This is a genomic window from Pseudomonas sp. UBA6562 (assembly GCF_002434265.1).
In the GTDB taxonomy this organism is placed as follows: Bacteria; Pseudomonadota; Gammaproteobacteria; order Pseudomonadales; family Pseudomonadaceae; genus Aquipseudomonas.
The window spans coordinates 173,015-228,295 of record NZ_DJJS01000008.1 but is presented as its reverse complement, the minus strand read 5'-3'; the positions used below and the strand labels follow the sequence as shown (position 1 = coordinate 228,295).

The window sequence follows — 55,281 nt, the reverse complement described above, 5'->3', positions numbered from 1 at the left end:
TGAAGGACGAACAGGACCGCTGATGCTAGCCCTGGCCCGGCCCGTCCGCTACCTGGCCCTGTGCCTGCTGGCCGTCAGTTCGCTGGCGGTCGGCCGGGACCTCGATCAGGACGAAGCGCTCGAACTGCGGCACCGGGGCATCATCGTGCCCCTCGAGCGATTGCTCGAAGCCGCCCTGGGGCGTTACCCCGGGGCGCGCTTGCTGGAAGCCGAACTCGAGCAGGAACACGGCCGTTACGAATACGAAGTGGAAATCCTGACCCCGCAGGGGGTCGTGCGTGAAATCAAGTTCGACGCCGCGACAGGTGCGCTGCTCAAAGATGAGGAAGACGACTGAATGCGTCTGTTGCTGGTCGAAGACAACGTTCCCCTGGCCGATGAACTGACCGCCGCGTTGCAGCGCCAAGGCTATGCCGTCGATTGGCTGGCCGATGGCCGCGACGCGGTCTACCAAGGGCAGAGCGAGCCCTACGATCTGATCATCCTCGACCTCGGTTTGCCTGGCTTGCCGGGGCTTGAGGTGTTGGCGCAATGGCGTGCCGCCAGCCTGGTCACGCCGGTGTTGGTCCTGACCGCCCGCGGCTCCTGGGCCGAGCGTATCGAAGGCCTGAAGGCCGGCGCCGACGATTATCTGAGCAAACCGTTCCATCCCGAAGAATTGCAACTGCGCATCCAGTCGCTGCTGCGCCGTGCCCGTGGCCTGGCCAACCAGCCGAGCCTGGAGGCGGCAGGCCTGCAACTGGACGAGCGCCGGCAGTGCGTCAGCCGCGACGGCGTCGACATCGCCCTGACCGCTGCGGAGTTTCGCCTGTTGCGTTACTTCATGCTGCATCCCAGGCAGATCCTTTCGAAAAGCCATCTGGCCGAACACTTGTATGACGGTGAAACCGAGCGCGACTCCAACGTCCTCGAAGTGCATGTGAACCATCTGCGGCGCAAGTTGGGCCGCAGCGTCATCGAGACCCGCCGCGGCCAGGGTTATCTGTATGCCGGGAGCGGCGATTGAAGTCGATCCAAGGGCGCCTGAGCCTGGGGCTGATCGCGGTGCTGGTCACGGTCGGCCTGGTGTTGGCGCAGTCGACCCTGTGGCTGTTCGAAGCAGGCCTGCAACGTTACCTGGAGGCGGGCCTGCGCAAGGAAAGCGAAAACCTGCTGGCCGCGCTGGTGCGGGGGTCGACCGGCCTGCAACTGGACGAACGACGCATTTCCGCCGCCTACCACCGGCCTTTTTCAGGCTACTACTTCCGCATCGACTTTCCCGAAGGCAGCTGGCGCTCCCGCTCGCTGTGGGATCTGGACATGCTCCAACCCAGCCAGGTGGGCCTGGAAGACAAGCAGGAGCTGGGGCCTGAAGGTCAGCAGTTGCTGATCTACCGCGCCGACTACCGGCGCCTCGGGCTGGATATTTCCATCAGCGTGGCTCAAGACTACACGCCGGTCCGTCAAGGCTTTCGGCACATGCAGCAGATTGGTCTCGGCCTGGGCCTGGTCGCTCTGATCCTGATTCTGGTCCTGCAACGCATCACCGTGACCCGCTCGCTGCGGCCGTTGGAGCGTGCGCGTCGGCAGATCGCCCAATTGCAGCAGGGCCAGCGCTCGCAGTTGGACAGCCAGGTGCCGGTGGAGCTGGAGTCCTTGGTGGCGCAGATCAACCACCTGCTGGCGCATACCGAGGACAGCCTGCGGCGTTCGCGCAATGCCCTCGGCAATCTGGGGCATGCGCTGAAAACGCCGCTGGCGGTGTTGGTCAGCCTGGCCAGCAGCGAGCGGCTGCGCGATGCGCCCGAAGTCAGTGCGCAGATGCAGGCGCAGTTGGAGCAGATCCACCAGCGTCTGACCCGCGAACTCAATCGCGCACGGCTGGCCGGCGATGCGTTGCCCGGTGTGCACTTCGACTGCGACGCCGAGCTGTCAGGGCTATTGGCGACCCTGGGCATGGTGCATGGCGATGGCTTGCAGTTGCACTGCGACCTGACTCCTGGGCTGCTGTTGCCATGGGACCGCGAAGACATGCTGGAGCTGTTGGGCAATCTGCTCGACAACGCCTGTAAATGGGCTGACAGCGAAGTGCGCCTGGAGATTGTCGAAAACGCGGCAGGCTATCGGCTGTGGGTAGACGACGACGGGCCGGGTATTCCGGAGACGGCCCGTCAGCAAGTGCTCGAGCGCGGCTCGCGCCTGGACGAGCAGGTGGCCGGTCATGGCCTGGGCCTGGGGATCGTGCGCGACATCGTCGAGGCCTGGAGCGGGCGCATCGCCCTGCTGCAGAGCCCCCTGGGCGGGCTGCGGGTCGAGATCGAGCTGCCGCGCAGGGAGCACTAGCACGCCGTCGATCCATTTGCCGATCATGGCCGGATGCAAAAATATTGCACCGAACCTGCAACCGTTTGAATTGGCCGCTTTTGGCTCGATCGGTCAGACTGACCGCCACTCGAACGATGTCGCCGCCTCTCAACGCGACTGCCCGGCCACGCGCAGCTCGCCTGCCCAAGCCCTTAAACTGCCCGGATCTCCAGATTTCCACGCCCATGACCAAAGTGCTCCGTGTTCTGCACCGTCTCACACCTCCTTCATTACATATTCCGCCTCGGCAATGGCTGCGCGCCGCGCTCGGCACCGCGCTGGCGCTTCTCATCGCCGGTCATCTGTGCAGCCTGGCGTTCGGCACGCAAATCGCCTTGCACCTGCTCGGCCCGCTGGCCGCTTCGGCGGTGCTGGTCTTCGCCGTGCATTCCGGCCCCTTGGCACAGCCTTGGCCGGTGCTTGGCAGCTATGCCTCGGCGTGCCTGCTGGGCCTGTTGCTGCGCCATGGGCTGGGCAGCGAACTGTGGGTGGCCGCCGTCGCGCTCGGTGGCTCGCTGGTGCTGATGTGCCTCTTGCGCTGTCTGCATCCGCCGGGTGCGGCGGTGGCGGTCACGGCGGTATTGGCCGACCCCGGCCTGGTCGCGCTTGGAGACCACCTGCTCGAACCTGTGCTGCTCAATGTTTTGGTGCTGCTGGCCGTGGGCGTGGCCTACAACGCCTTGACCGGCGTGCGCTATCCCAAGGCCGCGACGCCGCGCAAAGACTTGCACCGCACCCGCGACCCGCTGCCCAGCGAGCGGATCGGAGTGACTGCCGACGACCTTGACCAGGCTCTGGAGGCGCTGGGCGAGTACGTCGACGTGACCCGCGACGAGCTCGAACGCATCATCCAGGCGACCGAACGGCAGGCGCTACGGCGCAGCCTTGGCGGCATCCGCGCAGGCTCGGTGATGGCGCGGGACGTGCAATTCGCCAGCCCTGACACCACGCTCGAACAAGCCTGGAAACTGCTGTCCGCGCATCGCCTCAAGACGCTGCCGGTGCTCGACGCCGGCCAGCTGGTCGGCATCGTCAGCCTCAGCGACTTGGTGGCACCCGCCATGGCGCGCGCGCGTTTCAATTGGCGTGCGCCCTTGGCCCGGCAGCCTGTGCGTCTGGCGCAGATCATGAGCCGCCGTGTGGTCAGCGTCGGCAGCGACGAGCCTCTGCACCAGGTGCTCCTGCTACTTTGCGAGCAAGGTTTGCACTGCCTGCCGGTGCTGGAGGGGCAGACTCTGGTGGGCGTGATCACCCAGACCGACCTGATCGCCGGCCTCGCGCGGCACTGGCTCAGCCACAGCCCGGTGCGCTCAGATCAACGGGTCCCAGCGCTGTGACCAGTCGCTGTTGGCATCGCTCAGCAGACGGCGCAACACCGCCAGCGCTTGCTGCAAGGCTGCGTCTTCTCTGCGCGGATAGACCAGGAAGGTGGGGTAGGTGAACTCGGGTGCTTGCGGCACACGCTCCAGCACGCCACTGTCGAGGTAGCTCTGCACCACGCGGGTGCGGAAATAGCCGCTGCCGCCGCGTTGCAGAATGAACTGCAGGGCCAGCGGGCCCAGGTTGAACGACAGCGCGGCGCGGGCGCAGTCGGGTAGTGCGGCGTCGTGCTGGCGGCGGAAGGTTTCGCCCCAGTCGATGTACAGATAGGGCTCGTGGCGGTCGACGCGGCGTACCCGTACCAGTTTTTCTTCCAGCACCTGCTCGACCTGCAACCCAGGCCCGTAATGGGGTCGGTACACCAGCACGGCGTCGAGCAGACCTACCTCCACCTTGCGCAGCAGCGCTTCGTCGTCGCCGACTTCGCTGCGGATGGCGTGTTCGGGCAGTTCGTCGTGCAAGGCGCCTACCCACTCCAGCAGCAACGGGTTGCCCAGGCTGATTTCGGCACCCACCTGCAATAGCTGCCGGCGGCCTTGCGGCAAAGGCAGGTCGCGCCGCGCCGCTTCCCAGGTTTGCAGCAGTTGGTTGGCGTACGGCACGAAGGCCTCGCCATCGGGCGTCAGGCTGACGCCGTTGCGGCTGCGTCGGAACAGCGTGCAGCCCAGATGCCGCTCCAGGCGTTGCACCCGCGCCGTGATCGCCGTTTGCGACACGAACAGACGTTCGGCGGCAGCCACCAGGCTGCCGCAGCGGATGATTTCCAGAAAGGTTCGAGCCTGTTCGATGTCCATAGGGCGCTCGTTGGCAGAGGTCAGTGTGCGGCGCTGGCCGCGCGTCGGCTCAACGCATCGGCCAATTGCGCAAAGCGTGGGCGCTGTTTGCCCGCAGCCTGCATGCAACCCTCGGCCAAGGCGTGCAAGTCGGCGTCCGCTTGCTGATCGAGGCTCAGCAACTCGTGCATGAGAATCCCGAACGCGCGCACTTCCAACGCTTCCAGCGCCTGGCCCGATGTTTCGCTTGCAGGGTAGAGCGAGGCCGCGCCGAAATCGGTGAGCAGGCACTGGCCGTCCGGCGCAAACAGAATATTGTGGGCATACAGGTCGCCGTGCAGCAGGCCTTGGGCGTGCAGGTGGGCAGCCGCCGAGGCCACGCCTGCGAGCAGCCGTAGCAGCGCCGGCAAGCCCAGGCGCAGCGCCGTGTCGTATCGGTCGCGGGTGCAACTGTCCAGGCTCGGAGGGCCGGCCAGGTTGTGCCAGTGGCTGTCTATACGGCGCATGACCAAGGCCGGCACCTGCTCGGGGTGGTCGTCGACGCGGCCGAGCACCTCTACCAGATTCGGATGGTCGGCGGCGGCCAGGCATGCGCTCATCTCCGCCTGGGGCGAGCCATCGCTGGTGATCGCGCCTTTATAGACCTTGACCGCCACGGGGGCGGGTCGGTCTCCCCAGCTCGCTTGGTGGACGACGCCGGACGCGCCCCGTCCCAACTCCGCTTGCAGGGTCAGCGCCGACCACGGGATCTGCGGATAGTCCCGAGGCGCGGTTACAGTCTGCAGGCGTATCGGCAGCGGATTGCCGGCATAGGCCAGCCAGGCCAGGCGGGGCATACGCAGCAGCCAGCCGGGTAGGGCGGTCAAGCGATTGTTGGCGATGCGCAGCAGCTCCAGACCTTGGCACCGCTCAAGGCTTTCGGGCAACGCCTGCAGACGATTGCCGGTGAGCATCAGCTTCTGCAAGTGACGGCAATCGCCCAAGGCGTCGGGCAATGTGGTCAGTGCGTTGTCGGTCAGGATCAAGGCGCGCAGTCCAGGGGGCAGGGCTTGCGCGTCGATACGGGCGATACGGTTGTTCCTGAAGCCCACCGTGTGCAGCTGAGTGCATGTGTCCAGCCCGCGGGGCAATTCGGTGAAAAGGTTATGCGAGCAGAACAGCACTTTCAGCCGCTTGAGGCGATGCAGGTCGTAGGGCAGGCAGCTCAGCTGATTGCCGGTGAGGTTCAACACTTCAAGGCTATCGGCCAGATCGAAGATTTCAGGCGGGAACTCGCGCAACTGAGCGCTGAGGTCGAGGCGAGTGGTGCCGTGCAGGCGGCCAGCGTAGAGATCGTCGAGGGTATGCATGAGCCGGAAGCCAGATCGCGGTAGGGCCGGCATGATACCGGTGGCCTACCGCGACGGCCAAGCGGCCGGGCCAACGCGTTCAGGAGACGCCTGTATCTAGCGTGCTGGGTCAACCGCGCGCATGAAGGTCTTTGCGTTCCAATTGGCTCTCGATCATGTACTTGACGGCGAGGCGGCGCTCTTTGAGGTGGCGCAGATCTTCGTCGACGAAGTTGCCGGCCGAGATGGACTCGGCAGCCAGCACTTGATTGTCGATGTCCATGTATTCATCCAGCAGGCGGTCCAACTTGGCGTCTTGCTGGCGGCGCTGCTGGACGATTTCGCGCGGGTATTGCAGATCCTGGTACAGATCGTGTGAAACGGGCATGGCATCCTCCTGATGAGCACTGAAGTCGTTCACAGTCTTGGAATGGACAAACCCGCCGTTGTTAAGCGAAGCGGGCGAAAAAACCGACGAGCGGTACTATGCTGGAGGCAATGTGTTTGTAGATCCGGTAACTCGCTGTTTTTCTGAAATATTTTTACGATTGAGGCTTCCCAGATCGGAAGGTCGCTGTTAAAGTGCCACGCATTCCTCGACAACAAGGGTTGTCATTCAGTAGGAGCATCAATCCGACAGCGCAGCATCGTCGAATCGATACAGGGGCGTCGCCAAGCGGTAAGGCAGCAGGTTTTGATCCTGCCATGCGTTGGTTCGAATCCAGCCGCCCCTGCCATTTCTTCCAAAGTCTTATCGCTCGCCACAGCAACTGCTGATGGTGGGTTTTCTTGCGTCTGTCGTTTGTACGTCCGCAGCTGGCGTGTAAGCGTGGTTACACTAGGCGCTTTTACCCAAGGCGCTGGCATGTCCCAAGAAAGCCTGCTCACGCAGTACTGCAACGCGCTGGCGCGGGGCGAGATCGTGCCGGACGCTGCCCAGGCGAGCGCCATCGAATCGCTGCAAGCCTGCTTCGAAGCGCTGCACCTGGGCCATCGAGCCCAAGGCGTATACCTGTGGGGCCCGGTGGGCCGCGGCAAGACCTGGTTGATGGACCTGTTCCATCGCACCTTGCGCGTACCCGCGCGGCGCCAGCATTTCCACCATTTCATGGCCTGGGTCCACCGGCGACTGTTTCAGCTCAGCGGCACCGCCGACCCGCTAGGCGCGCTGGCCGAGGCCTTGGCTCGCGACATCCGCGTCCTGTGCTTCGACGAACTGTTCGTCAGCGATATCGGCGATGCCATGTTGCTGGGTCGGCTGTTCCAGGCGTTGCTCGAGCAGGGCGTGGTGATCGTCGCCACGTCGAACCAGCCGCCCGAACAGCTGTACAGCGACGGCTTCAATCGCCAGCGTTTCGTGCCCGCCATCCTCGCCATGCGGCGGCACATGCAGGTCGTAGCGGTGGCGGGTGGGCAGGACCACCGCCTGCATCCTGGTCTCCATTGCCAGCGTTACTGGGTCGCTGAGCCTGGCGAAGACGGGGCCTTGCAGCCTGTGTTCGAGCGCTTGAGTGCAGGCCAAGGCGTCAGCAGCGCTCCGTTGAGCATCGGCACCCGGCACATCGAAGTGCTCCGGCGCAGCGGCAGCGTGCTCTGGTGTCACTTCGACGCCTTATGCGCGCAACCCCTGGCCGCGACCGAGTTCATGGCCGTGTGCGACCAGTTCGCGGCGCTCCTGCTCGAAGGTGTGCCCTGCCTGAGCGGCACTCAGCGGAGCGGGCGCATTGCCCGCGGCACCGAGGACGGCGCCGAGAGGGTCGCGGCAGGCGACCGCCATCTGCCCGCCCTGGCGCCCAAGGACGACAGCGTACGCCGCTTCATCGCCCTGGTGGACGAGTGCTACGACCGCCGCGTGGCGCTGTATCTGGAGGCCGCCGTGCCGTTGGACCAGCTCTACACCGAGGGCTACCTGGCCTTTCCCTACCAGCGCACGCTGAGCCGGCTGCGCGAGATGCAATTGCAACGCTTCCCCTGCGCCGTCAACCTGCCTTGAACACCCCCAAGGTCAGCAGAACGACCACCAGATAACGGCCGCCCTTGGCCAGCGTCACCAGCAACACGAAGCGCCAGAGCGGTTCGCGCAGGATGCCGGCGATCAAGGTCAGCGGATCGCCGATTACTGGCACCCAGCTCAACAGCAGCGACCAGGCGCCCCAGCGTCGATAGCGCCGCTGTGCGCGTTCGAGCTGGCCTGCGTTGAACGGGAACCAGCGGCGATGGCGCAGCCGCTCAATAATCCGCCCCAGCCACCAGTTCACCAGCGACCCCAGCACGTTGCCGAGCGTGGCCACCAGCAGCAGGCCCAGCCAAGCCTGCGGCTCGCGCAGCAACAGGCTTGCCAGTACGGCCTCGGACTGCAGCGGCAGCAGCGTGGCGGCGCCGAGGGCGCTGAAGAACAGCGCGGCCCAAGCCAGCATCAGTATTCGGCGACCGTCACGTCCTTGCCGTCGTGGGTCAGGCCGATCACCTGGTAGGCGTCTTTGCGCTCGCCCATCTCCATGCCCGGCGAGCCCAACGGCATGCCGGGTACGGCGATGCCCTTGAGGTCTTCGCGGGCCAGCAACGCGTGAATCTGCTCGGCCGGCACGTGGCCCTCGACGAATTTGCCGTCGATCACCGCCGTGTGGCATGAAGCCAGGCGCGGCGCTACGCCCAGGCGTTGCTTGACCGCGCTCATCTGCGGCTCCACGTGGTCGTTGACGATGAAGCCGTTTTCGCGCAGATGGCCGATCCACTGTTTGCAACAGCCGCAGTTGGGGTCGCGGTAGACATCGATCGTCTGCGCCGCCTGAGCGATTCCGGCAATGGCGAGCAGGGCAAGGGTCAGCAGGTGTTTACGCAGCATGGTCAAGGCGCCTCCCGGCGCAGGTCACAGGGTTCATCGAGCCGGTGGCGAGCATAGGGCCCAGCTCAGGCATTGTCACTGCGCCGGGCTGTCAGCCAGCTGAGCGCCAGATGACCGAATCGTCAGGTCCGCAAGTCGCGCAGCAACAGGCCGAACGCCAGCGGCACCTGCTCCGGAATCGGCAGATACACCACATGGCCATCCCCGGGCGCGACTTCGATAGCGCGTTGTTGCTTGTCGCGTAGGCGGTGCAGGTCGAAGTGGTAGTTGCCGCCAGGCGTCATCAGCTCCAGGTGATCGCCCAAGGCGAAGCGGTTCTTTACCTTGACCTCGGCCAGCCCTTCGACCCGCAGGCCGGTCAGCTCGCCGACGAATTGCTGGCGTTCGGACACTGAATTGCCGCGCTGGTAGTTCTGGTATTCGTCATGCACATGGCGGCGTAGAAACCCTTCGGTGTAACCGCGCTGGGCGAGCGATTCGAGGTTGTCCATCAGGCTGCGGTCGAACGGCCTGCCGGCGGCCGCGTCGTCGATGGCCTGGCGGTAGGCCTGCACGGTACGGGCGCAGTAGAAGTGCGACTTGGTGCGGCCTTCGATCTTCAGCGAGTGCACGCCCATCGCGGCCAAGCGAGCCACGTGGTGCACGGCGCGCAGGTCCTTGGCATTCATGATGTAGGTGCCGTGCTCGTCCTCGAAGGCGGGCATGGCCTCGTCGGGGCGGTTGCTTTCCTGCAGCAGGAACACCTGCTCGGTGGGGGCGCCCAAGCCCAGGGTGGGCTCGACCTGACGGACGATCTCGCCGGTGACGTTCTCGGTAGCCACGTTGGCCTGGTACTTCCAGCGGCAGGCATTGGTGCAGCTGCCCTGGTTGGCGTCGCGTCGGTTGAGGTAGCCAGACAGCAGGCAGCGTCCCGAATAGGCCATGCACAAGGCGCCATGCACGAACACTTCCAGTTCCATCTCCGGCACCTGCTGGCGAATCTCTTCGATCTCCTCCAGCGACAGCTCGCGCGACAGGATCACCCGCGTCAGCCCCAGGCTCTGCCAGAACCGTACGCTGGCCCAGTTCACCGTATTGGCCTGCACCGACAAGTGCACCGGCATCTGCGGATAGTGCTCGCGCACCAGCATGATCAGGCCGGGATCGGACATGATCAGCGCGTCCGGCCCCATGGCGATCACCGGCGCCAGGTCCTTGAGGAAGGTCTTGAGCTTGGCGTTGTGCGGCGCGATGTTCACCACCACGTATAGCCGTTTGCCCAGCGCGTGGGCCTCGGCGATGCCCTGGGCCAGGGTCTGGTGGTCGAAATCGTTGTTGCGCACCCGCAGGCTGTAGCGCGGTTGGCCGGCGTACACCGCGTCTGCGCCGTAGGCGAAGGCATAGCGCAAGGTCTGCAAGCTACCGGCCGGTGCCAGCAATTCGGGCTTGTTGGGGAGGGTCATGGCGCACCTGGCGAAAGGCGCGAATGCTAAAGCTGGCAAGGTGCCAGAGTATTGATCTGCATCAACGGCACTTTTGCCCGAACGCCATGCACTAATGGGGTGAATTCTCGAGGAATCTTCATGAACGAAACCCTGTTGCAGAACAAGGCGCTGACCGTGCTGCTGGCCGGAGTCACCATCGCCTTCATTTGGATCTTGCTGCCCTACTACGGCGCGATGTTCTGGGCCGTGGTGCTGGCGGTCATCTTCGCCCCGATGCAGCGCAAGATGCTCATGCGCTTCAACAAGCGTCGCAACCTGGCGGCCGGGGCGACGTTGGCGGTGTGCCTGACCATCGCCATCCTGCCGGTGATCGTCATCAGCGGCCTGCTGGTGCAGGAAGGGGCCTCGCTGTACCAGCGCATCCAGAGCGGCAACCTGGACATCGCCGGTTACGTGGAGCAGGGCAAGCACATGCTGCCCACGTTCGCCCAGAACGGTCTGGACCGGCTCGGCGTGGGCAACCTCGACGGCCTGCGCCAGAAGATCACCCAGTTCGCCAGCCAGGGCAGCCAGTACTTTGCGACCCAGGCCTTCAGCTTCGGCCAAGGCACCTTCGACTTCATCGTCAGCTTCGGCATCATGCTCTACGTGCTGTTCTTCTTCCTGCGCGAAGGGCCGGACACCGCGCGCAAGATTCGTCAGGCCGTGCCGCTGCCCGAAGACCAGAAGCGTCGTCTGCAACTGAAGTTCAACCGCGTGGTGCGCGCCACCGTCAAAGGCAACCTGGTCGTGGCCATCACCCAGGGTGCTTTGGGCGGCATCATCTTCTGGCTGCTCGACATCCCCAGCGCGCTGGTCTGGGCCGTGCTCATGGCCTTCCTGTCGCTGTTGCCTGCCGTAGGCGCAGGCATCGTCTGGGGGCCGGTGGCCTTGTATTTCCTGGCCACGGGCATGTACTGGCAGGCCATCATACTGACAGCCTTCTGTGTGCTGGTGATCGGCCTGGTCGACAACATATTGCGCCCCATTCTGGTAGGCAAGGACACGCGCATGCCCGACTACCTGATTCTGGTGTCGACCCTGGGCGGCATGGCGGTGTTCGGCCTCAACGGTTTCGTGATCGGGCCGTTGATCGCTGCGCTGTTCATTTCCAGTTGGGCGATCTTCTCGTCCACCAAGCCCAAAGTGAACCTGCCCGACTGAGCCCCTTTGCAAGCGGCCCGGCCCAAGACCGCCGGGCCGTCCCCGCGCTCATCTGAAACTGTAAGACACCCCCACATATGCCGCTCGACCCTCACCCGGTGTCGAGCGTGCCACGTCCTGGCCGTTGTCGTCGAAACCTGGCGTCACCGTCGCCGAATAACGTTCGCCGCCCAGATTGCGCAAGTCGAGCCAGGTCTGCCAGTCCTGCTTGGGCGAGTTCCAGCCCAGGCGTGCGCCGAACAGTGCATAGGCCTCGGCATGCCGGCTGTTGGCGTAGTCCACTTGGACCTTGGAGGCCAGCTGCGTATTGGCGGCTGCGTAGAAGCCGCTCGGCCAGTCGTAGCGCAACTCGCCTTGGTAGTAGTGCACCGGCAGCCCTGGCAGGCGATTGCTGCCAAAACGCGCGTCGTTGCGATAATGGAAGTCGCTGTAGGTGTAGGCCTGGCGCAGGCCCAGGCGGCCACCGTCGGCGCGCTGCCAGAGCATGCTGTCCAGCCCGGCTTCCACGCCTTGGTGCACGGTGGGGCTGGCGTTGAACTCGGCTGTGCTGATGTTGGGCACCAGCTCCACCGCGAGCAGTTCGTGGCGCACTTGGGCGTAGTACCAGGCCAGGTCCCAGCGGCCGATGGCCGCGTCGCCACGCGCGCCCAGCTCGAAGGTAGTGGCCGTCTGGTTACGCATTTCGATGGGCTGGATCTGCCCACCGGCCACTGGCGGCGAGCTCCAGATCAGCGACCATGGATGCGGCGGCTCGACCGAGCGGCTGAGGTTGCCGAACACTTGCAAGGCGGGGTCGATGTCGTAGCGCAGGCCGATCCGTGGGGCGTAGTCCCAGTCATGCTGGCTGACCTTGCCGCCTGCAACCGGGTAACTGACGTCGCTTTCACGTCGGGTGTAGATCACGGCCAGGCCCGTGGTCAGCCACAGGTCGGGGCGCAGCTCCAGGTCGTTGCTCAGGTGCAGGACGGTGTCCGAGCCCTGGTAGCTGAAGTCGCGCGTGCGCGTGCCTATCGGGCGCAAGCCGTTGGACGCTTCCGGCACGCGCACGAACTCCGAAGCGCCGGTGTTGGGTAGGTGCTTGCTGGTGCGCCAGCCGAGGGTGGTGTTGCTCTGGTGACCGGCCAGGGTGTCGCGGCGGTGGTAGTCCAGGGTGCCGCTGACATCGCTGTAGGCGACCTTCAGGCGGTTGGGGCCTTCCCGCAGGTCCATCGGGAAATCGTGGTAGACCAACCCGGCCACTAGGCTCGAATCGTCGTCGAAGGTGTAGGTGGTCTTGTTCGCCAGCCAGGTGCTTCCCGGTTGTGGGCGGCTGGCGTCGCGGCGCAGGTAGACCGGGTTGGCGCCGCGTGGGTCGTGCTTGATCTGTGCTTGAGTCAGGCGCCCGGCCAGCTGGTTGTCGGTCTCGCGGTAGCGCAGATAGAAGCGCGTTTCCAGGTTGGCGTCGAAACGATAGCCGAGGTTGGCGGCTACCCCTTTGGCGCGGCCCTCGCTGTGGGTCTGGTAGCCGTCATAGTGCATGTCGGTCAACGCCACATAGTAGTCGAGATTGCCCAGCACCTGCCCCGAGCTGATCTGGCGATGGCTGTAGCCGCGGCTGCCGACCTCGTAGCGCACCTGCAAAGGCGCGGCATCGTAGCCGGTGTGGGTGATGTAGTTCACCGCGCCCCCCAGCGCCAGCGCACCGCGTTGCAGGCCGTTGGCGCCGCGCAGCACTTCCACGCGGTTCAGCCACAGCGGCTCGAGCAGTTCGTAAGGCGTGCCGCCGGGGCCGGTCAGCGGCAGGCCGTCGAACATCGCGTACACACCCGAACCATGCGCGCCCGGCGCGCGGTTGATGCCAGAGCCGCGAATCGACAGCTTGATGCCCTCGTTGCCGGCCGATTGCGCGAACACCCCTGGCTGGTAGGCAAATACGTCCTGGTTGGTGGAAACGCGGCCCTGTTCCGTGTGCTCCATATCGACCAGGTTGCTGGCGCCGGGCTGAGCCTGTAGGCGCGCAGCGGCGCGTTCCTGCTCGGTGCTGGCATCGTCGATCAGCACTTGGTCCAGCTCCAGGGGCGCGATATCGCCGGCACTGGCCGCACCGGGAAGCAGGGCAAGTAGAAAGAGGGGTAGGGCGGGGCGCATCATGCAACTCCTGGCGATGGCAAGCGGGCAGTGGCGTTGAGACGCGCGAAAGCACCGTCGAAGCACGGCTTTTTTCGGCGATCGCGCAGTGTCGGTGAAGCCGTGCTTGTGAGTGTGGGTTCTACAAGCGCAGGTGATGGAGCCCAGGCCCGTCGGCTTCGTAAGGTGGGTGCCTCGCTGTCCCGCTATGGGGTGGCCTTATGCTTGCGGAGCTCGACCATGCACACTGCATCTACCCTCCAGGTAAACCGGCAGCCTGAACCGACCATCCGTTTGACGCCACGCGAACAGCAAGTCCTGCTTTGGTGCGCCTACGGCAAAACCTCCTGGGAAATTGGCCAGATCCTGGGCTGCAAGGAATCGACGGTCAATTTCCATGTCGGCAACATCCTGCGCAAATTCGAGGTGGAGACGCGGGTGGCGGCTGTGATCAAGGCCATCCGCTACAAGCTGCTGGACGCTTGCGAGGAGGTGAAGGATGAGCGCTGAAGCAGGCCAGTCCCATCCGTCGTCCGGTGGCGTCAAGCGCTTCGCCGACTGCCACGATCCGTTCTGGCCACGGATCGATCTCGCCACCTTACGCACGCGGCTGTCGTTGCACGCGTCGGTCAGCGAAGCGCAACTGCATCTTGCCGCATGCAGCGCGGCCATCACGGCGGCCCAGGAGTTCGCCGAATGGCGTCGGGCACTGCGCGCCCGCGGTTTCAAGCACCTGGAAGACCTTGCCGGGCATGCCTCGGGCCAGGCATTGTCGCGCTGCTATCGGCAGTGCCTGGAGCGAGCGACGCAGCGCGCATTGTGCGCTGTACCCCATGCACGCCGGCACGGTGCGGAGGTGAGCCATGGCTGACGAATCGCTGGTCCAGGCGTGTGAACAGGCCATGGCCTTTCTGGACGTCGATCCACGCGTGGTGTTCGGCGCTACGCTGGGCGCATTGCTGGTCAGTCTGGCCAGAGGGCGCATGAAGGTCTGGCTGATGCTCGGTGCGGGCTCGCGGCGCTCGGTGCGCAAAAGCCTGGTCCTGATGGTGCTCAGTACAGGAGTGGGGTGCTTGTTCGAGCCGCTGATTCAAGGCTTGGCGCCGATGCTGTCCAGTGGCATGGCCGCGTTTTCGGCGGCAGTGGCGGTGATTCCGATCAGCTTGAAGATCATGGTGTGGCTTGATGGTCTGGATCTGCACGAGCTGTTGCAACGGATTCGGCGTCGGGGCTGAAGCAGGGAAGTGGCCGAGGTCCACGGCGCGGCGACGCCGGGGTGAGGCGGTATGTGGATCAGGCTCGCAGATCGCTCAACTGCGCATGCAGCGACTGCACCTGCAGTTCCAGTTGTTGCAAGCGTTGCTTGTCTTGAACCTGGACCAGAATCGCCTGGCGGTCGGGTTGAGTGAGGGTACGCAGCCGTGCCAGCAACGCGCTTTCCCATTCGTCGGGGCCACCCGTGGCGCGTTGCGGCGCTCCCTCGCCCAATAACAGCCAGTCCAGAGAACAGTCATGAGCACGAGCGATTTCTACGCAAAATGCGTATGGAATGCTGTCGCGGACTTTCCAGCTGCTCAGGGTCTGCGGGCTGATCTGTAGCGCTTTCGAGAGCTGGGCATCGCTGTCTGATTGGGTCAGCGATTTCAGTCGAGCGAGCAGGAGGCTTACTGAGGTATTACTCATTTTGAATATCCATGACTAGTTAACGGCTTTTCCTGGGCGTAAACTACTCGTTACAAATACATCTCTTACGATTGAGCCGAGAACCGCAGCTATGAGCATCAAAGACCCACACAACGAACTCGCACTATCTAGGAATACTGACACAACTTGCAGAAATAGCTTACATGCAACGGCATCGGTCTATCACCGGTGGAGCCATTTGTGAGCGGGTATCGTCTGGTTTGCCCGCACTGCCGCAGCCGCATGAGGATTCGCACCAGTGAGGGGAAACATATCTTCTTGCGTATCGCCTATCTGCAATGCTCGGCAGAGGCCTGTGGTTGGTCGGTGCGCGCCGAATTCGAAATGACCCACGAACTGTCTCCTAGCGGGATGCCCAATCCCGATGTCAGTCTGCCCAAGGCCGACCGCGCTCTGCGTCAGGCGGCTTTGGTAAAAGACGCGGATGGCGCTGTCAGCGGGCGTTGAAGGCAAAAAAAACCCCGCCGAGGCGGGGTGTTTTGCGTAGTGCGTCAGATACTCAGCCCAGCAACGGCAGCCCGGCCTGCTGGACGAGGTCCAGCAGCGGCTGCGGGTAGACGCCCAGTACGAAGGCCAGAATGGCGATGGCCAGCAGCATCACGCCACCGGTGCGCTGTTCCCACTTGAGCGGCGCATCGTGGCGACGCAGGTTGGGTTCGGCCAAGTACAGGGTCACCATTACCCGCAGGTAGTAGTACACGCCGATGGCGCTACCGACCACCAGGGCGCCGGTCAACCACCACAGTTGCGACTGCACGCCGGTGGCGATGATGTAGAACTTGCCGATGAAGCCCGCGGTGAGGGGAATGCCGGCCAGCGACAGCATCATCACGGTCAGCACGGCAGTCAGGTACGGCCGGCGCCAGAACAGGCCGCGGTACTCGTACAGCGCGTCGGCATCGCGGCCGGCGTAGGGCGAGGACATCAGCGTGATCACGCCGAACGCACCCAGGCTGGTGATCACATAGGTGACCAGGTACACGCCCATCGCTTCCACGGCCAGGCCCTTGCTCGCCACCAGGGCGATCAGCAGATAGCCGAAGTGGGCGATCGACGAGTAACCGAGCAGGCGCTTGAGGTTGCTCTGGGTCAGGGCCAGCAGGTTGCCGACCAGGATCGAAGCGACCGCGATCACGGCCAGCACGGTGCTCAACACGCCGCTGCTGGCAGCTGGCGACAGCATGAACAGCCGTACCACCACGGCGAACACCGCCACTTTACTGGCCGTCGCCAGGAAGGCCGCCACCGGCGCGGGAGCGCCTTCGTAGACGTCCGGGGTCCAGAGGTGGAAGGGCACCAGCGACAGCTTGAAGGCCAGCCCTACCAGCATCATGCCCAGGCCCAGTTGCGCGAGCAGGCTCGGCATGCCGGTGCTTGCCAGGGCCTTGCCAATCCCGTCGAAGCTCAGGCTGCCGGCATCGGCATACAGCAGCGCCATGCCGAACAGCAGGAACGCCGAGCCTGCCGCCGACAGCACCATGTACTTGATGCCCGCTTCCAGCGAACGCTTGTTGAAGAAGGCGTAGGCCACCAGACCGTAGACCGGCACCGACAGCAGCTCCAGGCCGATGAACAGCCCGGCCAGGTGGTTGGCGCTGACCAGCACCAGGCCGCCCAGGGCCGACATCAGCAGCAGCAGGTACAGCTCTTCGCGGTTGCCGGGGTAGCCGGTTGCGCCTTCGCCCAGGTAGGCATGCGCAAGCGTCACGCATGCCAGGGTCGCCACCAGCATCAAGGCCATGTACAGGCAGGCGAAGTGGTCGATGGTGATCAGGCCGGTCACCGCCAGGGGCGCGACCTTCATGGCCGGAATGATCGACAGCAACGCCAGGTTCAGACCAATGGTGGACAACAGGAAGGTTTGTGAATGGTTGCGCTTCCAGGCGATCGCCAGCATCACCACGACGGTGGTGATGGTGGTGATCAGCATCGGCGCCAGTGCGATGAAGTGTTGAGTGGTGAATTCCATAACGCTCTTACCGGGCCGAAGCGAGTTGAGTGAAAGCGGAACCGAGCCACTGCTGCACACCGCTCATGGTGGCGGCAGAAGTGTCGAGGAACGGCTGCGGATACACGCCAAGCACGATCAGCAGGACCGCCAGGCCCAGCACCATGGTCAGCTCGCGGCCATCCATGCCGGCCAGCACGGTGTCGCCCTTGGACGGCCCGAAGTAGGCGCGGTGGATCATGATCAGCGAGTACACCGAACCGAACACCAGGCCCGTGGTAGCGATCACGGTGATCCAGGGCACGTGGGCAAAGCTGCCGATCAGGATCAGGAACTCGCCGACGAAGTTGCCCGTGCCCGGCAGGCCAAGGGAGGCCGCGGCGAAGAACAGGCTGATGGCCGGCAGGTAGGCGATGCGGTGCCATAGGCCGCCCATCTGGCGCATGTCGCGGGTGTGCAGGCGCTCGTACAGCTGGCCGGACAGGATGAACAGCGCCGCCGCCGACAGGCCGTGGGCGAGCATCTGGATCACCGCGCCTTGCAGCGCCTGCTGGCTGCCCGAGTAGATGCCGATCAGCACGAAGCCCATGTGCGAGACGCTGGAGAAGGCGATCAGGCGCTTGATGTCGGTCTGCGCGAAGGCCAGGAAGGCCCCGTAGAAGATGCCGATCAGGCCGAGGGTCATGGCGATCGGCGCGAACTCGGCCGAAGCGTTGGGGAACAGCGGCAGGGCGAAGCGCAGCAGGCCGTAGGCCGCGGTCTTGAGCAGGATGCCGGCCAGGTCCACGGAACCTGCGGTCGGCGCCTGGGCGTGGGCGTCGGGCAGCCAGGAGTGGAACGGCACCACCGGCAGCTTCACGGCGAAGGCGATAAAGAAGCCCAGCATCAGCAGGTATTCGACGCCAGACGGCAGCTCGGCCTTGAGCAGGTCGCTGTAGTTGAAGGTCAGCACGCCCGTGGTGTTGTAGTTGAACAGCACCAGGCCCAGGATCGCCACCAGCATGATCAGGCCGCTGGCCTGGGTGAAGATGAAGAACTTGGTCGCCGCGTAGATACGGGTCTTCTTGCCGTCCGCCGAGCTGTGACCCCAGAGCGCGATGAGGAAGTACATCGGCACCAGCATCATTTCCCAGAAGAAGAAGAACAGGAACAGGTCCAGGGCCAGGAACACCCCGACCACGCCGCCCAGGATCCACATCAGGTTGAGGTGGAAGAAGCCGACGTGGGCCTGGATCTCTTTCCAAGAACACAGCACCGACAGCAGGCCGAGCAGGCCGGTCAGCAGGATCATCAGCAGCGACAGGCCATCGAGCGCCAGGTGCACGCTGATGCCGAAGCGCTGGATCCACTGGACTTTGAATTCCATGGCCCAGGCCGGCTCCGCGCCAGGAGCGGGGGCGAGCGTGTAGTCGCCGTGGGCCCACAGCCACAGGCCGATGCCGAGCAGCAGGGACATGGTCAACAGCGCGATCCAGCGCGGCAGGGTGGCGCCGAAGCGCTCAGCCAGCCAGCACAGGAGGCCGCCGATGAAGGGGATCAGGATCAGCCAAGGCAGAATCATGACGGGTTCGTTTCCTTTCGCAGAGTCGCAAGGTTCGCAAGATTCAGGGTCATACCGCCGCCACCAGGATAGCGCCAAGCACTAAGACGGCGCCCACGGCGATGGAGGCGGTGTACCAGCGCAGCTGGCCGGTCTCGGTCTTGCTCATGGCCACGTGTCCGCCACGCGCCAGGCGCGGGACCAGACCGATGGTGCGGTCGACCGGGTCCTTGCGCAGGACGTGGCTGATCCACAGGTACGGTTTGACGAACAGCTTGTCGTACAGCCAATCGAAGCCCCAGGCGGCATACCACCAGGCCGAGAGGAATCGCCCGATGCCGCTGTTGGCCACGGCGGTGACCAAGCGGCGCTTGCCGAGGAAAAGCATGGCTGCCAGCAAGATGCCGGCAATCGCGATGGCACCGGAGGCGATTTCCAGGCTGTGCTGGGCTTCGCCACCTTCGTGACCGGCGCTTTGCGGCAGCACACCGGCCAGCGGCGGATGGATCCAGGCACCGATGAAGGTCGACAGCACGATCAGCACGCACAGCGGCAGGCCGTGGGCCAGGCCATGGCCGGCATGGGCTTCGGTCTTGGCTTCGCCGTGGAAGGCGATGAAGATCAGGCGGAAGGTGTACAGCGAGGTCATGAAGGCGCCCACCAGACCTGCATACAGCAGGTTGGCGTTGCCGCTGGCGAAGGCTTCCCAGAGGATTTCGTCCTTGGAATAGAAGCCCACGGTAATGATGGGCAAAGCCGCCAGGGCCGCGCCGCCGACCAGGAAGCTGGCGTAGGCCAGCGGCAGCTTCTTCCACAGGCCGCCCATCTTGAAGATGTTCTGTTCGTGGTGGCAGGCGTTGATCACCGAACCCGAGGCGAGGAACAGCAAGGCTTTGAAGAAGGCGTGGGTCATCAGGTGGAAGATCGCCGCCTGCCAGGCGCCGACGCCCAGGGCCAGGAACATGTAGCCGATCTGGCTCATGGTCGAGTAGGCGAGGATACGCTTGATGTCGGTCTGCACCAACGCGGCGAAGCCGGCCAGCACCAAGGTCACGCCGCCGACCACGCCTACCAGGTGGAGGATGTCCGGGGCCAGCAGGAACAGGCCGTTGGTACGGGCGATCAGGTAGACGCCGGCCGTGACCATGGTCGCGGCGTGGATCAGTGCCGAGACAGGCGTCGGACCGGCCATGGCGTCGGCCAACCAGGTCTGCAGCGGCAACTGCGCGGACTTGCCGACCGCACCGCCCAGCAGCATCAGTGTGGCAAGCACCATCCAGGTGTCGCCGGCCTGGAATTTCTGCGGTGCCAGCACCAGCAGTTCCTGCACGTCCAAGGTGCCCAGCTGGGCGAACAGAATGAACAGGCCGATGGCCATGAACACGTCGCCGATGCGGGTGACGATGAACGCTTTGAGCGCGGCGTTACCGTTGTTGCGGTTGCTGTAATAGAAACCGATCAACAGATACGAGCAGAGGCCCACGCCTTCCCAACCGAAGTAGATGAACAGCAGGTTGTCGCCCAGGATCAGGAACAGCATGCTGGCGATGAACAGGTTGGTGTAGGAGAAGAACCGCGAGTAGCCGGTGTCGCCACGCATGTACCAGGACGCGAACAGGTGGATCAGGAAGCCAACGCCGGTGACCACCCCCAGCATGGTGACCGATAGGCCATCCAGGTACAGGGTGAAGTTCGGCGCGAAGCCGTCCACCGACATCCACTGCCACAGCAGTTGGCTGTACGCGCCGCCTTCGGGCGGGGCGACGTTGAACTGCCAGATCACGTAAGCGGCCACGGCCGCCGAGAGACCGACCGAGCCGACGCCGATCAGCGCCGACAGGTTCTCGGAGAACCGCCCGCGGGAGAACGACAGCAGCAGGAAGCCGATCAGGGGAAAGACGAAAGTCAGGAAGAGAAGGTTCATCCGCGCATCTCACTGGCAGCATCGATGTCGAGGGTGTGGAAGCGGCGATACAGCTGCAGCAGGATGGCCAGGCCGATGCTGGCCTCGGCCGCTGCCAGGCTGATCACCAGGATGAACATGATCTGGCCGTCGGGCTGTACCCAACGGGCCCCGGCGACGATGAACGCCAGGGCAGACGCGTTCATCATGACTTCCAGGCTCATGAGCACGAAGAGAATGTTGCGCCGGACCATGAGGCCGACCAGTCCTAGACAGAACAGCACGCCGGCGACCGCCAGGCCGTGCTCGAGAGGGATAGCACCCATGATTTACTCCTTCGCCTCGTTGCGGCCCAGGTGGAAGGCGGTGACCGCCGCAGCTAGCAGCAGCATCGAGGCCAGCTCGACCACCAGCAGGTAAGGGCCGAACAGGCTCACGCCCACGGCTTTGGCGTCTACCGTGACGCCACTGATGCCGGCACCGCTTGGCGCGGCGAACAGCACGTAGAGCAGCTCGATCAACAGCAGCGCGCCCAGCAGCACGGGCCCTGCCCAGATGCCTGGGGTGAGCCAACCGCGCTCCTGGGCGACCGAGGCCGGCCCGAGGTTGAGCATCATCACCACGAAGACGAACAGCACCATGATGGCGCCGGCGTAGGCGATCACCTCCAGGGCGCCGGCGAACGGCGCACCCAGGGAGAAGAAGATCATCGCCACGGAGATCAGCGAGATGATCAGGTACAGCAGCGCATGCACGGGGTTGGTCCCGGTCACCACCCGAAGGGTGGAGACCACGGCGATCCCGGATGCGAAGTAGAACGCGAATTCCATCTTTCTGTCCTTATGGGAGCAAGCTCTTCACGTTGATCGGCTCGGCTTCGTTCTGCGCGGCGCCTTTCGGTTTGCCTGCGATCGCCATCCCGGCAACACGGTAGAAGTTGTAGTCAGGGTTCTTGCCGGGGCCGGAGATCAGCAGATCTTCCTTTTCGTAGACCAGGTCCTGACGTTTGAACTCGGCCATCTCGAAATCCGGGGTCAGCTGGATCGCAGTGGTCGGGCACGCTTCCTCGCACAGGCCGCAGAAGATGCAGCGTGAGAAGTTGATGCGGAAGAACTCGGGGTACCAGCGGCCGTCGTCGGTCTCGGCCTTCTGCAGCGAGATGCAGCCGACCGGGCAGGCCACGGCGCACAGGTTGCAGGCAACGCAACGCTCTTCACCGTCCGGATCGCGGGTGAGTACGATGCGGCCGCGGTAGCGCGGCGGCAGGTACACGGCTTCTTCGGGGTATTGCAGGGTGTCGCGCTTGCGAAACCCGTGGGAGAACACCATCGCCAGGCTGCGCAACTGGGTGCCGGTGCCTTTCACGATGTGGCCGATATATTTGAACATGGGTCAAATCCTCACTGGGCCGCGACGGCTGGCGTGTTGTAAAGCACGATCGCAGCGGTCACCAGCAAATTGATCAGGGTCAGCGGCAGGCAGAATTTCCAGCTGAAATCCATCACCTGGTCATAGCGTGGGCGCGGAATCGAGGCGCGCAGCAGTATGAACAGCATGATGAAGAACGCGGTCTTGAGCGCGAACCACAGGAACGGCACTTGCGGCAGCAAATCGAACGGACCGTGCCAGCCGCCGAAGAACAGCGTCACCAGCAGCGCCGACACCAGGATGATGCCGATGTACTCGCCGACGAAGAACATGCCCCATTTCATGCCGGCATATTCGATGTGGTAGCCGTCGGCCAGTTCCTGCTCGGCTTCGGGTTGGTCGAACGGGTGACGGTGCGTCACGGCAACGCCGGCGATGAAGAAGGTACAGAAGCCGAAGAACTGCGGAATGATGAACCACAGGTTCTGCGCCTGGTACTCGACGATGTCGCGCATGTTGAACGAGCCCACCTGCACCACCACGCCCATCAGCGCCAGGCCCAGGAACACCTCGTACGATACGGTCTGCGCCGAGGCCCGCAGGCTGCCGAGCAGGGCGTACTTGTTGTTCGACGACCAGCCGGCGAAGAGCACGGCGTACACCGACAGCCCCGCCATGGCGAAGAAGAACAGCAGGCCGATGTTCAGGTCCGCCACGCCCCATACCGGGGTGATCGGAATCACCGCGAAGGCGATCAGCAGCGCGCTCATGGCCACGACCGGCGCCAGGGTGAAGATGAAACGGTCGACGAAGGGCGGGTTCCAGTCTTCCTTGAAGAACATCTTCAGCATGTCGGCAGCGATCTGGAACATGCCGAACGGGCCGACACGGTTCGGACCGTAACGGTCCTGCCACCAGCCCAGCAGACGGCGCTCGACGAAGCTGAGCAGCGCGCCGCAGACCACCACGGCCAGCAGCACCACGATGGCGCGCACGACGGTGAGGATCACCTCGATCACTTCGGGGGTGAACCAGCTCATTGTGCTGCCTCCTGCAGGCCTTCGACGGTGGCGCCGAAGATGGCCGGCGGAATGCCGGCCAGGCCTTTCGGCAGAGCGACCAGGCCCGCGCCCAGCGCTTCATAGATGCGCAGCGGCAAGCGCAGCGCGACACCGCCCACGCTCAGGCTGAGCAGGGCGCCTTCGTTGACGCCCAGGCGGTCCGCTTCGGACTTGGCCAGCGCCACGTAGGCTTCGGGGATGCGCGATTGCACAGGGGCTGCGCGCGAGGAGTTCTCTTCGCTGCCGAACAGGTGGAACAGCGGCACCGCCGTCCAGGTGCCGCGGGCTGGGTTGTAGGCGCCTGGAATAGCGTTGAACCAGCTCAGGCGGTCGCCCTGGGATTCGATCAGGCGCACGCCTGGGTCGCCAGCGCGCAAGTGGCCGCCGACTTCGTCCTGGAACTTGTTCCAGGCCTGCGGCGAGTTCCAGCCCGGCGACCAGGCGAACGGCACCTGTTGGCGCGGTTCGGCCGAACCCGAATAGCCTTCCATGGAGAAGGCGAAGGCGGTGTCCTTGTCCTGCGGCGTGCGTGGCTCATGCACGCTGATGTCGGCGCGCATGGCGGTACGGCCGGAGTAGCGCAGCGGCTCGCGGGCCAGTTTCAGGCCCTTGATGCGGAACGCGGCGCTCGGTGCGGCGGCGACGATGCCGGCCAGTTGCGGGTTGACCTGTGCGCACGCCTCGGTGACGTGGTCCAGTTGCGTCCAGTCGACGGGCTTGTTCAGCAGGGTGGCACGCAGGGCATGCATCCAGCGCCAGCCTTCGTGGACCTTGATGCTGCTGTCCAGGTACTGCGGGTCGAACACCTGGAAGAAGCGCTGGGCGCGGCCTTCGAGGCTGACCAGGGTGCCGTCGCCTTCGGCGAAGGAGGCGGCAGGCAGCACCAGGTGTGCGCGATCGGTGGTCGGGGTCTTGCTGTGGTCGGCGACGATCACCACTTTGGCGGCGGCCAGTGCGGCGTCGACCTTGGCGGCCGGCAGGCGGGCGTACAGGTCGTTTTCCAGCACCACGATGGCGTCGGCCTGCCCGCTGATCACAGCGTCCAGCGCAGCATCGGCGCTGTCGCCACCGAACATGGCCATGCCCAGGCTGTTGGCCTCGGGCACCACCAGGCTCAGCGAGCCGTTCTTCTCGCGCTGCTTAAGCGCCTTGGCGATGTTGGCGGCGGCTTCGATCAGGGCAGGTTCGGCCAGCGAGGTGCCGGCGATGACCAGCGGACGCTGGGCGGCGACCAGCGCGTCGGCGATACGCTGCGCCAGGGCCGTGGCGTCTTCGTCGAGGTTGGCGACGGCAGGCGCGCTCGGGTCGATGGCGTGGGCTACGGCGAAGCCGAGGCGGGCCAGGTCCACGGGCGCGGCATGTACGCACTCTTCGGCGACGTCGTCCAGCTTGGTGTCGGTCAGCGAGGCGATGAACAGCGGGTACAGCGCGTGCTGACCGATGTTCTTCACCGCAGCGTCGAGCCACGGCTGCACTTTCATGCCTTCGGCCATAGCCTCGGCCTTGCCCTTGGTGGCCTGGCGCACCGACAGCGCCACACGGGCGGCGGTCTGGGTCAGGTCTTCGCCAAGCACGAACACAGCGTCGTGGTCTTCGATGTCGCGCAAGGTCGGCACAGGCAGCGGGCTGTTGTTCAGCACGTCGAGCACCAGGCGCACACGCTCGAGCTCGGCGGCTTCGATACCCGAGTAGAAGTACTCGGCTCCCACCAGCTCACGCAGGCCGTAGTTGCTTTCCAAACTGGCACGCGGCGAGCCGATGCCGACGATGGTGCGGCCGCGCAGCAGGTCGGCGGCCTTGTCGAGGGCCGCGTCGAGCGACAGCTTGCTGCCGTCGGCCAGGTGCGGTTGGCGTGGACGGTCCTTGCGGTTGACGTAGCCGTAGCCGAAGCGGCCACGGTCGCACAGGAAATACTGGTTCACCGAGCCGTTGAAGCGGTTCTCGATGCGGCGCAGCTCGCCGTAGCGCTCGCCGGGGCTGATGTTGCAGCCGCTCGAGCAGCCATGGCAGATGCTGGGCGCGAACTGCATGTCCCACTTGCGGTTGTAGCGCTCGGAGTGGGTCTTGTCGGTGAACACACCGGTCGGGCAGACCTCGGTCAGGTTGCCGGAGAACTCGCTTTCCAGCACGCCGTCTTCGACCCGGCCGAAGTAGACGTTGTCGTGGGCGCCGTACACGCCCAGGTCGGTGCCGCCGGCGTAGTCCTTGTAGTAGCGCACGCAACGGTAGCAGGCGATGCAGCGGTTCATCTCGTGGGCGATGAACGGGCCGAGGTCCTGGTTCTGGTGGGTGCGCTTGGTGAAGCGGTAGCGGCGCTCGTTGTGACCGGTCATCACGGTCATGTCCTGCAAGTGGCAATGGCCGCCTTCCTCGCACACGGGGCAGTCGTGCGGGTGGTTGGTCATCAGCCATTCGACGACGCTGGCGCGGAACGCCTTGGATTCGTCGTCTTCGATGGAAATCCAGGTGCCGTCGGAGGCGGGGGTCATGCAGGACATGACGATACGACCGCGGGTGTCGTTCTCGTCGGTGTACTGCTTGACCGCGCATTGCCGGCAGGCACCGACGCTACCGAGCGCCGGATGCCAGCAGAAATAGGGGATGTCGAGGCCAAGCGACAGACAAGCCTGTAACAGGTTGTCCGCACCGTTGACTTCGAGCGCTTTGCCGTCTACGTGGATAGTGGCCATGGTTCAAAGTTCTTCGTTGGCCCGCGTGAGCAGGCGTGGCTAATGGAAATCGGTTTGCCCGCGGCCTGCCGCGAATCGTTCGGGTCGGCCAGCGGGCAGGCAGGTGGCACGGGCCACCCGCGCTTCATCTTGTTATGCGCCGACCACCACCGGCCCGGCCGGCAGCGGATGGGCCAGGTTCGGGCTCAAGGTGGCGCCTGAGAATGCAGGGGCGACACCGGCCTCGAACTCTTCGCGGAAGTATTTGATGGCACTGCCCAGCGGCTCGACGGCACCGGGTGCGTGGGCGCAGAAGGTGCGGCCCGGGCCGAGGAAGTTGACCAGACCCAGCAGCGTCTCGATGTCTTCGGCGCGGCCTTGGCCGCGCTCCAGCGAACGCAGCATCTTCACGCTCCAGGGCAGGCCGTCGCGGCAGGGGGTGCACCAGCCGCACGACTCGCGGGCGAAGAACTCCTCCATGTTGCGCAGCAGCGAGACCATGTTGACGGTGTGGTCCACGGCCATGGCCAGGCCCGTACCCATGCGCGTGCCGACCTTGGCGATGCCGCCAGCGTACATCTGCGCTTCGAGGTGTTCGGGCAAGAGGAAGCCGGTGCCGGCGCCGCCTGGCTGCCAGCACTTGAGCGTGAAGCCGTCGCGCATGCCGCCTGCGTAGTCTTCGAACAGCTCGCGTGCGGTGACGCCGAACGGCAGCTCCCACAGGCCCGGGTTCTTCACCTTGCCGGAGAAGCCCATCAGTTTGGTGCCGTGGTCTTCGCTACCGGCACGTGCCAGCGCCTTGTACCAGTCGTTGCCGTTGGCGACGATGGCCGGCACGTTGCACAGGGTTTCGACGTTGTTCACGCAGGTCGGCTTGCCCCACACGCCAACGGCGGCAGGGAAGGGCGGCTTGGAGCGCGGGTTGGCGCGTCGGCCTTCGAGGGAGTTGATCAGCGCGGTCTCTTCGCCACAGATGTAGCGACCGGCGCCGGTGTGCACGAACAGCTCGAAGTCGAAGCCCGAGCCGAGGACGTTCTTGCCCAGCAGGCCGGCGGCCTTGGCCTCGTCGATGGCGCGGTTGAGGTTCTTCGCCGCCGTGGTGTATTCGCCACGCAGGAAGATGTAGCCGCGGTAGGCCTTGAGCGCACGGGCGCTGATCAGCATGCCTTCGATCAGTAGATGGGGCTGTTGCTCCATCAGCATGCGGTCTTTCCAGGTGTTGGGTTCCATCTCGTCCGCGTTGCACAGCAGGTAGCGGATGTTCATGGATTCGTCTTTGGGCATCAGGCCCCACTTCACCCCGGTGGGGAAGCCGGCGCCGCCGCGGCCCTTGAGGCCCGAGTCCTTGACGTTCTGCACGATCTCGTCGGGCGACAGCTGCGCCAGCGCGGTACGCGCGGCGGCATAGCCGTTCTTGCTCTGGTATTCGCTGAGCCAGACCGGCTCGCCGTCTTCGCGCAGGCGCCAGGTCAGCGGATGGGTCTCGGCACTGCGCGCGATGCGGTTGGCCGGGCCGAAGGAAGTGATGGTCATGCGTAACCCTCCAGCAGCTTGGAGACGCCAGCGGGCTGCACGTCGCCAAAGGTGTCGTCGTCGATCATCAGCGCCGGGGCCTTGTCGCAGTTGCCCAGGCAGCACACCGGCAGCAGGGTGAAGCGACCGTCTTCGGTGGTCTGGCCCAGGCCGATGCCCAGTTCGCTCTGGATCTGGCTGACGACCGATTCATGGCCGCCGATGTAGCAGACCATGCTGTCGCAGACGCGGATGATGTGGCGGCCGACCGGCTGGCGGAAGATCTGGCTGTAGAAGGTGGCCACACCCTCGACGTCGCTGGCCGGAATGCCGAGCACCTCGCCGATGGCGTAGATGGCGCCGTCGGGCACCCAGCCACGGGCCTTCTGCACGATCTTCAAGGCTTCGATGGACGCCGCACGCGGGTCCTCGTAGTGGTGCATCTCGTGCTCGATGGCCGAGCGCTCGGCTTCGCTCAGGGCGAAACGGTCAGTCTGGATAAGCGTGCTGTTCATGCTTAGCGGTCCACGTCAGCCATAACGAAGTCGATACTGCCCAGATACGCGATGAGGTCGGCGACCATGCTGCCTTTGATCACCGAAGGGATCTGCTGCAGGTGCGGGTAGCTCGGGGTGCGGATACGGGTGCGGTAGCTCATGGTGCCGCCATCGCTCGTCAGGTAGTAACTGTTGATGCCCTTGGTCGCTTCGATCATCTGGAACGACTCGTTGGCCGGCATGACCGGGCCCCACGACACTTGCAGGAAGTGCGTGATCAGGGTCTCGATGTGTTGCAGGGTGCGCTCTTTGGGCGGCGGCGTGGTCAGCGGGTGGTCCGCCTTGTACGGGCCTTCGGGCATGTTGCGCAGGCACTGGTCGATGATGCGGATGCTCTGGCGCATTTCTTCCACGCGCACCATGCAGCGGTCGTAGGCATCGCCGTTGTGCGCCAGCGGCACTTCGAATTCGAAGTTCTCGTAGCCCGAGTAGGGGCGCGCCTTGCGCAGGTCGAAGTCGCAACCGGTGGAGCGCAGGCCGGCACCGGTGGTGCCCCATTCCAGCGCTTCCTTGGTGTTGTAGGCCGCGACGCCGATGGTGCGGCCCTTGAGGATGCTGTTCTGCAGCGCGGCCTTGGTGTACTCGTCGAGGCGCTTGGGCAGCCAGTCGACGAAGTCCTTGACCAGCTTGTCCCAGCCGCGCGGCAAGTCGTGTGCGACGCCGCCGATGCGGTACCAGGCCGGATGCAGGCGGAAACCGGTGATGGCTTCGATCACGGTGTAGGCGCGCTGACGGTCGGTGAAGGTGAAGAACACCGGGGTCATGGCGCCGACGTCCTGGATGTAGGTGCCCAGGAACAGCAGGTGGCTGGTGATGCGGAAGAACTCGGCGAGCATGATGCGGATCACGTCGACCTTCTGCGGCACCTGGATGCCGGCCAGCTTCTCCACTGCCAGCACGTAGGGCAGGTTGTTCATCACCCCGCCCAAGTAGTCGATGCGGTCGGTGTAGGGGATGAAACTGTGCCACGACTGACGCTCGGCCATCTTCTCGGCGCCACGGTGGTGGTAGCCGATGTCGGGCACGCAGTCGACGATCTCTTCGCCGTCCAGTTGCAGCACGATGCGGAACGCGCCGTGGGCTGAAGGGTGGTTCGGGCCCAGGTTGAGGAACATGTAGTCCTCGTTGGCGCCCTGGCGCTTCATGCCCCAGGCTTCGGGGTTGAAGCGCGCCGACTCTTCTTCGAGCTGCTGCTTGGCCAGGGTCAGACTATAGGGGTCGAACTCGGTGGCGCGGGCCGGGTAGTCCTTGCGCAGCGGGTGACCTTCCCAGGTGGGCGGCATCATGATGCGGCTCAGGTGCGGGTGGCCGGCGAAGTCGATGCCGAACATGTCCCACACTTCGCGCTCGTACCAGTTGGCGTTGGGCCAGATGCTGGTGATCGACGGCAGGTTCAGATCGCCCTCGCTGAGCGAGACCTTGATCATCACGTCGCTGTTACGCTCGATCGACAGCAGGTGGTAGAACACGCTGAAGTCGGCTGCGGGCAGGCCGCGGCGCTGGGTGCGCAGGCGCTCGTCCACGCCGTGCAGGTCGTAGAGCATGCTGTAGGGCTTGGCCACGCCACGCAGGAAGCTCAGGATTTCCTTGAGCTGGGCGCGCTTGACCCAGAGCACCGGCATGCCGGTGCGCGTTTCCTGGGCGACGAAGGCGTCGGCGCCGAAACGGTTGTGCAGTTCGACGACCACATCTTGGTCGTCAGCCTTGTAAGGCGGAATGAAAATAGCGGTGTCCGCTGTCATGGTCTCGGTCGCTTTGGTTCAACGTAGAGAATGAAGCCAGGCCGCCGGCTCCGGTGGAGCGGGCGGCAGGTCGCTGGATCAGACTTCGTCGGGGCTGCGCAGGTTGGTTACCGCTATACGCTGCTCGCGGCGCAGGTCTTTCTGCGCCGGCATCTCGGCACGGTAGATACCTTGGTCGCCCACGACCCAGGACAGCGGGCGTCGCTCCTGGCCGATCGATTCCTGCAACAGCATCAAGCCTTGCAGGAACGCTTCGGGGCGAGGCGGGCAGCCCGGCACGTAGACGTCCACGGGGAGGAACTTGTCGACCCCCTGAACGACCGAGTAGATGTCGTACATGCCGCCGGAGTTGGCGCACGAACCCATGGAGATGACCCACTTGGGTTCGAGCATCTGCTCATACAGGCGCTGAATGATCGGCGCCATCTTGATGAAACAGGTGCCGGCAATGACCATGAAGTCGGCCTGACGCGGCGAAGCCCGAATGACTTCGGCGCCGAAGCGGGCGATGTCGTGGGGCGCCGTGAAGGCCGTGGTCATTTCCACGTAGCAGCAGGACAGGCCGAAGTTGTACGGCCAGAGGGAGTTCTTGCGACCCCAGTTGACGGCGCCACGCAGCACATCTTCGAGTTTCCCCATGTAGATGTTCTTGTGGACCTGGTCCTCTAGCAGTTGGTCGGTGACGGTTGCCCGGTCGCCGACCGGATATTGCTCGTTGGGCGCATCCGGGTCGATTCTGGTGAGATTGTATTGCATTGCCAAAGCCTCATTGTTTCAGCTTCGCTTGCCGCTTGCGGCGCGCTTCCGGTGCCCAGTCAAGAGCTCCCACGCGCCATAGGTAGACAAGGCCTGCCAACAGAATTGCTATGAAAACGAGTGCTTCGACGAATCCGGTCCAGCCGCTTTCGCGGACGGACACAGACCAGGCAAAGAGAAAGAGGGCTTCGATGTCGAAGATCACGAAGAGCATCGCGACCAGATAGAATTTCGCCGACAGGCGCAGGCGTGCACTGCCGGTGGGCAGCATGCCGGATTCGAACGGCTCGTTCTTGGCGCGGCCCCAGGCCTTGCTGCCCAGCAGGCTGGACAGACCCAGCATGAAGGCGCATAGACCGACGACACCGAGAAGGAAGATGGCCAGGCCCCAGTTGTGGGCGATCAGTCCTGTCGAATCGGGCATGCTGAGAATCCTTATACAGAGCCCTTGGCCCTGCAAACTGAAAATAGTGTGAGCGGCGACGTGTGGCGCGGCGACTTAGTGTCGCGCAAGCAGTGACGAAATGTCGCAGCTGGATCAATTCGGCTGATTTTATGGGTAAACCCTATGCAAGTAAATTTACCCCGGCAAATTTATTCGTAGGATTAAGAACAAAAATCGCTCTTGATTGGCTGTAGCCCTGATGTGGCGGGCATTAGCCGCGTTTTCGTCAATTATCTTTCTTGGCGGTTGTAATGCTCGCTAACTTGTAATGATAATTAATATCATCTGTGCAAGCCTGATTGTTTTAGTTGGTCTTTACCTGGGTAAGTTCGTTTCATCGAATAATCCAGTTTCGTGTGACGACCGCACGTTTTAGCGGAAAACGTTCGATGGCATCCCGCCTCAGATCAATGAACGGGCTCATAAAACGGTGTTGAAGCCTAAGGCTGCAACCAATCGATCACTTCAAGGGCGACCCGTTGCGCCCGACAAGCCTGGGCCAAGCATAGCTGCTATTGGGAAGCGTGCCCGGCCAAGGTCTGTATGTACGGGTTTGGGAGCCCCGTCTTCCATGTCGGGGCTCAGCCCAAGCATGAAAAAGCCCGGAGCGCTTGCGCGGTCCGGGCCTTGTGTCGAGCAGGCACTCAGTGGAACTGTTCTTCCTCGGTGGAGCCGGTGAGGGCGGTGACCGACGAAGCACCCCCCTGGATCACGGTGGTCACGTCATCGAAGTAGCCGGTGCCCACTTCCTGTTGATGCGCCACGAAGGTATAGCCCTTGCTGGCGTCGGCGAACTCCTGCTCCTGCAGCTTGACGTACGCGGTCATGTCGTTGCGGGCGTAGTCGTGGGCCAGGTTGAACATGCCGTGCCACATGTTGTGGATGCCGGCCAGGGTAATGAACTGGTGTTTGTAGCCCATGGCCGACAGCTCGCGCTGGAATTTGGCGATGGTGGCGTCGTCGAGGTTCTTCTTCCAGTTGAACGATGGCGAGCAGTTGTACGACAGCAGCTGGTCCGGGTATTCCTTCTTGATCGCTTCGGCGAAGCGGCGGGCTTCGTCCAGATCCGGCTTGGCCGTCTCGCACCAGATCAGATCGGCGTAGGGCGCGTAGGCCAGGCCACGGGCGATGGCCTGGTCGAGGCCGGCGCGCACTTTATAGAAGCCTTCGCGGGTGCGCTCGCCGACTACGAATGGCTGGTCGTAAGGGTCGCAATCGCTGGTCAGCAGGTCGGCGGCGTTGGCGTCGGTACGCGCCAGGATGATGGTCGGCACGCCGGCCACGTCCGCTGCCAGGCGTGCGGCCACCAGTTTCTGTACCGCTTCCTGGGTAGGCACCAGCACTTTGCCGCCCATGTGGCCGCATTTTTTCACCGAGGCCAGTTGGTCTTCGAAGTGCACCCCGGCAGCGCCGGCTTCGATCATGCTCTTCATCAGCTCGTAGGCGTTGAGCACACCACCGAAGCCGGCCTCGGCGTCGGCGACGATCGGCGCGAAGTAGTCGATGTAGCCGTCGTCGCCTGGGTTCTTGCCGGCCTTCCACTGGATCTGGTCGGCGCGGCGGAACGAGTTGTTGATGCGCTTGACCACGGTGGGCACCGAGTCGACCGGGTACAGCGACTGGTCGGGGTACATGGATTCGGCGGAGTTGTTGTCGGCGGCCACTTGCCAGCCCGACAGGTAGATGGCCTGGATGCCGGCCTTGACCTGCTGCACGGCTTGACCGCCGGTGAGCGCGCCCATGCAGTTGACGAAGTCTTTCTCGGGGCGGAAGGACGGGTGGGCGCCTTGGGTGACCAGTTTCCAGAGCTTTTCCGCGCCAGCGCGGGCCAGGGTGTGTTCCGGTTGCAGCGAACCGCGCAGGCGCACGACATCGGCGGCGGTGTAGGTACGGGTCACGCCTTTCCAGCGCGGGTTCTCGGCCCAGTCTTTCTCGAGGGCTGCAATTTGCTGTTCGCGTGTCAGTGCCATGGAAAAAACCTCGTCGCATCGGTCATGTGAAATAGGTGCTGGGCTCGGCGCGCATTTCAGGGGCGTGGCGGTCGCATCGTTCGCGGCATTGTGCTGACTGAGCGGAGGTCGGGAAGGAGGGCAGGTCGGCTGGCGGGCGTGCTGGGCAGGTTGGCTCGTGGATGCCGTGCTGCGGTCGCGACGCGGGTGCCAGTGGCTGCGGTGGTGCGCTTCCGTCCCTCGGGACAACTTCTTCAGTGCAGTCACAATCTCGTCGAACCGCCTTGTGGGCTGGATGGACACGCGACGCCTTCCGGATGCTGGAAGCACGCCGCGAGGGCCCGATGAGGGGCCCCTGATCAGCGGGAGCGGGGCCATCATGCCTAGGGCAAAAACCCACTGTCAACGATTTTGTAGTGGTTTTTTGTTGGCACTACATCTTTGGTCTAATACGACTTTTCGGTCAGTTTCAGGGCCTTCGGTCGAGTGCAGGCGGCGCCCTGCTTAGTCAACCAAGTCGACCTTGACCCGCACCGTCATGTTTTCGCCACGCTGGGTGCTGTAGGTACGCGACGAAGCACGCTGGTCGGCCTGGCTCTGTTGATTGAAACCGGCCAGCGTGATCCATTCGCCTAGGTTGCCGGTGACCGTCGTGTCGCTGCTCTGCACCTTCACTACATCGGCACGTTCCTGGCTGATGCGGTCATGATTGTTGCTGATTTGCAGATGAACGCTGTTACCGCTGATGTTGGGCGTGACGTAGAAACCCTGGGTGACGTTGCGGTACTCGGTGTCGCTCTGCACACGTCCGTAGGCGTCGCTGGAGGTGCTGGTGACCGGAATGCTCTGGCCCATCTGGATCAGCGCCGGTTTTCCTTCGCTGGCGCGGATCTGTTGCAGGCCGCCGTCACGGTTGTGCGTGGCATGGCGAATGACCTGGCCGTTGCCGCGGTTGTCCTGGTAGTTGCTGTCGTCGGTGTCGACGCTGATCAGCAAGCGCTTGGGGGCGGTGTCCAGCTGTTGCAGCAGGGCGCGCAGTTCGTCGATGCGGGTCTGGCTGGCATTGACCACCAATTTGTTTTCGAAGGCGCTGACAGTGCCTTCGTTGCCGATGAAGGCCTGCGCCGTCGGCAGCAGTTGCGCGCTGGTGCGGTGTTGCAGCGGTACGACTTCGGTGGCGGCCTGGCTGGACAGGCTGACGGCCAGAAGCAGGAGGGCGAAGCGGGGCAGTGGCGGCATGGCGCAAGTCTCCAGGGGCGATGCTGCATGATGGCAAACTTATCGGCAGCGTGCGCGGCCCGTCATCGCCCGCCCGAAGGAGGCGTGTGGTGGTCGTTTGCTGACAAATTCCGTAACATCGCGGCTCTTCGTTGCATTCGCGTCTAGGTATTCAGGCCTATCGACCGCCATCGCACCCTTACAGGACCTTCATGAAACCCGCCCGACTTCGCGCCGACCTGCTGGCCGGCTTGACCACTGCTTTCGCCCTGGTGCCCGAGTGCATCGCCTTCGCCCTGGTGGCCCACCTCAATCCCCTGATGGGCCTGTACGGCGCCTTCATCATCTGTACGCTGACCGCTTTGTTCGGCGGGCGCCCGGGCATGATCTCGGGCGCCGCCGGCTCCATGGCCGTAGTGATCATCGCGCTGGTGGTGCAACACGGTGTGCAGTATTTCCTGGCCACCGTGTTGCTGGGCGGCGCGCTGATGGTGCTGTTCGGCCTGCTGCGCCTGGGCAAGCTTATCCGCCTGGTGCCGTACCCGGTCATGCTAGGCTTCGTCAATGGCCTGGCGATCGTCATCGCCATGGCCCAACTCGAGCATTTCAAGACGGGCGAGCACTGGCTCACCGGAACGTCACTGTATCTGATGGTCGGTCTGGTCGCCTTGACCATGCTGGTGGTCTACGTGCTGCCCAAGCTGACCCGCACCGTGCCGCCGGCGCTGGTGGCGATCCTTGGGGTCGGCTTACTGGTGTATCTGCTGGACCTGCCCACGCGCACCCTGGGCGATATGGCGCAGATCGCCGGCGGCCTGCCGGCGCTGGCCTGGCCGCAGGTGCCGTGGAGTCTGGACATGCTGCGGATCATCGCGCCCTATGCGCTGCTGATGGCCATGGTCGGCCTGCTGGAAACCCTGCTGACCCTCAACCTGACCGACGAAATCACCGAGAGCCGCGGCTTCCCGGACCGTGAGTGCGTGGCGCTCGGTGCGGCCAACATGGTCTCTGGGTTGTTCGGTGGCATGGGCGGCTGCGCGATGATCGGACAGACGGTGATCAACTTGAGTTCGGGCGGTCGCGGACGGCTGTCCGGGGTGGTGGCGGGGGTGATGATCCTGCTGTTCGTGCTGTTCCTGTCGCCGCTGATCGAGCGCATTCCGCTGGCGGCCCTGGTCGGCGTGATGTTCGTGGTGGCCCAGCAGACCTTCGCCTGGGCCTCGCTGCGTGTCCTGCACAAGGTGCCGGCCAGCGACGTGCTGGCCATCGTTGCGGTGACGGTGGTGACCGTACTGACCGACCTTGCCGCCGCCGTCTTGTTCGGCATCGTCATCGCCGCCATCAACTTCGCTTGGCAACATGCGCGCGAGCTGTACGCCGATAGTCAGATCGAGGCCGACGGCAGCAAGCGTTACCAGGTACGCGGCACACTGTTCTTCGCTTCCACCGCGCCGTTTCTCAATCAGTTCGATCCGGCCGGCGATCCGGCCCAGGTGACGCTGGACTGTCAGCACCTGAGTTTCGTCGACTACTCGGCCGTGGCGGCGTTGCAGACCCTGCGCCAGCGCTACGACAAGGCCGGTAAGCATTTGCGTGTGGTGCACCTGTCCGAACGTTGCAAAAAACTGCTGCACCGCGCGGGCGAGCGGCACTGATCACTGCGATGCACGGCGCGCTATGAGGCGCCGTGCAGGCGAGCGGGTCAGTCCGCCAAGGCCTGCAAGTGCCACTGGCCCTGCGCTTCGATGGCCAGGCCGCTGGCGCTGAGCAGGGTCAGCAAGCGCTCGTGCAGTGCGCTTTCTGTGAAGGTTTTAAGCACGTCCAAGTCCAGCACGCCCAAGGGTTGCAGGTCTTTCTGGGTGTAGGACAGCCAGGCCTTTTTCAGGCGATTGAGCACATCGCTGGCCGCCGTGCTGGCGAAGCGCCGATGCACGGCTTTGCCGTCGAAGCTAAAGGTGTGCAAATGGCTGTAGTCAGGCTGCTCGCCGCCGTTTTCGGCGCAGCGGTGGCAGGTGCAGGGGCCATCGCCGAAGGCACTGCGCAGGTAGCCGTTGAATTCCACCACGGGCTTGAGCGTCAGGCGCTTGTCGGTCTCGAACAAGTCAGCGGTCATGGGTTGTTCGGTACTCACTCGGGTGTCCTCGTAGGTGGTGCATCGATCGGCGGGCACCCTACCAGATCGCGGCAGGCGAGACCATCGGCGGGCTAGAGACAAGTGCGTGGCGCTGCCGTACCCTACGCGCCCTGTAGCGCTTTCCCATTGCCACCGAGGTCGACCCGCTTGAGCACCTATCCCCACATCGCCACCATCACTGTCAGCACCGAAAACTACGCCGGTGACGTCGAGGCTTCGGAAAACCCCCATGTCCGCATCGGCTTGGAGGCGGTCACCGAAACCCTGAAGAAGGTGCATTTCGTCGACACCCTGGCGGCCCCCGAAACGCCCACGCACATCTGCGTGACGCTGGAAAACGGCTTGGCCTACTACGGCCCTATCGTCAATGGCCATGCCGAGCTCGAAGGCGGCTGGATCGCCTTCGAATGCGACATGCTCACTCCCGAAGAGCTTGGTCTGTAAGGTTCGAGCTCTCACGCATCGCCATCGGGCTTGCGCTTGCGTGGCCGTGAGGGCGCTGAGGAAGCACGTGACCCGGTCGATGCGCCTTTGCTCTTCGCGCCGCGTTTCTTCTTCCACGGTGGGCTCTGGCCGGCCGCACCCAAGGGCGGACCGGTGATGACCACGCGCAACCCCGCGCAACGCTGCACCAACTTGGTCATCCAGGCCGATTGCCGTTCGACGAACGCATCCAGGGTCATCTCACCGTTTTGCACCATCTCCAGCGCTTGTTCCCAAATGGCGGTGGTGCCAGGGTCGGCGATCGCGCGCGGAACCGCGTCGATCAGGCCATAAGCTGCGGGCGTGGCGGCCAGCGACTTGCCTTGCTTGCTCAGATAGCCGCGGTCGATCAGGCCCTGGATGATGCTGGCGCGCGTCGCTTCGGTGCCGATGCCGGTGGTGTCCTTGAGCTTCTGCTTGAGCAGAGGGTCGCTGACCAGCTTGGCGACGTTCTTCATCGCCTTGATCAGATCGCCTTCGGTCAGCGGTTTGGGCGGTTGGGTCCATAGGTTCTTCAGTTGCACCTGCTCGACGCTGCACGCCTGCCCCTGGCGCAATACCGGGAGCACCTGGGTGGGTGCCGGTTCGCGGCCCTTGCTTGGCGTCAGCGCCTCGGGCAGGGCGCGACGCCAGCCCAGTTCGACGATCTGCTTGCCCACCGCGCGCAGGCAATGGCCCGCGCAATCGAAATCGGCCTGGGTGCGGTCGAACTCGTGATTGGGCAGGAACTGGGCCAGGTAACGGGCGCGCACCAGCGTATACACGGCTTTATGCTTGCTCGGCAGGCGCAAAGGGTCGCTGGCCACGGCCGTGGGGATGATGCCGTGGTGGGCGGTGACCTTGCCGTCGTTCCAGGCCCGCGAGCGGCGCGTGGCGTCCAGGTATGGCCGCAACGGCGCGAGGCTGGCGTCGGCACGTTGCAACGCAGCGAGGATGCCGGCCGCCTCGCTGTGCTGGCTGAGTGGCAGGTAGCCGCAGTCGCTGCGCGGGTAGGTGATCAGCTTGTGGGTTTCGTACAGCGCCTGGGCGATGTCGAGGGTTTCCTGGGCGCCCAGGCCGAGCTTTTTCGAGCACACCTCCTGCAGGGTACCGAGGTCGAAGGGCAGGGGCGCCACTTCGCGTACCCGTTCGGTGTCGATCTTGCTGACATGGGCGATGCCGGCGGCTTGCATGGCGTCCGCCGCGGCCTGCGCGACCGCTTTGCTCAGGCAGCGCCCTTGGTCGTCGCTGGTCTCTTCCGGCGCCCGCCACTGCGCGGTGAAGAACTGGCCGGCATGGCCCAGCTGCACCTCGATGGCCCAGAACTCCACCGGTACGAACTGCGTGATGCTGCGGTCGCGATCGACCACCATGCGCAGCGTCGGGGTTTGCACCCGGCCCACCGGAAGCACGCCCTGATAGCCGGATTGGCGGCCTAGCAACGTGAACAGGCGGCTCATGTTCATGCCGATCAGCCAGTCGGCGCGCGAACGGCCCAGCGCCGAGTGGTAGAGGTTGAAGGTCTCCTCGCCGGGCAGCAGGCGCTCCAGGGCCTTGCGGATCGAGGCGTCGTCCAGCGCCGACAGCCACAAGCGCTTGATCGGGCCGCGGTAGCGGCAGTGCTCCACTAGTTCGCGGGCGATCATTTCGCCTTCGCGGTCGGCGTCGGTCGCGATCACCAGCTCTCGGGCCTGCTTGAGCAATTGCTTGACCACCTTGAACTGGCTGGCGGTCTTGGGCTTGACCAGCATCTTCCAGTGTTCGGGGATGATCGGCAGGTCTTCGAGCACCCAGCGTTTGTAGCGGGCGTCGTAGGTATCGGGCGGCGCGGTTTCGAGCAGGTGGCCGATGCACCAGGTGACGCACACGTCGGTGCCTTGCCAGCAGCCATCGCCACGACGATGGGCGCCGAGGACCTTGGCGATGTCCTTGGCCTGGGAGGGTTTTTCACACAGAAACACGCGCATGACCGGAAACGCTTCGTCAGGAAATCATGGCTGCTAGGATGCGCAACCCAGAGCGCGTAGGCAAGTTTTATCTGGATGGATGTACAGCTTTATATTGCAACAGGAATAAGCGTGCACGTGGATCGGGGCCGCATGGCGGCCCTCATGTCTGGCGGCGTTCAGCCGAGTGGCTCGGCTGCCTCGCGTACCATGTCCACATGTGGAATGCCGGCTTCGAGGAACTCCTCGCTCACCACGCGAAAGCCCAGGCGCTCGTAGAACGCCGTGGCATGCACCTGGGCGCTGAGCTTCTGCGGCGTCAGCTGGCGCGCTTCGGCCTCCCGGATCGCCGCCTGCATCAACGCATCGCCGACCTTCAGGCCGCGCCAGTCCTTGAGCACCGCGACGCGGCCGATGGTGCCGTCGGCCAGCAGGCGGGCCGTGCCTACCGGGTAGTCGCCTTCGAGCGCCAGGAAATGCACGGCGCCCTGGTCGTCGGCGTCCCATTCGAGCTCCGGCGGCACCTGTTGCTCGGCGACGAACACCGCTTCGCGGATGCGGCGCAGCTCGGCATTGTCCTGCTGCCAGTCGGCTGTGCGCACACGGATCTTATTCATCGGCGAACCCCAAGCTGCCTTGCTGGACGAGCTGGCACAGCAGCTGCGTGGCTTCCTCGTCCTGCAGCCATGGCTCCAGATTGTCGCTGTGCAGGGCGTCGGCGGCGCAGATCAGCTTGAGCAGTTCGCGCAGGTGACCGGACAGCAGTCGGCTCTGGCCGCTGGCGAACAGCACCAGATCGGCGTCCATTTCCGACCAGGCCATGCGTGCGCTGGGGTTGCGGATCAACAGCGCACCTTGCTCCAAGGCGGCGAACAGGTCGGCGTCGCTCAGCGCCTCGCCGGTGACCTGCTCGGGGTAGCGCGGCTCGGTCATGAACTGGCCGAACCAGGTCAGCAGCAGACGCTCGTCGCCCATGTGCTCGGCCAGCAGCGCTTTGAGGCGGTCCAGCGCATCGTGCTGGATCTGGTGCGGATCGTTCACCGGCTGCGCGTCGGCGTCGCTGTAGCGCGCCTCATCCGGCAGGAACTGGCTGAGGAAGTCGGTGAAATGCGTCAGCACTTCGGCCGCGCTCGGCGCGCGGAAGCCGACCGAGTAGGTCAGGCAAGCGTCTTCGGCCACACCGTAGTGGGCCAGACGCGGCGGCAGGTAGAGCATGTCGCCCGGTTCGAGCACCATCTCCTCGGACTGCTCGAAGTCGGCCAGGATGCGCAGGTCGGCGTGGTCGAGCAGGGCGCTGTCGCTGTCGCACATCTGCCCCAGTTTCCAGTTGCGCTTGCCATGGCCTTGCAGCAAGAACACATCGTAGTTGTCGAAGTGCGGGCCGACGCTGCCGCCAGGGGCGGCGTAGCTAATCATCACGTCGTCGATGCGCCAGCTCGGCAGGAAGCGGAAGTGCTCCAGCAGCTCCGCCACTTCCGGCACGAACTGGTCTACTGCCTGTACCAGCAGTGTCCAGTCGCGCTCGGGCAGATCGGCGAAGGCATCTTCGGCGAACGGGCCGCGGCGCAACTCCCAGGGACGCTCGCCGTGTTCGAGCACCAGGCGCGATTCGACTTCCTCCTCCAGCGCCAAGCCGGCCAGCTCGTCCGGGTCGATCGGGCTCTCGAAATCGCTGAAGGCCTGGCGTACCAGCAGAGGCTTCTTCTGCCAGTAATCACGCAGAAATTCGCGCGCCGTCAAGCCGCCCAGCAGCTGCAGTGGAGTATCAGAATTCATGTTCAACCTATTGAAAAAAGAAGATTTTCGTTCGCCAATAAAAACGCCCGGCGAGGCCGGGCGTTAGGCGCGACGGGTCGCTTAGATGCGTTTGGCCTGGGCCACGGCGTTGCCGATGTAGCTGGCCGGGGTCAGTTGCTTGAGCTCGGCCTTGGCTTCGGCAGGCATGTCCAGCCCGTCGATGAAGTTCAGCAGGGCCTCGGGGGTGATGCCTTTGCCACGGGTCAGCTCTTTGAGCTTCTCGTAGGGGTTTTCGATGTTGAAGCGGCGCATGACCGTCTGGATCGGCTCGGCCAGTACTTCCCAGCAGGCGTCCAGGTCGGCGGCGATGCGCGCGGTGTTGATTTCCAGCTTGCCGATGCCCTTGAGGCTGGCTTCGTAGGCGATGACGCTATGGGCGAAGCCCACGCCCAGGTTGCGCAGCACGGTGGAGTCGGTGAGGTCGCGCTGCCAGCGCGAGATCGGCAGCTTGCTGGCCAGGTGCTGGAACAGCGCGTTGGCGATGCCCAGGTTGCCTTCGGAGTTTTCGAAGTCGATCGGGTTGACCTTGTGCGGCATGGTCGAAGAGCCGATTTCGCCGGCCACGGTCTTCTGCTTGAAGTAGCCCAGCGAGATGTAGCCCCAGACGTCACGGTCGAAGTCGATGAGGATGGTGTTGAAGCGCGCGATGGCGTCGAACAGCTCGGCGATGTAGTCGTGCGGCTCGATCTGCGTGGTGTAGGGGTTGAACTGCAGCCCCAGCTCGTCTTCGATGAAGGCGCGGGCGTTGGCTTCCCAGTCGATCTGCGAGTAGGCCGAGAGGTGGGCGTTGTAGTTGCCCACGGCGCCGTTGATCTTGCCCAGCAGCGGCACGGCGGCCACTTGCGCGATCTGCCGCTCCAGGCGGTAGACGACGTTGGCCAGCTCTTTGCCCAGGGTGGTGGGCGAGGCCGGTTGGCCGTGGGTGCGCGAGAGCATCGGCACTTCGGCGTGGGCGTGGGCCTGGGCGCGGATGGCGTCGGCGATCTGGCGCATCAGCGGCAGCAGCACCTCGTCCCGGCCGGCGCGCAGCATCAGGGCATGGGAGAGGTTGTTGATGTCTTCGCTGGTGCAGGCGAAGTGGATGAACTCGCTGACCTTGGCCAGTTCCGGCAATTTCGCGGCCTGCTCCTTGAGCAGGTACTCGATGGCCTTGACGTCGTGGTTGGTGGTGCGCTCGATGTCCTTGACGCGCTCGGCATGCTCCAGCTGGAAGTCGTTGGCCAGTGCGTCGAGCACGGCGTTGGCTTCGGCGGAGAAGGCCGGGACTTCAGCGATCTGCGGATGGGCGGCCAGGCGCTGGAGCCAGCGCACCTCGACCAGGGCGCGGAAACGGATCAGGCCGTACTCGCTGAAGATGGGGCGCAAGGCCTGGGTTTTGCCGGCGTAGCGGCCGTCTACAGGGGAAACCGCAGTGAGCGAGGAGAGCTGCATGGGGTGTTCTCGGACAGTCGGGCTTTTGGAGGGCGCACATCGTACACGAATTTGCTCCCCGCGTCTTGTGGCGGACCGAAGGTCACGGACGCGAACCACCAAGCGCTGGAGGCGGATGGCTGAGCGCAGGCAGGCGGCCGGCGCCATAGGTGCCCCGTTATAGACACGCCTTCCTACAGCGCTGGGGTTTGTAGGCGTTGAAGAGAGGGGGGTCAGGCGCGCATCAGGTCATACAGCTCGTTGAGCAGCTTGCGCCGACTGAACACCAGCTGCCAGCGATGCCCGCCCAGCTGCCGCCAAAGCCGCGCCGCACGAATCCCGGCCAGCAGCAGCGCCCGGATCTTCGAAGCGTTGTTGGCCTGTTGCAGGAAGCGCGAGTCGCCATGCACCTGGATGCGCTGGCGCAAGGTGCTGAGGGTGTCCTGGTACAGCGCGCCGCTGGAAGCGATGACGTTATCGTGCACCAGCCCGAAGTGGTCGGCCTGTGACTGGATCTGCGGCAGGCGCTTGCCGATCAGTTCGAGCATGTCGCCGCGCTTGGCCAACTGCCGCTCCAGATTCAGCATCGACAGCGCATAGCGCAGCGGTTCGCGCTGCAGGATGGCCGGATCGCGCTCCAGGGCGCCGACCAGCGCGCGGTACCCCTCGCGCAGGTTGAGGTCGTCGCCCCCGAATACCTCCAGGGTGTCCTTGGGGTCGCGCACCAGCAGACTGCCCAGCATGCAGCCCAGGTTCGCCTCGCTCGCCTGGCCGGTGCGGGCCAGTTGGTCGACCAGGACGGCCGCCTGGAACACACCGCCCAAAGCGATCAACTGCTCCTTGAGCGTGCTCATGGGCGCGGGCTCCATGGCTCGGCCGCTTCGATCACGCCGCCGCCCAGGCACACCTCGCCGTCGTAGAACACCACCGACTGGCCGGGCGTGACGGCGCGTTGCGGTTCGTCGAACACGGCGCGGTACCCGGTTTCGCTGCGTTCGAGGGTGCAGCTCTGGTCGCCCTGGCGGTAGCGCACCTTGGCGGTCAGGTAGCGTGGGGCGGCGAGGTCGACCGGATTGACCCAGAAAATCTCCGAGGCCAGCAAGGCGCGGGAGAATAGCCACGGGTGTTCGTTGCCCTGGCCCACCACCAGCACGTTGCGCACCAGGTCTTTTTCCAGCACGTACCACGGCTCGTCGCCGGCGTCTTTCAAGCCGCCGATGCCCAAACCCTGGCGCTGGCCGATGGTGTGGTACATCAAGCCATGGTGGCGGCCGATCACCTCGCCCTCGGTGGTCTGGATCTCCCCCGGTTGAGCGGGCAGGTATTGCTTTAGGAAATCGCTGAAACGTCGCTCGCCGATGAAGCAGATACCAGTGGAGTCCTTCTTCTTCGCCGTGGCCAGGCCATGCTGCTCGGCAATGGCGCGTACCGCCGGTTTTTCCAGCTCGCCGACCGGGAACAGCGTGCGGGCGATTTCGCTGCCGCCGACCGCGTGCAGGAAATAGCTCTGGTCCTTGTTCGGGTCCAGGCCCTTGAGCAGCTCGGTCACGGCACCGGTGTCGCGGCGGCGTACGTAGTGGCCGGTGGCGATCAGGTCGGCGCCCAGCGACAGTGCATAGTCGAGGAAGGCCTTGAACTTGATTTCCCGGTTGCAGAGGATGTCCGGGTTGGGCGTGCGACCGGCCTTGTACTCTTCGAGGAAGTGCTCGAACACGTTGTCCCAGTATTCGACGGCGAAGTTGGCAGTGTGCAGCTTGATGCCGATGCGGTCGCACACGGCCTGGGCGTCGGCCAGATCTTCGCGGGCGGTGCAGTACTCGGTGCCGTCGTCCTCTTCCCAGTTCTTCATGAACAGCCCTTCCACCTGGTAGCCCTGCTGCATGAGCAGGACGGCGGAAACGGACGAGTCCACGCCGCCGGACATGCCGACGATGACGCGGGTCTGGGCGGGGTCTTTACGTGCTGGGTTGGTCATGATTACCGGCGTGTATCAGAGAAAAAACGCCGATTCTATCAGGCTGTCGGCCGCACGTCAGTCGCGCAGCAGGTCCAGGCTGTGCAGAGGGCCGGCCAGGTAATCGTCGAGGCAGCGCGGCACCAGCTCGCTGCGCCAGCGCGCAGGGTCGGCCAGCAGTTCGTCACGGCTGAGCCACAATGCCCGCTGGATGTCGCTGTCCAGCGGGCGCTCGGCGTGGTGGCGCAGCGGACGGGCGGCGAAGCAGACGCGCTGGTAGGTCACGCCGTTGCTGGGGGCGGTGTACAGGTAGATGCCCACCACGCCGGTCAGCTCCACGTCCCAGGCGGTTTCTTCCAGGGTTTCGCGCAGCGCCGCCTGGCGCAGGCTCTCGTTCGGCTCCAGATGGCCGGCCGGTTGGTTGAACACGTGCTTGCCGGCCTTGAACTCCTCGACGAACAGGAACTTGCCTGCGTGCTCGACGACGGTGGCGACGGTGATGTGGGGTTGCCAGGTCATGCTCCGTTCCTCGGTAAGGGGGCGTCGTGGGCGCGCGGCGGCGTCCGGAAAGCACGAACCCCGGTGCGTGGCCGGGGTTCGTGGTAACGCTTCAGCTAAACCTTACAGCGCGGCGATGGCGCCGTTGAAGGTCTGGCTAGGGCGCATCACCTTGGCGGTGAGCTCCGGGCTCGGCGCGTAGTAGCCGCCGATGTCGGCCGGCTTGCCCTGCACGGCGTTCAACTCGGCGACGATGGTCGCTTCGTTGTCGGCCAGGGTCTTGGCCAGTGGCGCGAAGCGCGCTTGCAGCGCCGCGTCCTGGGTTTGCGCCGCCAGTGCTTCGGCCCAGTACAGGGTCAGGTAAAAGTGGCTGCCACGGTTGTCGATACCGCCGACTTTGCGCGAAGGCGACTTGTTGGTGTCGAGGAACTTGCCGGTCGCCTGGTCGAGGGTGTCGGCCAGTACCTTGGCCTGGGCATTGTCGTAGGTGTTGCCCAGGTGCTCCAGGGAGGCGGCGAGGGCGAGGAACTCACCCAGCGAATCCCAGCGCAGGAAGTTTTCTTCCACCAATTGCTGCACGTGCTTGGGCGCCGAGCCGCCGGCGCCGGTTTCGAACAGGCCACCGCCGCTCATCAGCGGTACGATCGACAGCATCTTGGCGCTGGTGCCCAGCTCCATGATCGGGAACAGGTCGGTCAGGTAGTCGCGCAGCACGTTGCCGGTCACCGAAATGGTGTCCTTGCCTTCGCGGATGCGGGCCAGGGAGAACTTGATGGCGTCGACCGGGGCGAGGATACGGATGTCCAGGCCGTTGGTGTCGTGATCCTTCAGGTACTGCTCGACCTTTTCGATCATCACTGCGTCGTGGGCGCGGGCCGGGTCGAGCCAGAACACCGCAGGGGTGTCGCTCAGGCGGGCACGGTTGACGGCCAGCTTGACCCAGTCCTGAATCGGCGCGTCCTTGGTTTGGCACATACGGAAGATGTCGCCGGCTTCGACGTTCTGCTCCAAGATCACCTTGCCATTGCCGTCGGTCACGCGGACCACGCCATCGGCCTTGATCTGGAAGGTCTTGTCGTGGGAGCCGTACTCTTCGGCTTTCTGCGCCATCAGGCCGACGTTCGGCACGCTGCCCATGGTGGTGGGGTCGAAGGCGCCGTTGGCCTTGCAGTCATCGATGGTGGCTTGGTAGATGCCGGCGTAGCAGCGGTCCGGAATGATCGCCTTGGCGTCTTGCAGCTCGCCGGCGGCGTTCCACATCTTGCCCGAGTCACGGATCATCGCCGGCATCGAGGCGTCAACGATGACGTCGCTCGGCACGTGCAGGTTAGTGATGCCTTTGTCGGAGTTGACCATCGCCAGTGCCGGGCGCTCGGCATACAGGGCCTGGATGTCGGCTTCGATCTGCGCTTGCAGGTCGGCCGGCAGGTCCTTGATGCGGGCGTACAGGTCGCCGATGCCGTTGTTCGGGTTGAAGCCGGCTTCGCTCAGGGCCGAGGCGTATTTCTTCAGGACTTCGCCGTAGAACGCTTCGACGATGATGCCGAACATGATCGGGTCGGAGACTTTCATCATGGTGGCTTTGAGGTGCACCGAGAACAGCACGCCAGCGGCCTTGGCATCGGCGATCTGCTCGACGACGAAGGCTTGCAGCGCCTTGCGGCTCATGGTGGCGCAGTCGATCACTTCCTTGGCTTTGACCGAGGTCTTGTCCTTGAGCACGGTAGTGGTGCCGTCTTTGCCTACCAGCTCGATGCGCAGGCTGCCGTCGGCGTCGATCAAGGCAGCTTTTTCGCTACCGTAGAAATCGCCTTTGTTCATGTGCGCGACGTGGGATTTCGAATCGGCGGCCCAGGCGCCCATCTTGTGCGGGTGCTTGCGGGCGTAGTTCTTCACCGACAGCGGCGCGCGGCGGTCGGAGTTGCCTTCGCGCAGTACCGGGTTCACGGCGCTGCCCTTGATGCGGTCGTAGCGCGCGCGCGATTCCTGCTCGGCGTCGGTGGCAGGTTCGTCGGCGTAGTCGGGGATGTCGTAGCCCTGGGTTTGCAATTCCTTGATCGCGGCCTTGAGCTGCGGTACCGAAGCGGAGATGTTCGGCAGCTTGATGATGTTGGCTTCGGGAGTGGTCGCCAGCTGGCCCAGTTCCGCCAGGTGATCGCCTACCTGTTTCTCGGCGCCCAACTGTTCCGGGAATGCCGCGAGGATGCGGCCTGCCAGGGAGATGTCGCGGGTTTCGACGGCGATGTCGGCGCAAGCGGTGAACGCTTCGATGACCGGCAGCAAGGAGTAGGTGGCCAAGGCTGGCGCTTCGTCGGTGAAGGTATAGATGATCTTGGAACGGGTGGGCATGCGGGTTAACTCTCTGTGTTGCTGCGCGAGCCCGAGTCTCGAAATGCGCTGGGTAGGCGCAGCGCCCTGCGAGGGCGTGGTCGAGCGGCCGCGAGCGGTGATGGTGGATGCATCATTCGAGTGTCAATGCTGACGGGCGGTAACACGCCAGGCTTGTGCCAGGTGCGCGGCCGTTGCAGGCCGATCCTGGAGGTGGAGCGAGCCGCATATTCCTAGGGTTCGCCCCGGTGACCCTACGGTCAGCGCCGGAGTATACCAAACCCTTCGGCCTAATCAGCAAGGCCAAGCGCTATCAGCCCGCATATAAGACCAAAGACGTAGGAGCAATGTGGTTGATTGCCGCATGGGGCAAAGGGCTCGGGGAGAGGGCGACACGAGCGTAGCGCCGGAGGCTGCCCTGCCATCAGGCAGGGCGAAAGAGCATTACACCTCGAGGAAATGCAACCGAACGGATGCGTTAGATCGTTCGGCAGCGTCACTGACGCTCGGCCGAATATTTTCGGCGTGTAGACCCTTGGGGCCTTGGATGATGTCGAATATCACGTGCTGGCCGGCCCGCAAGGTCTTGAAACCGTCCATCTGAATTTTCGAATAGTGAACGAACAGGTCTTCGGCACGCCCGTCTTCATTGATGAAGCCGAAGCCCTTTACGTTGTTGAACCACTTGACTTTCCCGCTCGCCATCCCTACGTCCCTCTGCAAAGACCCCATCACTGGAGTATCATTCCTGGTATCCGCAACCAAATCTTGCGAAAAAAATCTGGTTGACTGCGCGGAGCTTTATCGAACACGGTGGTCTCTATTGGTTGTAACACCGTTTAGCCGTTAGTCAAGGACGCTTCAGCGGCGCGTAAGCGGGCTGTTTGGGCGGTCGACCCTCCATTTAAACCTGCAGATGTGATGAATTTCTTTCCATGCATGCACACAGTCAGATTCGTCTAACATTCAATCAGGATCCCCCACACGAGCAGGAGGACCACGCTTCCGGTGTCGCCGTCGAGGAAGCCAAGCCCGCCCTGCAGGCACCACCGATGTACAAGGTGGTTTTATTCAACGATGACTACACGCCCATGGATTTCGTCGTCGAGGTGCTCGAGACGTTTTTCAATCTGAACCGAGAGTTGGCGACCAAGATCATGCTGACCGTCCATACCGAAGGGCGGGCAGTCTGCGGCCTGTTTACCCGCGACATTGCCGAAACCAAGGCCACGCAGGTCAACCAGTACGCTCGGGAAAGCCAGCATCCGCTACTCTGTGAAATCGAGAAGGACGGTTAATCGCCGACCACTTGGGTATGAGGTGAAGCTATGTTAAACCGCGAGCTCGAAGTCACCCTCAACCTCGCCTTCAAGGAGGCTCGTTCGAAGCGTCATGAGTTCATGACCGTCGAGCACCTGTTGTTGGCGTTGCTTGACAATGAAGCCGCTGCAACCGTTCTGCGCGCCTGCGGCGCCAATCTCGACAAACTCAAGCACGACCTGCAAGAGTTCATCGACTCCACCACTCCCCTGATTCCCGTGCACGACGAGGATCGCGAAACGCAACCGACGCTGGGCTTCCAGCGCGTGCTGCAACGCGCGGTGTTCCATGTGCAGAGCTCCGGCAAGCGTGAAGTGACCGGCGCCAACGTGCTGGTCGCGATCTTCAGCGAGCAGGAAAGCCAAGCCGTGTTCCTGCTCAAGCAGCAGAGCGTGGCGCGCATCGATGTCGTCAACTTCATCGCCCATGGCATTTCCAAAGTACCGGGCCATGGCCCGAGCACCGAGGGCGAGCAAGACATGTCGGACGAAGAGGGCGGCGAAACCGGTGGCTCGAGCAATCCGCTCGACGCCTATGCCAGCAATTTGAACGAGCAAGCCCGTCAGGGCCGTATCGACCCTCTGGTCGGGCGCGAGTCCGAAGTCGAGCGCGTAGCGCAGATCCTGGCGCGCAGACGCAAGAACAACCCGTTGCTGGTGGGTGAGGCGGGTGTCGGCAAGACCGCCATCGCCGAAGGCCTGGCCAAGCGCATCGTCGACGGCCAGGTGCCTGATCTGTTGGCGCAAAGCGTGGTGTATTCGCTCGACCTGGGCGCGCTGCTGGCCGGTACCAAGTATCGCGGCGACTTCGAGAAGCGCTTCAAGGCGCTTCTTGGCGAGCTGAAAAAGCGTCCGCAGGCGATCCTGTTCATCGACGAAATCCACACCATCATCGGTGCCGGTGCGGCGTCCGGCGGCGTCATGGACGCGTCCAACCTGCTCAAGCCGCTGTTGTCTTCGGGCGACATCCGCTGCATCGGCTCGACGACGTTTCAGGAGTTTCGCGGCATCTTCGAGAAAGACCGTGCCTTGGCGCGACGCTTCCAGAAGGTCGATGTCTCCGAGCCCTCGGTCGAGGACACGGTTGGCATCCTGCGCGGCTTGAAAGGGCGTTTCGAAAGCCATCACAACATCGAATACAGCGACGAGGCATTGCGTGCCGCCGCCGAGCTGGCCGCTCGTTACATCAACGATCGGCACATGCCGGACAAAGCCATCGATGTGATCGACGAGGCGGGTGCCTATCAGCGCCTGCAGCCCGAGAGCAATCGCGTCAAGCGTATCGATGTGCCGCAGGTCGAAGACATCGTGGCCAAGATCGCGCGGATTCCGCCAAAACACGTCACCAGTTCCGACAAGGAGCTGCTGCGTAATCTGGAGCGCGACCTCAAGCTCACCGTGTTCGGCCAGGATGCTGCCATCGATGCCTTGGCTACGGCGATCAAGTTGTCCCGCGCGGGGCTCAAGGCGCCCGACAAGCCGGTCGGCTCCTTCCTGTTCGCCGGTCCTACCGGTGTCGGCAAGACCGAAGCAGCGCGCCAGCTGTCCAAGGCGCTCGGTGTCGACCTGGTGCGCTTCGACATGTCCGAATACATGGAGCGGCATACCGTTTCGCGCTTGATCGGGGCCCCTCCAGGGTACGTCGGGTTCGATCAGGGCGGCCTGTTGACCGAGGCCATCACCAAGCAGCCGCACTGCGTATTGCTCCTCGATGAAATCGAAAAGGCACACCCGGAAGTCTTCAATCTGCTGTTGCAGGTCATGGACCATGGCACCTTGACCGACAACAACGGGCGCAAGGCGGATTTCCGCAACGTGATCCTGATCATGACCACCAACGCTGGCGCCGAAACGGCAGCGCGTGCCTCTATCGGTTTCACCCATCAGGACCACGCTTCGGACGCTATGGAGGTGATCCGCAAGAGCTTCACGCCCGAGTTCCGTAACCGTTTGGACACCATCATCCAGTTCGGTCGTCTCTCCCACGAGACGATCAAGAGCATCGTCGACAAGTTCCTCATCGAGCTTCAGGCGCAATTGGAAGACAAGCGCGTGTTGCTGGAAGTCAGCGACGAGGCGCGCGGCTGGCTGGCCAGCTCCGGGTACGACGTGCAGATGGGCGCACGCCCCATGGCCCGTCTCATCCAGGACAAGATCAAGCGGCCGTTGGCCGAAGAGATCCTGTTCGGCGAGCTGTCCGAGCACGGGGGCGTGGTGCATGTCGAGCTGCGCGATGGCGAGTTGGTCTTCGATTTCGAGACCACGGCGGAAGTCGCGTAAGGTCGTCATCTGGGGTCGGAGGCTCGATCCCGGATGCTTACGTACAAAAAAGCCCGGCACAATGGCCGGGCTTTTTCGTATCTGGAGCTTAGCGGGCGCGGTAGGTGATGCGGCCTTTGCTCAGGTCGTACGGGGTCAGTTCGACCCGTACTTTGTCACCCGTCAGGATGCGGATGTAGTTTTTGCGCATCTTTCCGGAGATGTGCGCGGTCACGACGTGCCCGTTTTCCAACTCCACGCGGAACATGGTGTTGGGCAGGGTGTCGACGACAGTACCTTCCATTTCGAAGCTGTCTTCTTTCGACATGCAGTAAAGCCCTCGGTATTCAGTGAAACGCTCGACGCATACATGCGGCGGGCAAAAAAGTGGCGTGGATTATGCCGGAAAAGTGTGAGTGCAGCCACTGCTTTCAATTCAGCGTGACCCAGCGTTGGTTGATCAACAGTTCAATGGGCCGATACTGCGTCTTGTAGTTCATTTTCTTGCAGTTCTTGATCCAGTAGCCCAGGTACACCGCTTCCAGGCCCCGGCGTAGCGTTTCGCCGATTTGCCAAAGAATGGCGTAGCGACCCAGGCTGCGCCGTTCTTCGCTCGGCTCGTAGAAGGTGTAGACGGCCGACAGGCCATTGGGCAGCAGGTCGCAGACGGCGATGGCCAGCAAGCGCTCGTCGAGGCGGAACTCGTAAAAGCAGCAAAACGGCAAGTCGCGTACCAGGAAAGTGGAAAACTGCTCGCGGCTTGGGGGGAACATGTCGCCATCGGCATGGCGCTGTTCGATGTAGCGCCGGTACAGATCGAAATATTCTTCGCTGAAGGTAGGCCGCACGGCGGTGACGCGCAGGTCCTGATTGCGCGTCAGGATGCGCCGCTGTTGCCGGTTGGGAATGAAACGTGCCGCCGGAATGCGCGCTGGCACGCAAGCGCTGCACTGCTGGCAGTGGGGCCGGTAGAGATGGTCGCCGCTGCGCCTGAAGCCCATCTCGGACAGGTCGGCGTAGACGTCCAGGTCCATCGGCTGGCTGGGATCGAGAAACAGCGTCGTGGCCTGTTCGTCCGGCAGGTAGCTGCAGGCGTGCGGCTGAGTGGCATAGAACCTCAGGCGTGCCAGCTCGGTCATGATCAACCCCTTCCGGTTATGGCGTATTGCCTGTAAGTGTACGCCAGCCGTCAAGCCTGCGCAGCGTCAAGCCAGCGCATTCCGTTGGGCTGGTCGAGGTATTGGTCGAGGTATTCGGCGAATTGGTGCCGAGTGATGGCGCGGGCGCCAAAGCTGTGCAGGTGTTGCGACGGCATTTGGCAATCGATCAGCACGAAACCTGCTGCGCGCAAATGCTGCACCAAAGTGGCGAAGCCTACCTTGGAGGCATTGTCGGCGCGGCTGAACATCGACTCGCCAAAAAACAGCTTGCCGATCGCCAGACCATAAAGCCCGCCCACCAGTTCGCCTTCGGCACGCACTTCCACCGAATGGGCGATGCCACGCGCGTGCAGTTCGCGATAGGCGGCTTGCATCGGTTCGGTGATCCAGGTGCCGTCGGCATAGGTGCGGGGCGCCGCGCACGCGCTTATGACGGCGGCGAAGTCGCTGTCGAACGAGACCCGGTAACGGCCCTGGCGCATCAGCTTGGCCAGCGAGCGCGAAACCCGTAGTTCATCGGGCAGCAGCACAGTGCGCGGGTCCGGCGACCACCACAGGATCGGTTGGCCGTCCTGGTACCAGGGGAAGCAGCCGTGGCGATAGGCTGCGACCAGGCGTTCGGGGCTGAGATCGCCGCCAGCGGCCAACAAACCATTGGGTTCGCGCAGCGCCTTGGACAGCGCTGGAAAGGTCAGGGTGTCGCGGTTGAGCCAAGTGAGCATGGTGGTCGCAACGGCAGGGGAGGGGAGGAAGGCCCAGCATGGCGAGGTCGGACGAAGCGGTCAACGGTTGCGCGCAAGGCTCTGCGACGCGGTTTTTTCCTACACAAGGGGAGCAACTGGCACCATTGGGCACATTTGCTGTCACACCTGTGCAAAAACACAGCATAAGCCTTTGTCACGCAAGACAATGCGTGCTCAAATTGGCGCATTGGAAACCGTTCCCACGTGCCTGCTCCCGAGGCACCCGCTATGGGCAGCTGCGGAGCGGTAATGTTGAACGTTAAACGTAGTGACCCTTGGCCAGTGTCCGGCTGAACACTATCGGACGCGCAGTACGCGCAGGATACAGGCGTTTTGAAAAAGACCACCGCAACCCCGACCCCCTTGCCCGTGCCCGAGTGGCGCCAGCAAATGCATTACCGGCTCAAGGAAGGTGCGCTGATCGCCGTCGGCGCGCTGTGCCTCTACCTGTGGATGGCATTGCTGACCTTCGATGCGGCCGATCCAGGCTTCACCCATACCAGTACCGTCGATCAGGTGCAGAACGCCGCCGGCCGAGCCGGAGCGTACCTGGCCGACGTCATGTTCATGGTTTTGGGGTACTTCGCCTACATCTTCCCTTTGCTGCTGGCGATCAAGACCTGGCAGATCTTCCGCGAGCGGCACCAGCCCTGGCAGTGGAGCGGCTGGCTGGTGTCCTGGCGTCTGATCGGTCTGGTGTTTCTCGTGTTGTCGGGCGCAGCGCTTGCGCACATCCACTTCCATCCTTCGGCCAACCTGCCGTTCGCAGCCGGGGGCGCACTGGGCGAGGGGTTGGGGGAACTGGCGCGAAGCCTGCTCAACGTGCAAGGCAGCACGTTGGTGTTCATCGCCCTGTTCCTGTTCGGCCTGACCGTGTTCACCGACCTGTCGTGGTTCAAGGTGATGGACATGACCGGCAAGCTCACCCTCGACCTCTTCGAACTGGTGCAAGGTGCCGCCACCAGCTGGTGGGCAGCGCGCAACGAGCGCAAACGCCTGGTCGCGCAGTTGCGCGAAGTCGACGAGCCCGTTTTGACCACCGCGCCGGTAAAACGCGAGCCGGTGAAGGCCCGCGAGCGCGTGGTCGAGCGCGAGCCGGCACTGGCTTCGCCGCCTGCTGCGCCAGCGCCTGCCGTAGCATCCGCCGCCGCGCCTGCGCCAGTTGCCGCACCCGCGCCGCTTGCCGCGCCCGCCAGGCCCGTTGTCTTGCCCGAACCTGTCGCACCGCGCGAAACCCGGCCAGCGCCGGTCATCATGCCGCCGGCCGCCAAGGAACCGGCCAGGGCGCCCGAGCCGGTCAAGCGGCCTGTGCCGGAGAAACCTGCCCAACAGTTCGTCGACAGCGCCGTCCAAGGCACACTGCCGCCGATCTCGATTCTCGATCCGGCCGAAGAGAAGAAAATCGAATACTCGCCCGAATCCCTGGCCGGCGTCGGCAACCTGCTGGAGGTCAAGCTCAAGGAGTTCGGCGTGGAGGTCACCGTCGACTCCATCCACCCAGGCCCTGTCATCACCCGTTACGAGATCCAGCCTGCGGCCGGCGTGAAGGTCAGCCGCATCGCCAACCTGGCCAAAGACCTGGCGCGCTCGTTGGCGGTGACCAGCGTACGTGTGGTCGAAGTCATTCCCGGCAAGACCACCGTCGGCATCGAGATTCCCAACGACAACCGGCAGATGGTGCGCTTCTCCGAAGTGTTGTCGGCGGCCCAGTTCAACGAGTCCAGTTCCCCGGTCGCTCTGGCGCTCGGCCATGACATCGGCGGCAAGCCGGTCATCACCGACCTGGCCAAGATGCCGCACCTGCTGGTCGCCGGTACCACCGGCTCCGGTAAGTCGGTGGGCGTGAACGCCATGATCCTGTCGATCCTGTTCAAGTCCGGGCCGGAAGATGCGCGTCTGATCATGATCGACCCGAAGATGCTCGAACTATCGATCTACGAAGGCATCCCGCACCTGCTGTGCCCGGTGGTCACCGATATGAAGGACGCCGCCAACGCCCTGCGCTGGAGCGTCGCCGAAATGGAACGGCGCTACAAGCTGATGGCGGCCATGGGCGTGCGCAACCTGGCCGGCTTCAACCGCAAGATCAAGGATGCCGAGGCCGCCGGCGAGGTCATCCATGACCCGTTGTACCGCCGCGAGAGCATGGACGACGAGCCGCCGAGCCTGAACACGCTGCCGACCATCGTGGTGGTGGTCGACGAATTCGCCGACATGATGATGATCGTCGGCAAGAAGGTCGAAGAGCTGATCGCCCGTATCGCACAAAAGGCGCGTGCGGCCGGTATCCACCTGATTCTCGCTACCCAGCGGCCATCGGTGGACGTGATCACCGGCCTGATCAAGGCCAACATTCCCACACGCATGGCCTTCCAGGTTTCCAGCAAGATCGACTCGCGCACCATCATCGACCAGGGTGGCGCCGAGCAACTGCTCGGCCACGGCGACATGCTCTACATGCCGCCAGGCACCAGCCTGCCGATCCGCGTGCACGGTGCCTTCGTCTCCGACGATGAAGTGCACCGTGTGGTGGAGGCCTGGAAACTGCGCGGCGCGCCGGACTACAACGACGACATCCTCAATGGCGTCGAAGAAGCCGGCAGCGGCTTCGACGGCGGTGGCGGCGGCAGCGACGACGATGCCGAAACCGACGCGCTCTACGACGAAGCCGTACAGTTCGTGCTGGAAAGCCGCCGCGCTTCGATCTCCGCCGTGCAGCGCAAGCTCAAGATCGGTTACAACCGCGCCGCGCGCATGATCGAATCCATGGAAATGGCCGGTGTGGTCACGCCCATGAACAGCAACGGTTCGCGGGAAGTGATTGCGCCAGGCGGCCCGCGCGATTGATGATCAACCCGCCTGGCACTTCCGATGGGTGCCGGGCCCATTCACTGTTTGACGAGGATTTCCATGCGCGCGATTCGCATGCTGTTGGTTTCTGCCCTGACCGCCGCCGCTCTGCCTGCCCTGGCCGCTGAGCAGGACGTCGCCCGCCTGACCCAGTTGCTGGAGAAGTCGCAGACCATCGACGCCACGTTCTCCCAGCTGACCCTCGACGCCAGCGGCACCAGCTTGCAGGAGACCACGGGCAAGATGACGGTCAAACGTCCTGGCCTGTTCTACTGGCACACCGATGCGCCGCAGGAGCAGGTGGTGGTTTCCGACGGCCAGAAGGTCACCCTGTGGGACCCGGACCTGGAGCAGGCAACGATCAAGAAGCTCGATGTGCGTCTGAACCAGACGCCGGCGCTGCTGCTGTCCGGTGACGTCTCCAAGATCAGCCAGAGCTTCGACATTACGTCGAAGGAGCAGGGCGAAGTGATGGACTTCACCCTCAAGCCCAAGACCAAGGACACCTTGTTCGATTCTCTGCGTGTGTCGTTCCGCAAGGGGCTGATCAACGACATGCAACTGATCGATAGCGTCGGCCAGCGCACCAACATTCTGTTCAATGGCGTCAAGGTCAACCAGCCGGTGCCCGATAGCCGCTTCCGTTT

General features: G+C 64.0%; 53 protein-coding genes and 1 tRNA gene (2 of these 54 only partly in view). 18 read left to right on the top strand and 36 right to left on the bottom strand.

Annotation, left to right across the window (positions count from 1 at the left end):
• The 5 genes from B4M43_RS16785 to B4M43_RS16765 all read left to right on the top strand — a co-directional run.
• Positions 1-23, top strand: the 3' end of a protein-coding gene (locus B4M43_RS16785; RefSeq protein ID WP_296268601.1) for a PepSY domain-containing protein. It extends 286 nt beyond the left edge of the window; the window shows 23 of its 309 coding nt (coding positions 287-309); its start codon lies beyond the left edge, outside the window; it ends in the stop codon at positions 21-23.
• On the top strand, positions 23-337 hold the full coding sequence (locus B4M43_RS16780; RefSeq protein WP_296268600.1) for a PepSY domain-containing protein: 315 nt from the start codon (positions 23-25) through the stop codon (positions 335-337). Before B4M43_RS16785 ends, B4M43_RS16780 begins: the two co-directional genes overlap by 1 nt.
• Positions 338-1,006 (top strand): response regulator transcription factor, encoded by a 669-nt coding sequence (locus B4M43_RS16775; protein WP_296268599.1) that lies wholly within the window; start codon positions 338-340, stop codon positions 1,004-1,006.
• On the top strand, positions 1,003-2,322 hold the full coding sequence (locus B4M43_RS16770) for a sensor histidine kinase (protein WP_296268598.1): 1,320 nt from the start codon (positions 1,003-1,005) through the stop codon (positions 2,320-2,322). Before B4M43_RS16775 ends, B4M43_RS16770 begins: the two co-directional genes overlap by 4 nt.
• Positions 2,323-2,528: 206 nt before the next feature.
• Positions 2,529-3,680: an HPP family protein gene (locus tag B4M43_RS16765; protein ID WP_296268597.1), complete on the top strand. Its 1,152-nt coding sequence runs from the start codon at positions 2,529-2,531 to the stop codon at positions 3,678-3,680.
• Here the strand turns inward: B4M43_RS16765 and B4M43_RS16760 are convergent.
• The 3 genes from B4M43_RS16760 to B4M43_RS16750 all read right to left on the bottom strand — a co-directional run bounded on the left by B4M43_RS16760 (position 3,654) and on the right by B4M43_RS16750 (position 6,212).
• Positions 3,654-4,517, bottom strand: coding sequence for a LysR family transcriptional regulator (locus B4M43_RS16760; RefSeq protein WP_296268596.1), 864 nt, complete (start codon positions 4,515-4,517; stop codon positions 3,654-3,656). The genes B4M43_RS16765 and B4M43_RS16760 overlap by 27 nt on opposite strands.
• 20 nt (positions 4,518-4,537) lie before the next feature.
• Entirely contained in the window at positions 4,538-5,845 is a 1,308-nt protein-coding gene (locus B4M43_RS16755; RefSeq protein ID WP_296268595.1) for a leucine-rich repeat-containing protein kinase family protein, read from the bottom strand.
• Between the two features lie 109 nt (positions 5,846-5,954).
• Positions 5,955-6,212: a hypothetical protein gene (locus B4M43_RS16750; RefSeq protein WP_296268594.1), complete on the bottom strand. Its 258-nt coding sequence runs from the start codon at positions 6,210-6,212 to the stop codon at positions 5,955-5,957.
• Between the two features lie 274 nt (positions 6,213-6,486).
• Between B4M43_RS16750 and B4M43_RS16745 the strand changes: the two genes are divergently transcribed.
• Together B4M43_RS16745 and zapE are read left to right on the top strand one after the other, a co-directional pair.
• Positions 6,487-6,561 (top strand) — tRNA-Gln (locus B4M43_RS16745).
• Between the two features lie 128 nt (positions 6,562-6,689).
• On the top strand, positions 6,690-7,817 hold the full coding sequence (gene zapE / locus B4M43_RS16740) for a cell division protein ZapE (protein ID WP_296268593.1): 1,128 nt from the start codon (positions 6,690-6,692) through the stop codon (positions 7,815-7,817).
• On the opposite strand, the gene B4M43_RS16735 is transcribed toward zapE, so the two are convergent.
• The 3 genes from B4M43_RS16735 to yegQ all read right to left on the bottom strand — a co-directional run bounded on the left by B4M43_RS16735 (position 7,804) and on the right by yegQ (position 10,111).
• Positions 7,804-8,241, bottom strand: a complete 438-nt coding sequence (locus B4M43_RS16735) for a YqaA family protein (RefSeq protein ID WP_296268592.1) — start codon at positions 8,239-8,241, stop codon at positions 7,804-7,806. The genes zapE and B4M43_RS16735 overlap by 14 nt on opposite strands.
• Positions 8,241-8,669, bottom strand: a complete 429-nt coding sequence (locus tag B4M43_RS16730; protein WP_296268591.1) for a DUF411 domain-containing protein — start codon at positions 8,667-8,669, stop codon at positions 8,241-8,243. The genes B4M43_RS16735 and B4M43_RS16730 overlap by 1 nt, the downstream gene beginning before the upstream one ends.
• 122 nt (positions 8,670-8,791) lie before the next feature.
• Positions 8,792-10,111, bottom strand: coding sequence for a tRNA 5-hydroxyuridine modification protein YegQ (gene yegQ, locus B4M43_RS16725; protein WP_296268590.1), 1,320 nt, complete (start codon positions 10,109-10,111; stop codon positions 8,792-8,794).
• Positions 10,112-10,231: 120 nt separating this feature from the next.
• Between yegQ and B4M43_RS16720 the strand changes: the two genes are divergently transcribed.
• Complete coding sequence (locus tag B4M43_RS16720; RefSeq protein ID WP_296268589.1) at positions 10,232-11,296, top strand: AI-2E family transporter; 1,065 nt, start codon at positions 10,232-10,234, stop codon at positions 11,294-11,296.
• Between the two features lie 48 nt (positions 11,297-11,344).
• Here the strand turns inward: B4M43_RS16720 and B4M43_RS16715 are convergent, their stop codons facing one another.
• Positions 11,345-13,423 (bottom strand): TonB-dependent receptor family protein, encoded by a 2,079-nt coding sequence (locus tag B4M43_RS16715; RefSeq protein ID WP_296269019.1) that lies wholly within the window; start codon positions 13,421-13,423, stop codon positions 11,345-11,347.
• 219 nt (positions 13,424-13,642) lie between these two features.
• On the opposite strand from B4M43_RS16715, the gene B4M43_RS16710 reads away from it, so the two are divergent.
• Genes B4M43_RS16710 through B4M43_RS16700 form a run of 3 tightly spaced genes read left to right on the top strand, consistent with a single transcriptional unit; the run spans position 13,643 to position 14,637 of the window.
• A complete protein-coding gene (locus B4M43_RS16710) occupies positions 13,643-13,912 on the top strand; it encodes a response regulator transcription factor (RefSeq protein WP_296268588.1) in 270 nt (89 codons plus the stop codon).
• Complete coding sequence (locus B4M43_RS16705) at positions 13,902-14,273, top strand: head completion/stabilization protein (RefSeq protein WP_296268587.1); 372 nt, start codon at positions 13,902-13,904, stop codon at positions 14,271-14,273. The genes B4M43_RS16710 and B4M43_RS16705 overlap by 11 nt, the downstream gene beginning before the upstream one ends.
• Positions 14,266-14,637 carry a hypothetical protein gene (locus tag B4M43_RS16700; protein ID WP_296268586.1) on the top strand — a complete coding sequence of 124 codons (372 nt, stop codon included), beginning with the start codon at positions 14,266-14,268 and terminating at the stop codon, positions 14,635-14,637. Before B4M43_RS16705 ends, B4M43_RS16700 begins: the two co-directional genes overlap by 8 nt.
• Positions 14,638-14,695: 58 nt before the next feature.
• Here the strand turns inward: B4M43_RS16700 and B4M43_RS16695 are convergent, their stop codons facing one another.
• On the bottom strand, positions 14,696-15,085 hold the full coding sequence (locus B4M43_RS16695; RefSeq protein ID WP_296268585.1) for a helix-turn-helix domain-containing protein: 390 nt from the start codon (positions 15,083-15,085) through the stop codon (positions 14,696-14,698).
• A 201-nt stretch (positions 15,086-15,286) separates the two neighbouring features.
• Here B4M43_RS16695 and B4M43_RS16690 point away from each other — a divergent pair, with 201 nt between their 5' ends.
• Positions 15,287-15,553, top strand: a complete 267-nt coding sequence (locus B4M43_RS16690) for an ogr/Delta-like zinc finger family protein (protein ID WP_296268584.1) — start codon at positions 15,287-15,289, stop codon at positions 15,551-15,553.
• 52 nt (positions 15,554-15,605) lie between these two features.
• On the opposite strand, the gene nuoN is transcribed toward B4M43_RS16690, so the two are convergent.
• The 15 genes from nuoN to B4M43_RS16615 form a co-directional block, all read right to left on the bottom strand.
• The gene (nuoN, locus tag B4M43_RS16685) at positions 15,606-17,075 is read right to left on the bottom strand and encodes an NADH-quinone oxidoreductase subunit NuoN (protein ID WP_296268583.1); all 1,470 of its coding nucleotides are present in this window, start codon (positions 17,073-17,075) and stop codon (positions 15,606-15,608) included.
• Between the two features lie 7 nt (positions 17,076-17,082).
• Entirely contained in the window at positions 17,083-18,615 is a 1,533-nt protein-coding gene (gene nuoM, locus B4M43_RS16680; protein WP_296268582.1) for an NADH-quinone oxidoreductase subunit M, read from the bottom strand.
• Between the two features lie 49 nt (positions 18,616-18,664).
• The gene (gene nuoL / locus B4M43_RS16675) at positions 18,665-20,518 is read right to left on the bottom strand and encodes an NADH-quinone oxidoreductase subunit L (protein WP_296268581.1); all 1,854 of its coding nucleotides are present in this window, start codon (positions 20,516-20,518) and stop codon (positions 18,665-18,667) included.
• Positions 20,515-20,823: an NADH-quinone oxidoreductase subunit NuoK gene (gene nuoK, locus B4M43_RS16670; RefSeq protein ID WP_296268580.1), complete on the bottom strand. Its 309-nt coding sequence runs from the start codon at positions 20,821-20,823 to the stop codon at positions 20,515-20,517. The genes nuoL and nuoK overlap by 4 nt, the downstream gene beginning before the upstream one ends.
• A gap of 3 nt (positions 20,824-20,826) precedes the next feature.
• On the bottom strand, positions 20,827-21,327 hold the full coding sequence (gene nuoJ, locus B4M43_RS16665) for an NADH-quinone oxidoreductase subunit J (RefSeq protein ID WP_296268579.1): 501 nt from the start codon (positions 21,325-21,327) through the stop codon (positions 20,827-20,829).
• 10 nt (positions 21,328-21,337) lie between these two features.
• Positions 21,338-21,886 carry an NADH-quinone oxidoreductase subunit NuoI gene (gene nuoI / locus B4M43_RS16660; protein WP_296268578.1) on the bottom strand — a complete coding sequence of 183 codons (549 nt, stop codon included), beginning with the start codon at positions 21,884-21,886 and terminating at the stop codon, positions 21,338-21,340.
• Between the two features lie 11 nt (positions 21,887-21,897).
• Positions 21,898-22,905 (bottom strand): NADH-quinone oxidoreductase subunit NuoH, encoded by a 1,008-nt coding sequence (gene nuoH / locus B4M43_RS16655; protein WP_296268577.1) that lies wholly within the window; start codon positions 22,903-22,905, stop codon positions 21,898-21,900.
• On the bottom strand, positions 22,902-25,616 hold the full coding sequence (gene nuoG / locus B4M43_RS16650; RefSeq protein ID WP_296268576.1) for an NADH-quinone oxidoreductase subunit NuoG: 2,715 nt from the start codon (positions 25,614-25,616) through the stop codon (positions 22,902-22,904). Before nuoG ends, nuoH begins: the two co-directional genes overlap by 4 nt.
• A gap of 132 nt (positions 25,617-25,748) precedes the next feature.
• Entirely contained in the window at positions 25,749-27,128 is a 1,380-nt protein-coding gene (gene nuoF / locus B4M43_RS16645) for an NADH-quinone oxidoreductase subunit NuoF (RefSeq protein WP_296268575.1), read from the bottom strand.
• Positions 27,125-27,622: an NADH-quinone oxidoreductase subunit NuoE gene (nuoE, locus tag B4M43_RS16640; protein ID WP_296268574.1), complete on the bottom strand. Its 498-nt coding sequence runs from the start codon at positions 27,620-27,622 to the stop codon at positions 27,125-27,127. Before nuoE ends, nuoF begins: the two co-directional genes overlap by 4 nt.
• 2 nt (positions 27,623-27,624) lie before the next feature.
• On the bottom strand, positions 27,625-29,406 hold the full coding sequence (gene nuoC, locus B4M43_RS16635; protein ID WP_296268573.1) for an NADH-quinone oxidoreductase subunit C/D: 1,782 nt from the start codon (positions 29,404-29,406) through the stop codon (positions 27,625-27,627).
• Positions 29,407-29,484: 78 nt separating this feature from the next.
• Complete coding sequence (locus B4M43_RS16630; protein WP_296268572.1) at positions 29,485-30,162, bottom strand: NADH-quinone oxidoreductase subunit B; 678 nt, start codon at positions 30,160-30,162, stop codon at positions 29,485-29,487.
• A 10-nt stretch (positions 30,163-30,172) separates the two neighbouring features.
• Positions 30,173-30,586, bottom strand: coding sequence for an NADH-quinone oxidoreductase subunit A (locus B4M43_RS16625; RefSeq protein WP_028693710.1), 414 nt, complete (start codon positions 30,584-30,586; stop codon positions 30,173-30,175).
• Positions 30,587-31,251: 665 nt separating this feature from the next.
• The gene (aceA, locus tag B4M43_RS16620) at positions 31,252-32,577 is read right to left on the bottom strand and encodes an isocitrate lyase (protein WP_296268571.1); all 1,326 of its coding nucleotides are present in this window, start codon (positions 32,575-32,577) and stop codon (positions 31,252-31,254) included.
• 483 nt (positions 32,578-33,060) lie between these two features.
• Positions 33,061-33,795, bottom strand: a complete 735-nt coding sequence (locus B4M43_RS16615) for a secretin N-terminal domain-containing protein (RefSeq protein WP_296268570.1) — start codon at positions 33,793-33,795, stop codon at positions 33,061-33,063.
• Positions 33,796-33,986: 191 nt separating this feature from the next.
• On the opposite strand from B4M43_RS16615, the gene B4M43_RS16610 reads away from it, so the two are divergent.
• On the top strand, positions 33,987-35,429 hold the full coding sequence (locus B4M43_RS16610; protein ID WP_296268569.1) for a SulP family inorganic anion transporter: 1,443 nt from the start codon (positions 33,987-33,989) through the stop codon (positions 35,427-35,429).
• Positions 35,430-35,476: 47 nt separating this feature from the next.
• Here the strand turns inward: B4M43_RS16610 and B4M43_RS16605 are convergent, their stop codons facing one another.
• Positions 35,477-35,905 (bottom strand): hypothetical protein, encoded by a 429-nt coding sequence (locus B4M43_RS16605; RefSeq protein ID WP_296268568.1) that lies wholly within the window; start codon positions 35,903-35,905, stop codon positions 35,477-35,479.
• Between the two features lie 150 nt (positions 35,906-36,055).
• Here B4M43_RS16605 and B4M43_RS16600 point away from each other — a divergent pair, with 150 nt between their 5' ends.
• Positions 36,056-36,352 carry a hypothetical protein gene (locus tag B4M43_RS16600; protein ID WP_296268567.1) on the top strand — a complete coding sequence of 99 codons (297 nt, stop codon included), beginning with the start codon at positions 36,056-36,058 and terminating at the stop codon, positions 36,350-36,352.
• 11 nt (positions 36,353-36,363) lie between these two features.
• Here the strand turns inward: B4M43_RS16600 and B4M43_RS16595 are convergent, their stop codons facing one another.
• The 9 genes from B4M43_RS16595 to cspD form a co-directional block, all read right to left on the bottom strand.
• Entirely contained in the window at positions 36,364-38,337 is a 1,974-nt protein-coding gene (locus tag B4M43_RS16595; protein ID WP_296268566.1) for a DNA topoisomerase III, read from the bottom strand.
• A gap of 158 nt (positions 38,338-38,495) precedes the next feature.
• Complete coding sequence (locus B4M43_RS16590; protein WP_296268565.1) at positions 38,496-38,933, bottom strand: GNAT family N-acetyltransferase; 438 nt, start codon at positions 38,931-38,933, stop codon at positions 38,496-38,498.
• Positions 38,926-40,092 (bottom strand): cupin domain-containing protein, encoded by a 1,167-nt coding sequence (locus B4M43_RS16585; RefSeq protein WP_296268564.1) that lies wholly within the window; start codon positions 40,090-40,092, stop codon positions 38,926-38,928. The genes B4M43_RS16590 and B4M43_RS16585 overlap by 8 nt, the downstream gene beginning before the upstream one ends.
• An 81-nt stretch (positions 40,093-40,173) precedes the next feature.
• On the bottom strand, positions 40,174-41,544 hold the full coding sequence (purB, locus tag B4M43_RS16580) for an adenylosuccinate lyase (protein WP_296268563.1): 1,371 nt from the start codon (positions 41,542-41,544) through the stop codon (positions 40,174-40,176).
• Positions 41,545-41,756: 212 nt separating this feature from the next.
• The gene (hflD, locus tag B4M43_RS16575; RefSeq protein ID WP_296268562.1) at positions 41,757-42,377 is read right to left on the bottom strand and encodes a high frequency lysogenization protein HflD; all 621 of its coding nucleotides are present in this window, start codon (positions 42,375-42,377) and stop codon (positions 41,757-41,759) included.
• Complete coding sequence (mnmA, locus tag B4M43_RS16570; protein WP_296268561.1) at positions 42,374-43,498, bottom strand: tRNA 2-thiouridine(34) synthase MnmA; 1,125 nt, start codon at positions 43,496-43,498, stop codon at positions 42,374-42,376. Before mnmA ends, hflD begins: the two co-directional genes overlap by 4 nt.
• 57 nt (positions 43,499-43,555) lie before the next feature.
• Positions 43,556-43,996 carry an NUDIX hydrolase gene (locus B4M43_RS16565; RefSeq protein WP_296268560.1) on the bottom strand — a complete coding sequence of 147 codons (441 nt, stop codon included), beginning with the start codon at positions 43,994-43,996 and terminating at the stop codon, positions 43,556-43,558.
• A 102-nt stretch (positions 43,997-44,098) separates the two neighbouring features.
• Complete coding sequence (locus B4M43_RS16560) at positions 44,099-46,324, bottom strand: NADP-dependent isocitrate dehydrogenase (RefSeq protein ID WP_296268559.1); 2,226 nt, start codon at positions 46,322-46,324, stop codon at positions 44,099-44,101.
• 423 nt (positions 46,325-46,747) lie between these two features.
• Positions 46,748-47,008: a cold shock domain-containing protein CspD gene (gene cspD / locus B4M43_RS16555; RefSeq protein ID WP_296268558.1), complete on the bottom strand. Its 261-nt coding sequence runs from the start codon at positions 47,006-47,008 to the stop codon at positions 46,748-46,750.
• Positions 47,009-47,238: 230 nt separating this feature from the next.
• Between cspD and clpS the strand changes: the two genes are divergently transcribed.
• Positions 47,239-47,601: an ATP-dependent Clp protease adapter ClpS gene (clpS, locus tag B4M43_RS16550; RefSeq protein WP_296268557.1), complete on the top strand. Its 363-nt coding sequence runs from the start codon at positions 47,239-47,241 to the stop codon at positions 47,599-47,601.
• A gap of 30 nt (positions 47,602-47,631) precedes the next feature.
• A complete protein-coding gene (gene clpA, locus B4M43_RS16545; RefSeq protein ID WP_296268556.1) occupies positions 47,632-49,902 on the top strand; it encodes an ATP-dependent Clp protease ATP-binding subunit ClpA in 2,271 nt (756 codons plus the stop codon).
• 88 nt (positions 49,903-49,990) lie between these two features.
• Here clpA and infA read toward each other — a convergent pair whose 3' ends face one another.
• From infA to aat, 3 genes are all read right to left on the bottom strand, one after another.
• The gene (infA, locus tag B4M43_RS16540) at positions 49,991-50,209 is read right to left on the bottom strand and encodes a translation initiation factor IF-1 (protein WP_002553999.1); all 219 of its coding nucleotides are present in this window, start codon (positions 50,207-50,209) and stop codon (positions 49,991-49,993) included.
• Between the two features lie 103 nt (positions 50,210-50,312).
• On the bottom strand, positions 50,313-51,020 hold the full coding sequence (locus tag B4M43_RS16535; RefSeq protein ID WP_296268555.1) for an arginyltransferase: 708 nt from the start codon (positions 51,018-51,020) through the stop codon (positions 50,313-50,315).
• Positions 51,021-51,070: 50 nt separating this feature from the next.
• On the bottom strand, positions 51,071-51,763 hold the full coding sequence (gene aat / locus B4M43_RS16530; protein WP_296268554.1) for a leucyl/phenylalanyl-tRNA--protein transferase: 693 nt from the start codon (positions 51,761-51,763) through the stop codon (positions 51,071-51,073).
• Positions 51,764-52,117: 354 nt separating this feature from the next.
• On the opposite strand from aat, the gene B4M43_RS16525 reads away from it, so the two are divergent.
• Together B4M43_RS16525 and lolA are read left to right on the top strand one after the other, a co-directional pair.
• Positions 52,118-54,631: a DNA translocase FtsK gene (locus tag B4M43_RS16525; RefSeq protein WP_414707865.1), complete on the top strand. Its 2,514-nt coding sequence runs from the start codon at positions 52,118-52,120 to the stop codon at positions 54,629-54,631.
• 63 nt (positions 54,632-54,694) lie between these two features.
• On the top strand, positions 54,695-55,281 hold the 5' portion of the coding sequence (gene lolA / locus B4M43_RS16520) for an outer membrane lipoprotein chaperone LolA (protein WP_296268553.1). Its footprint extends 37 nt past the window's final position; the window shows 587 of its 624 coding nt (coding positions 1-587); the start codon lies at positions 54,695-54,697; the stop codon falls past the right edge of the window.

What these genes read in the sequence shown, in the direction of transcription:
- B4M43_RS16780 (WP_296268600.1), top strand. Translation starts at nt 23, where the DNA reads ATGCTAGCCCTGGCCCGGCCCGTCCGCTACCTGGCCCTGTGCCTGCTG.
- B4M43_RS16775 (WP_296268599.1), top strand. Translation starts at nt 338, where the DNA reads ATGCGTCTGTTGCTGGTCGAAGACAACGTTCCCCTGGCCGATGAACTG.
- B4M43_RS16765 (WP_296268597.1), top strand. Translation starts at nt 2,529, where the DNA reads ATGACCAAAGTGCTCCGTGTTCTGCACCGTCTCACACCTCCTTCATTA.
- B4M43_RS16760 (WP_296268596.1), bottom strand. Translation starts at nt 4,517, where the DNA reads ATGGACATCGAACAGGCTCGAACCTTTCTGGAAATCATCCGCTGCGGC.
- B4M43_RS16755 (WP_296268595.1), bottom strand. Translation starts at nt 5,845, where the DNA reads ATGCATACCCTCGACGATCTCTACGCTGGCCGCCTGCACGGCACCACT.
- B4M43_RS16750 (WP_296268594.1), bottom strand. Translation starts at nt 6,212, where the DNA reads ATGCCCGTTTCACACGATCTGTACCAGGATCTGCAATACCCGCGCGAA.
- zapE (WP_296268593.1), top strand. Translation starts at nt 6,690, where the DNA reads ATGTCCCAAGAAAGCCTGCTCACGCAGTACTGCAACGCGCTGGCGCGG.
- B4M43_RS16735 (WP_296268592.1), bottom strand. Translation starts at nt 8,241, where the DNA reads ATGCTGGCTTGGGCCGCGCTGTTCTTCAGCGCCCTCGGCGCCGCCACG.
- B4M43_RS16730 (WP_296268591.1), bottom strand. Translation starts at nt 8,669, where the DNA reads ATGCTGCGTAAACACCTGCTGACCCTTGCCCTGCTCGCCATTGCCGGA.
- yegQ (WP_296268590.1), bottom strand. Translation starts at nt 10,111, where the DNA reads ATGACCCTCCCCAACAAGCCCGAATTGCTGGCACCGGCCGGTAGCTTG.
- B4M43_RS16720 (WP_296268589.1), top strand. Translation starts at nt 10,232, where the DNA reads ATGAACGAAACCCTGTTGCAGAACAAGGCGCTGACCGTGCTGCTGGCC.
- B4M43_RS16715 (WP_296269019.1), bottom strand. Translation starts at nt 13,423, where the DNA reads ATGCGCCCCGCCCTACCCCTCTTTCTACTTGCCCTGCTTCCCGGTGCG.
- B4M43_RS16710 (WP_296268588.1), top strand. Translation starts at nt 13,643, where the DNA reads ATGCACACTGCATCTACCCTCCAGGTAAACCGGCAGCCTGAACCGACC.
- B4M43_RS16705 (WP_296268587.1), top strand. Translation starts at nt 13,902, where the DNA reads ATGAGCGCTGAAGCAGGCCAGTCCCATCCGTCGTCCGGTGGCGTCAAG.
- B4M43_RS16700 (WP_296268586.1), top strand. Translation starts at nt 14,266, where the DNA reads ATGGCTGACGAATCGCTGGTCCAGGCGTGTGAACAGGCCATGGCCTTT.
- B4M43_RS16695 (WP_296268585.1), bottom strand. Translation starts at nt 15,085, where the DNA reads ATGAGTAATACCTCAGTAAGCCTCCTGCTCGCTCGACTGAAATCGCTG.
- nuoN (WP_296268583.1), bottom strand. Translation starts at nt 17,075, where the DNA reads ATGGAATTCACCACTCAACACTTCATCGCACTGGCGCCGATGCTGATC.
- nuoM (WP_296268582.1), bottom strand. Translation starts at nt 18,615, where the DNA reads ATGATTCTGCCTTGGCTGATCCTGATCCCCTTCATCGGCGGCCTCCTG.
- nuoL (WP_296268581.1), bottom strand. Translation starts at nt 20,518, where the DNA reads ATGAACCTTCTCTTCCTGACTTTCGTCTTTCCCCTGATCGGCTTCCTG.
- nuoK (WP_296268580.1), bottom strand. Translation starts at nt 20,823, where the DNA reads ATGGGTGCTATCCCTCTCGAGCACGGCCTGGCGGTCGCCGGCGTGCTG.
- nuoJ (WP_296268579.1), bottom strand. Translation starts at nt 21,327, where the DNA reads ATGGAATTCGCGTTCTACTTCGCATCCGGGATCGCCGTGGTCTCCACC.
- nuoI (WP_296268578.1), bottom strand. Translation starts at nt 21,886, where the DNA reads ATGTTCAAATATATCGGCCACATCGTGAAAGGCACCGGCACCCAGTTG.
- nuoH (WP_296268577.1), bottom strand. Translation starts at nt 22,905, where the DNA reads ATGAGCTGGTTCACCCCCGAAGTGATCGAGGTGATCCTCACCGTCGTG.
- nuoG (WP_296268576.1), bottom strand. Translation starts at nt 25,616, where the DNA reads ATGGCCACTATCCACGTAGACGGCAAAGCGCTCGAAGTCAACGGTGCG.
- nuoF (WP_296268575.1), bottom strand. Translation starts at nt 27,128, where the DNA reads ATGACCATCACTTCCTTCGGCCCGGCCAACCGCATCGCGCGCAGTGCC.
- nuoE (WP_296268574.1), bottom strand. Translation starts at nt 27,622, where the DNA reads ATGAACAGCACGCTTATCCAGACTGACCGTTTCGCCCTGAGCGAAGCC.
- nuoC (WP_296268573.1), bottom strand. Translation starts at nt 29,406, where the DNA reads ATGACAGCGGACACCGCTATTTTCATTCCGCCTTACAAGGCTGACGAC.
- B4M43_RS16630 (WP_296268572.1), bottom strand. Translation starts at nt 30,162, where the DNA reads ATGCAATACAATCTCACCAGAATCGACCCGGATGCGCCCAACGAGCAA.
- B4M43_RS16625 (WP_028693710.1), bottom strand. Translation starts at nt 30,586, where the DNA reads ATGCCCGATTCGACAGGACTGATCGCCCACAACTGGGGCCTGGCCATC.
- aceA (WP_296268571.1), bottom strand. Translation starts at nt 32,577, where the DNA reads ATGGCACTGACACGCGAACAGCAAATTGCAGCCCTCGAGAAAGACTGG.
- B4M43_RS16615 (WP_296268570.1), bottom strand. Translation starts at nt 33,795, where the DNA reads ATGCCGCCACTGCCCCGCTTCGCCCTCCTGCTTCTGGCCGTCAGCCTG.
- B4M43_RS16610 (WP_296268569.1), top strand. Translation starts at nt 33,987, where the DNA reads ATGAAACCCGCCCGACTTCGCGCCGACCTGCTGGCCGGCTTGACCACT.
- B4M43_RS16595 (WP_296268566.1), bottom strand. Translation starts at nt 38,337, where the DNA reads ATGCGCGTGTTTCTGTGTGAAAAACCCTCCCAGGCCAAGGACATCGCC.
- B4M43_RS16590 (WP_296268565.1), bottom strand. Translation starts at nt 38,933, where the DNA reads ATGAATAAGATCCGTGTGCGCACAGCCGACTGGCAGCAGGACAATGCC.
- B4M43_RS16585 (WP_296268564.1), bottom strand. Translation starts at nt 40,092, where the DNA reads ATGAATTCTGATACTCCACTGCAGCTGCTGGGCGGCTTGACGGCGCGC.
- purB (WP_296268563.1), bottom strand. Translation starts at nt 41,544, where the DNA reads ATGCAGCTCTCCTCGCTCACTGCGGTTTCCCCTGTAGACGGCCGCTAC.
- hflD (WP_296268562.1), bottom strand. Translation starts at nt 42,377, where the DNA reads ATGAGCACGCTCAAGGAGCAGTTGATCGCTTTGGGCGGTGTGTTCCAG.
- mnmA (WP_296268561.1), bottom strand. Translation starts at nt 43,498, where the DNA reads ATGACCAACCCAGCACGTAAAGACCCCGCCCAGACCCGCGTCATCGTC.
- B4M43_RS16565 (WP_296268560.1), bottom strand. Translation starts at nt 43,996, where the DNA reads ATGACCTGGCAACCCCACATCACCGTCGCCACCGTCGTCGAGCACGCA.
- B4M43_RS16560 (WP_296268559.1), bottom strand. Translation starts at nt 46,324, where the DNA reads ATGCCCACCCGTTCCAAGATCATCTATACCTTCACCGACGAAGCGCCA.
- cspD (WP_296268558.1), bottom strand. Translation starts at nt 47,008, where the DNA reads ATGGCGAGCGGGAAAGTCAAGTGGTTCAACAACGTAAAGGGCTTCGGC.
- clpS (WP_296268557.1), top strand. Translation starts at nt 47,239, where the DNA reads ATGCATGCACACAGTCAGATTCGTCTAACATTCAATCAGGATCCCCCA.
- clpA (WP_296268556.1), top strand. Translation starts at nt 47,632, where the DNA reads ATGTTAAACCGCGAGCTCGAAGTCACCCTCAACCTCGCCTTCAAGGAG.
- infA (WP_002553999.1), bottom strand. Translation starts at nt 50,209, where the DNA reads ATGTCGAAAGAAGACAGCTTCGAAATGGAAGGTACTGTCGTCGACACC.
- B4M43_RS16535 (WP_296268555.1), bottom strand. Translation starts at nt 51,020, where the DNA reads ATGACCGAGCTGGCACGCCTGAGGTTCTATGCCACTCAGCCGCACGCC.
- aat (WP_296268554.1), bottom strand. Translation starts at nt 51,763, where the DNA reads ATGCTCACTTGGCTCAACCGCGACACCCTGACCTTTCCAGCGCTGTCC.